This is a genomic window from Lentibacillus songyuanensis, from assembly GCF_039548255.1.
Taxonomy (GTDB): Bacteria; Bacillota; Bacilli; order Bacillales; family Amphibacillaceae; genus Lentibacillus_C; species Lentibacillus_C songyuanensis.
In genome coordinates, this window is the sequence record NZ_JBCLVH010000017.1 from 3,474 (window position 1) to 61,144 (window position 57,671).

General features: G+C 39.3%; 57 protein-coding genes, 1 pseudogene and 2 riboswitches (1 of these 60 only partly in view). Of the genes and pseudogenes, 41 read left to right on the plus strand and 17 right to left on the minus strand.

From position 1 onward, the window contains the following. Positions 1 to 450, plus strand: a 450-nt coding sequence (locus WMZ97_RS15325) for a Kae1-like domain-containing protein (RefSeq protein WP_449826328.1), incomplete at its 5' end; no start/stop codon positions are given. Between the two features lie 674 nt (positions 451 to 1,124). On the opposite strand, the gene WMZ97_RS15330 is transcribed toward WMZ97_RS15325, so the two are convergent. Continuing rightward, on the minus strand, positions 1,125 to 3,050 hold the full coding sequence (locus WMZ97_RS15330) for an ABC-F family ATP-binding cassette domain-containing protein (RefSeq protein ID WP_343272964.1): 1,926 nt from the start codon (positions 3,048 to 3,050) through the stop codon (positions 1,125 to 1,127). Between the two features lie 184 nt (positions 3,051 to 3,234). On the opposite strand from WMZ97_RS15330, the gene moaC reads away from it, so the two are divergent. The 3 genes from moaC to WMZ97_RS15345 all read left to right on the plus strand — a co-directional run bounded on the left by moaC (position 3,235) and on the right by WMZ97_RS15345 (position 5,334). Continuing rightward, the gene (gene moaC, locus WMZ97_RS15335) at positions 3,235 to 3,729 is read left to right on the plus strand and encodes a cyclic pyranopterin monophosphate synthase MoaC (RefSeq protein WP_343272965.1); all 495 of its coding nucleotides are present in this window, start codon (positions 3,235 to 3,237) and stop codon (positions 3,727 to 3,729) included. Position 3,730: 1 nt separating this feature from the next. After that, positions 3,731 to 4,360 (plus strand): redox-sensing transcriptional repressor Rex, encoded by a 630-nt coding sequence (locus WMZ97_RS15340; protein ID WP_343272966.1) that lies wholly within the window; start codon positions 3,731 to 3,733, stop codon positions 4,358 to 4,360. Between the two features lie 143 nt (positions 4,361 to 4,503). After that, positions 4,504 to 5,334: a DUF2268 domain-containing protein gene (locus tag WMZ97_RS15345; protein WP_343272967.1), complete on the plus strand. Its 831-nt coding sequence runs from the start codon at positions 4,504 to 4,506 to the stop codon at positions 5,332 to 5,334. Between the two features lie 85 nt (positions 5,335 to 5,419). Here the strand turns inward: WMZ97_RS15345 and WMZ97_RS15350 are convergent, their stop codons facing one another. Next, positions 5,420 to 5,695, minus strand: coding sequence for a hypothetical protein (locus tag WMZ97_RS15350; RefSeq protein WP_343272968.1), 276 nt, complete (start codon positions 5,693 to 5,695; stop codon positions 5,420 to 5,422). Between the two features lie 174 nt (positions 5,696 to 5,869). Between WMZ97_RS15350 and WMZ97_RS15355 the strand changes: the two genes are divergently transcribed. Continuing rightward, a complete protein-coding gene (locus WMZ97_RS15355) occupies positions 5,870 to 6,607 on the plus strand; it encodes a class I SAM-dependent methyltransferase (RefSeq protein WP_343272969.1) in 738 nt (245 codons plus the stop codon). A 27-nt stretch (positions 6,608 to 6,634) separates the two neighbouring features. On the opposite strand, the gene WMZ97_RS15360 is transcribed toward WMZ97_RS15355, so the two are convergent. Together WMZ97_RS15360 and WMZ97_RS15365 are read right to left on the minus strand one after the other, a co-directional pair. Then, on the minus strand, positions 6,635 to 6,838 hold the full coding sequence (locus tag WMZ97_RS15360; protein ID WP_343272970.1) for a YdiK family protein: 204 nt from the start codon (positions 6,836 to 6,838) through the stop codon (positions 6,635 to 6,637). A gap of 47 nt (positions 6,839 to 6,885) precedes the next feature. Continuing rightward, positions 6,886 to 7,602: a CPBP family intramembrane glutamic endopeptidase gene (locus WMZ97_RS15365; RefSeq protein ID WP_343272971.1), complete on the minus strand. Its 717-nt coding sequence runs from the start codon at positions 7,600 to 7,602 to the stop codon at positions 6,886 to 6,888. A gap of 298 nt (positions 7,603 to 7,900) precedes the next feature. Here WMZ97_RS15365 and groES point away from each other — a divergent pair, with 298 nt between their 5' ends. Next, positions 7,901 to 8,185, plus strand: a complete 285-nt coding sequence (gene groES, locus WMZ97_RS15370; RefSeq protein ID WP_343272972.1) for a co-chaperone GroES — start codon at positions 7,901 to 7,903, stop codon at positions 8,183 to 8,185. Positions 8,186 to 8,223: 38 nt separating this feature from the next. After that, the gene (gene groL, locus WMZ97_RS15375) at positions 8,224 to 9,861 is read left to right on the plus strand and encodes a chaperonin GroEL (RefSeq protein ID WP_343272973.1); all 1,638 of its coding nucleotides are present in this window, start codon (positions 8,224 to 8,226) and stop codon (positions 9,859 to 9,861) included. Positions 9,862 to 9,919: 58 nt separating this feature from the next. Here groL and WMZ97_RS15380 read toward each other — a convergent pair whose 3' ends face one another. Then, positions 9,920 to 11,119 (minus strand): site-specific integrase, encoded by a 1,200-nt coding sequence (locus tag WMZ97_RS15380; protein WP_343272974.1) that lies wholly within the window; start codon positions 11,117 to 11,119, stop codon positions 9,920 to 9,922. Positions 11,120 to 11,121: 2 nt separating this feature from the next. Next, a complete protein-coding gene (locus tag WMZ97_RS15385; RefSeq protein WP_343272975.1) occupies positions 11,122 to 12,081 on the minus strand; it encodes a helix-turn-helix domain-containing protein in 960 nt (319 codons plus the stop codon). A gap of 149 nt (positions 12,082 to 12,230) precedes the next feature. Here WMZ97_RS15385 and WMZ97_RS15390 point away from each other — a divergent pair, with 149 nt between their 5' ends. The 20 genes from WMZ97_RS15390 (at position 12,231) to WMZ97_RS15485 (ending at position 29,284) form a co-directional block, all read left to right on the plus strand. Continuing rightward, complete coding sequence (locus tag WMZ97_RS15390) at positions 12,231 to 12,437, plus strand: helix-turn-helix transcriptional regulator (protein WP_343272976.1); 207 nt, start codon at positions 12,231 to 12,233, stop codon at positions 12,435 to 12,437. Between the two features lie 13 nt (positions 12,438 to 12,450). Next, positions 12,451 to 12,762 (plus strand): helix-turn-helix domain-containing protein, encoded by a 312-nt coding sequence (locus tag WMZ97_RS15395; protein WP_343272977.1) that lies wholly within the window; start codon positions 12,451 to 12,453, stop codon positions 12,760 to 12,762. A gap of 178 nt (positions 12,763 to 12,940) precedes the next feature. Next, positions 12,941 to 13,582: a hypothetical protein gene (locus WMZ97_RS15400; RefSeq protein WP_343272978.1), complete on the plus strand. Its 642-nt coding sequence runs from the start codon at positions 12,941 to 12,943 to the stop codon at positions 13,580 to 13,582. Between the two features lie 42 nt (positions 13,583 to 13,624). Continuing rightward, a complete protein-coding gene (locus WMZ97_RS15405) occupies positions 13,625 to 14,218 on the plus strand; it encodes a hypothetical protein (RefSeq protein ID WP_343272979.1) in 594 nt (197 codons plus the stop codon). Positions 14,219 to 14,230: 12 nt separating this feature from the next. Then, on the plus strand, positions 14,231 to 14,539 hold the full coding sequence (locus tag WMZ97_RS15410) for a hypothetical protein (protein ID WP_343272980.1): 309 nt from the start codon (positions 14,231 to 14,233) through the stop codon (positions 14,537 to 14,539). A 112-nt stretch (positions 14,540 to 14,651) separates the two neighbouring features. After that, on the plus strand, positions 14,652 to 16,754 hold the full coding sequence (locus WMZ97_RS15415; RefSeq protein ID WP_343272981.1) for a phage NrS-1 polymerase family protein: 2,103 nt from the start codon (positions 14,652 to 14,654) through the stop codon (positions 16,752 to 16,754). 241 nt (positions 16,755 to 16,995) lie between these two features. Then, positions 16,996 to 17,169, plus strand: a complete 174-nt coding sequence (locus WMZ97_RS15420; protein WP_343272982.1) for a hypothetical protein — start codon at positions 16,996 to 16,998, stop codon at positions 17,167 to 17,169. Beyond that, positions 17,124 to 18,332 carry a phage portal protein gene (locus tag WMZ97_RS15425; RefSeq protein ID WP_343272983.1) on the plus strand — a complete coding sequence of 403 codons (1,209 nt, stop codon included), beginning with the start codon at positions 17,124 to 17,126 and terminating at the stop codon, positions 18,330 to 18,332. The genes WMZ97_RS15420 and WMZ97_RS15425 overlap by 46 nt, the downstream gene beginning before the upstream one ends. Further along, complete coding sequence (locus WMZ97_RS15430) at positions 18,304 to 18,888, plus strand: HK97 family phage prohead protease (RefSeq protein WP_343272984.1); 585 nt, start codon at positions 18,304 to 18,306, stop codon at positions 18,886 to 18,888. Before WMZ97_RS15425 ends, WMZ97_RS15430 begins: the two co-directional genes overlap by 29 nt. Positions 18,889 to 18,890: 2 nt before the next feature. After that, the gene (locus WMZ97_RS15435) at positions 18,891 to 20,111 is read left to right on the plus strand and encodes a phage major capsid protein (RefSeq protein ID WP_343272985.1); all 1,221 of its coding nucleotides are present in this window, start codon (positions 18,891 to 18,893) and stop codon (positions 20,109 to 20,111) included. A gap of 59 nt (positions 20,112 to 20,170) precedes the next feature. Beyond that, a complete protein-coding gene (locus WMZ97_RS15440) occupies positions 20,171 to 20,449 on the plus strand; it encodes a head-tail connector protein (RefSeq protein WP_343272986.1) in 279 nt (92 codons plus the stop codon). After that, positions 20,449 to 20,760, plus strand: a complete 312-nt coding sequence (locus tag WMZ97_RS15445; RefSeq protein ID WP_343272987.1) for an HNH endonuclease — start codon at positions 20,449 to 20,451, stop codon at positions 20,758 to 20,760. The genes WMZ97_RS15440 and WMZ97_RS15445 overlap by 1 nt, the downstream gene beginning before the upstream one ends. A gap of 122 nt (positions 20,761 to 20,882) precedes the next feature. Beyond that, positions 20,883 to 21,233 (plus strand): hypothetical protein, encoded by a 351-nt coding sequence (locus WMZ97_RS15450; RefSeq protein ID WP_343272988.1) that lies wholly within the window; start codon positions 20,883 to 20,885, stop codon positions 21,231 to 21,233. After that, positions 21,233 to 22,873, plus strand: coding sequence for a terminase large subunit (locus tag WMZ97_RS15455; RefSeq protein WP_343272989.1), 1,641 nt, complete (start codon positions 21,233 to 21,235; stop codon positions 22,871 to 22,873). Before WMZ97_RS15450 ends, WMZ97_RS15455 begins: the two co-directional genes overlap by 1 nt. Positions 22,874 to 22,884: 11 nt before the next feature. After that, positions 22,885 to 23,109 carry a hypothetical protein gene (locus tag WMZ97_RS15460; RefSeq protein ID WP_343272990.1) on the plus strand — a complete coding sequence of 75 codons (225 nt, stop codon included), beginning with the start codon at positions 22,885 to 22,887 and terminating at the stop codon, positions 23,107 to 23,109. 12 nt (positions 23,110 to 23,121) lie between these two features. Further along, positions 23,122 to 23,454, plus strand: coding sequence for a phage head closure protein (locus WMZ97_RS15465; protein WP_343272991.1), 333 nt, complete (start codon positions 23,122 to 23,124; stop codon positions 23,452 to 23,454). A 2,017-nt stretch (positions 23,455 to 25,471) separates the two neighbouring features. Further along, a complete protein-coding gene (locus WMZ97_RS15470; RefSeq protein WP_343272992.1) occupies positions 25,472 to 26,326 on the plus strand; it encodes an aldo/keto reductase in 855 nt (284 codons plus the stop codon). Between the two features lie 498 nt (positions 26,327 to 26,824). Continuing rightward, positions 26,825 to 27,556: an ABC transporter ATP-binding protein gene (locus WMZ97_RS15475; RefSeq protein WP_343272993.1), complete on the plus strand. Its 732-nt coding sequence runs from the start codon at positions 26,825 to 26,827 to the stop codon at positions 27,554 to 27,556. Next, on the plus strand, positions 27,553 to 28,314 hold the full coding sequence (locus WMZ97_RS15480) for an ABC transporter permease (RefSeq protein ID WP_343272994.1): 762 nt from the start codon (positions 27,553 to 27,555) through the stop codon (positions 28,312 to 28,314). Before WMZ97_RS15475 ends, WMZ97_RS15480 begins: the two co-directional genes overlap by 4 nt. A gap of 367 nt (positions 28,315 to 28,681) precedes the next feature. Beyond that, the gene (locus WMZ97_RS15485; protein ID WP_343272995.1) at positions 28,682 to 29,284 is read left to right on the plus strand and encodes a YjgB family protein; all 603 of its coding nucleotides are present in this window, start codon (positions 28,682 to 28,684) and stop codon (positions 29,282 to 29,284) included. A gap of 123 nt (positions 29,285 to 29,407) precedes the next feature. Here the strand turns inward: WMZ97_RS15485 and WMZ97_RS15490 are convergent, their stop codons facing one another. Beyond that, on the minus strand, positions 29,408 to 30,589 hold the full coding sequence (locus WMZ97_RS15490; RefSeq protein WP_343272996.1) for an MFS transporter: 1,182 nt from the start codon (positions 30,587 to 30,589) through the stop codon (positions 29,408 to 29,410). 302 nt (positions 30,590 to 30,891) lie between these two features. On the opposite strand from WMZ97_RS15490, the gene WMZ97_RS15495 reads away from it, so the two are divergent. Continuing rightward, positions 30,892 to 31,182, plus strand: a complete 291-nt coding sequence (locus WMZ97_RS15495; RefSeq protein ID WP_343272997.1) for a PepSY domain-containing protein — start codon at positions 30,892 to 30,894, stop codon at positions 31,180 to 31,182. Between the two features lie 50 nt (positions 31,183 to 31,232). Here the strand turns inward: WMZ97_RS15495 and WMZ97_RS15500 are convergent, their stop codons facing one another. Both WMZ97_RS15500 and WMZ97_RS15505 read right to left on the minus strand, forming a co-directional pair. After that, entirely contained in the window at positions 31,233 to 32,543 is a 1,311-nt protein-coding gene (locus tag WMZ97_RS15500; RefSeq protein WP_343272998.1) for a nucleobase:cation symporter-2 family protein, read from the minus strand. Beyond that, positions 32,543 to 33,127 (minus strand): xanthine phosphoribosyltransferase, encoded by a 585-nt coding sequence (locus WMZ97_RS15505; RefSeq protein WP_343272999.1) that lies wholly within the window; start codon positions 33,125 to 33,127, stop codon positions 32,543 to 32,545. Before WMZ97_RS15505 ends, WMZ97_RS15500 begins: the two co-directional genes overlap by 1 nt. Before the next feature lie 141 nt (positions 33,128 to 33,268). Further along, positions 33,269 to 33,371: riboswitch (purine riboswitch) on the minus strand. Between the two features lie 204 nt (positions 33,372 to 33,575). On the opposite strand from WMZ97_RS15505, the gene WMZ97_RS15510 reads away from it, so the two are divergent. Next, complete coding sequence (locus tag WMZ97_RS15510) at positions 33,576 to 34,577, plus strand: DUF3231 family protein (protein ID WP_343273000.1); 1,002 nt, start codon at positions 33,576 to 33,578, stop codon at positions 34,575 to 34,577. A gap of 221 nt (positions 34,578 to 34,798) precedes the next feature. Here WMZ97_RS15510 and WMZ97_RS15515 read toward each other — a convergent pair whose 3' ends face one another. The 5 genes from WMZ97_RS15515 to WMZ97_RS15535 form a co-directional block, all read right to left on the minus strand. After that, positions 34,799 to 35,014: an H-type small acid-soluble spore protein gene (locus WMZ97_RS15515; RefSeq protein ID WP_343273001.1), complete on the minus strand. Its 216-nt coding sequence runs from the start codon at positions 35,012 to 35,014 to the stop codon at positions 34,799 to 34,801. Positions 35,015 to 35,100: 86 nt separating this feature from the next. Continuing rightward, entirely contained in the window at positions 35,101 to 35,421 is a 321-nt protein-coding gene (locus tag WMZ97_RS15520; protein WP_343273002.1) for a hypothetical protein, read from the minus strand. Positions 35,422 to 35,539: 118 nt separating this feature from the next. Further along, on the minus strand, positions 35,540 to 36,031 hold the full coding sequence (locus WMZ97_RS15525) for a hypothetical protein (protein ID WP_343273003.1): 492 nt from the start codon (positions 36,029 to 36,031) through the stop codon (positions 35,540 to 35,542). A 9-nt stretch (positions 36,032 to 36,040) separates the two neighbouring features. Then, a complete protein-coding gene (locus WMZ97_RS15530; protein WP_343273004.1) occupies positions 36,041 to 37,105 on the minus strand; it encodes a DUF3231 family protein in 1,065 nt (354 codons plus the stop codon). 51 nt (positions 37,106 to 37,156) lie between these two features. After that, complete coding sequence (locus tag WMZ97_RS15535) at positions 37,157 to 38,155, minus strand: DUF3231 family protein (protein WP_343273005.1); 999 nt, start codon at positions 38,153 to 38,155, stop codon at positions 37,157 to 37,159. A gap of 251 nt (positions 38,156 to 38,406) precedes the next feature. Here WMZ97_RS15535 and WMZ97_RS15540 point away from each other — a divergent pair, with 251 nt between their 5' ends. The 8 genes from WMZ97_RS15540 to guaA all read left to right on the plus strand — a co-directional run bounded on the left by WMZ97_RS15540 (position 38,407) and on the right by guaA (position 49,225). Beyond that, positions 38,407 to 39,993: a spore germination protein gene (locus WMZ97_RS15540; RefSeq protein WP_343273006.1), complete on the plus strand. Its 1,587-nt coding sequence runs from the start codon at positions 38,407 to 38,409 to the stop codon at positions 39,991 to 39,993. After that, complete coding sequence (locus tag WMZ97_RS15545) at positions 39,990 to 41,093, plus strand: GerAB/ArcD/ProY family transporter (RefSeq protein WP_343273007.1); 1,104 nt, start codon at positions 39,990 to 39,992, stop codon at positions 41,091 to 41,093. Before WMZ97_RS15540 ends, WMZ97_RS15545 begins: the two co-directional genes overlap by 4 nt. Then, positions 41,090 to 42,262, plus strand: coding sequence for a Ger(x)C family spore germination protein (locus WMZ97_RS15550; protein ID WP_343273008.1), 1,173 nt, complete (start codon positions 41,090 to 41,092; stop codon positions 42,260 to 42,262). Before WMZ97_RS15545 ends, WMZ97_RS15550 begins: the two co-directional genes overlap by 4 nt. 12 nt (positions 42,263 to 42,274) lie before the next feature. After that, a complete protein-coding gene (locus WMZ97_RS15555; RefSeq protein WP_343273009.1) occupies positions 42,275 to 42,439 on the plus strand; it encodes a hypothetical protein in 165 nt (54 codons plus the stop codon). A 288-nt stretch (positions 42,440 to 42,727) separates the two neighbouring features. Further along, positions 42,728 to 43,690, plus strand: coding sequence for an AAA family ATPase (locus WMZ97_RS15560; protein WP_343273010.1), 963 nt, complete (start codon positions 42,728 to 42,730; stop codon positions 43,688 to 43,690). Beyond that, positions 43,687 to 44,955 carry a DUF58 domain-containing protein gene (locus WMZ97_RS15565; protein WP_343273011.1) on the plus strand — a complete coding sequence of 423 codons (1,269 nt, stop codon included), beginning with the start codon at positions 43,687 to 43,689 and terminating at the stop codon, positions 44,953 to 44,955. The genes WMZ97_RS15560 and WMZ97_RS15565 overlap by 4 nt, the downstream gene beginning before the upstream one ends. After that, positions 44,952 to 47,165: a transglutaminase family protein gene (locus WMZ97_RS15570; protein WP_343273012.1), complete on the plus strand. Its 2,214-nt coding sequence runs from the start codon at positions 44,952 to 44,954 to the stop codon at positions 47,163 to 47,165. The genes WMZ97_RS15565 and WMZ97_RS15570 overlap by 4 nt, the downstream gene beginning before the upstream one ends. A gap of 82 nt (positions 47,166 to 47,247) precedes the next feature. Continuing rightward, positions 47,248 to 47,351: riboswitch (purine riboswitch) on the plus strand. Between the two features lie 338 nt (positions 47,352 to 47,689). Then, positions 47,690 to 49,225: a glutamine-hydrolyzing GMP synthase gene (gene guaA / locus WMZ97_RS15575; RefSeq protein ID WP_343273013.1), complete on the plus strand. Its 1,536-nt coding sequence runs from the start codon at positions 47,690 to 47,692 to the stop codon at positions 49,223 to 49,225. A gap of 453 nt (positions 49,226 to 49,678) precedes the next feature. On the opposite strand, the gene WMZ97_RS15580 is transcribed toward guaA, so the two are convergent. The 3 genes from WMZ97_RS15580 to WMZ97_RS15590 all read right to left on the minus strand — a co-directional run bounded on the left by WMZ97_RS15580 (position 49,679) and on the right by WMZ97_RS15590 (position 53,142). Continuing rightward, the gene (locus tag WMZ97_RS15580; RefSeq protein ID WP_343273014.1) at positions 49,679 to 51,631 is read right to left on the minus strand and encodes an FtsX-like permease family protein; all 1,953 of its coding nucleotides are present in this window, start codon (positions 51,629 to 51,631) and stop codon (positions 49,679 to 49,681) included. Further along, positions 51,621 to 52,379, minus strand: coding sequence for an ABC transporter ATP-binding protein (locus WMZ97_RS15585; protein ID WP_405027698.1), 759 nt, complete (start codon positions 52,377 to 52,379; stop codon positions 51,621 to 51,623). Before WMZ97_RS15585 ends, WMZ97_RS15580 begins: the two co-directional genes overlap by 11 nt. A 280-nt stretch (positions 52,380 to 52,659) precedes the next feature. Next, positions 52,660 to 53,142, minus strand: a complete 483-nt coding sequence (locus WMZ97_RS15590) for a MarR family transcriptional regulator (protein ID WP_343273016.1) — start codon at positions 53,140 to 53,142, stop codon at positions 52,660 to 52,662. Between the two features lie 503 nt (positions 53,143 to 53,645). Between WMZ97_RS15590 and WMZ97_RS15595 the strand changes: the two genes are divergently transcribed. The 4 genes and pseudogenes from WMZ97_RS15595 to WMZ97_RS15610 all read left to right on the plus strand — a co-directional run. Further along, entirely contained in the window at positions 53,646 to 55,055 is a 1,410-nt protein-coding gene (locus tag WMZ97_RS15595) for an MDR family MFS transporter (RefSeq protein ID WP_343273017.1), read from the plus strand. 433 nt (positions 55,056 to 55,488) lie between these two features. Continuing rightward, positions 55,489 to 56,274, plus strand: a pseudogene (locus tag WMZ97_RS15600) (sulfite exporter TauE/SafE family protein). A 705-nt stretch (positions 56,275 to 56,979) separates the two neighbouring features. Next, a complete protein-coding gene (locus tag WMZ97_RS15605; protein WP_343273018.1) occupies positions 56,980 to 57,162 on the plus strand; it encodes a hypothetical protein in 183 nt (60 codons plus the stop codon). Positions 57,163 to 57,219: 57 nt separating this feature from the next. Continuing rightward, a protein-coding gene (locus WMZ97_RS15610; RefSeq protein WP_343273019.1) for a class I SAM-dependent methyltransferase crosses the window boundary here: on the plus strand, positions 57,220 to 57,671 show its 5' portion. It continues 148 nt past the right edge of the window; the window shows 452 of its 600 coding nt (coding positions 1-452); its start codon is at positions 57,220 to 57,222; the stop codon falls past the right edge of the window.

Consider the following 57,671-nt stretch of genomic DNA (forward strand, 5'->3'; position numbering starts at 1 on the left):
CGGCTTGCCAGTATTGGTGCAGAAACCATTGCTTTTCCCAGGGCGTGGCTGGATGAGGGGAGTTATGATTTTAGCTTTAGCGGCTTAAAATCATCGGTTATCAACACGATTCACAATGCAAAACAACGTGGGGAAGAACTGAAAAAGGAAGACATTGCTGCTAGTTTTCAGGCAAGTGTTATTGAAGTATTGACCGAAAAAACGTTCAAAGCAGCCATTCAATATGGGGTAAAGCAGGTAATTGTTGCAGGCGGTGTGGCAGCGAATAAAGGACTGCGGACCGCATTGGATAAGCGGTTTGCCAATAGCGATATCCCATTATTAACCCCCCCACTCAAACTTTGTACTGATAATGCAGCGATGATTGGTGCTGCAGGAGCCATTGTGTATGAAAAAGGCGAACGGGCAGGGTGGGATTTAAATGCCCGGCCAGGAATGTTATTAAGTTAATAACAGAATATCAACAGGGGTGTGGATAAATAGTGAACATCCTTTTTAAAATCTTATTTTGTGGTGTGGACAAAGATGTGGATAACCCGCATCGCGGTTGTGGATAGTGTGTATAAGTCTGGTTGATAGGGACGGATCCGGCGTCTTGGACGAGGATTCTTCCTTTGAAATGGATTATTGTAAGTATCTTTTGCTGGAAATGGGAAGTGAATCTCGTTTTTGTGAACATTTCCGTGATGGGACTATTTAGGTTATTCACAGGTGCACAATAAAGAAAAATTATTACATTATCCACAACCTTTATGCAAACGAATTTAAAGTAAGCCAGCAAGTCCACGGCATATCATTTAACGGAACAAAAGCGGAAAGCGCCGTTTAAAAACGTGGAGATTAGAGCGGCGTAACTGAGATAAAGGAAACATGCCCCTGCAACAGGAGTAGACGTGAGCCTGAGCGACAGCCCATTCTTAGTCGGCCTTCCTTTTGTCCCCTGAACCGATGTTGACTTATCACAGGACACGACGAGAAATCTCCTAGTTTTTGACGCTTGGAGCTGGGCGAGGCCGTCTATCTATGAATAGTTATCCACAGCCATAAAAATTTATAATTTCCTCTAATTTCCTAGACGATGAAAAAAGCACCAGGTAAACATTAGATCCTGGTGCCTATTTTCTTTAATCCTCCTGTAGATCCGTCCATTCTTCCATCAACTGCTCCATCCTTTCCTTGAGCGCACTCGTTTGTTTCGTTAAATCTAATGCTTTTTCATGATCCTGGTAAATTTCCGGTTCGGTCATTTGATGTTCCAAATTAACCAGATCTTCTTCCAGTTGTTCAATCGTTGTTTCCAATTCTGTTATCCTGCGTTCGGTCTTTCTTTGTTCACTCAGTCGCTTTTTTTCCTGTTGATAGGTTGTGGACGCTTTTTCCTTTCCTGTTTGAACGACTTCATCGGTTTGACGTAAGCGTTCACGTTCTGCCTCTTCCTGTTTTTTCTCGATGTAATAGTCGTAATCCCCTAAATAAACGGTAGCACCATCCCGTTGCATCTCGACAACCTGATCGGTAATTCTATTGATGAAATAGCGGTCATGGGACACAAATATAATCGTTCCGGGGAAATCGATTAATGCTGCCTCCAGCACTTCTTTGCTATCAATATCCAGATGGTTTGTTGGTTCATCAAGGACTAACAGGTTTGCTTGCTGCATCATGAGTTTTGCCAGCGAAAGCCTCGCTTTTTCGCCACCGCTTAAGGAATGTACCTGTTTTAACACGTCATCCCCGGAAAATAGGAAGTTTCCTAGAACAGTACGAATGTCTCGCTCGTTTACGCTAGGATGTTCGTCCCATAGCTCCTGGAGTATGGTTTTTGTTGGTGTTACGTTGGTCTGTTCCTGATCATAATAGCCAATTTGTACGCCGGTGCCAATTTGAATGGTTCCGTGGTTTGGCTTATATGTGCCGAGTATGGTTTTAAGCAGGGTAGTTTTCCCTACACCATTTGGACCGACCAGCGCAACACGGTCTCCCCGGTTGACGCAAAGATTCACATGTGAGAATAACGCTCGCTGCTCATCTTCATAGCGAAAAGAAACATCGTCCAGCTTTAGTACGTCATTTCCACTTCGGCGAGTGATGGTAAATGAGAAATTTGCGGAGGATTCATCACCAGCGGGTTTGTCCATTTTTTCCATCTTCTCTAACTGCTTCCTGCGTGATTGTGCGCGTTTTGTGGTGGAAGCCCGGACAATATTTTTTTGGATAAAAGACTCCATTCGCTTGATTTCGGTCTGTTGTTTTTCAAATTCCTTCATCTCTTGTTCAAAATTTAAAGCTTTTTGTTCAAGAAATTTGCTGTAGGTCCCATGATATTTTTTGGTTCGGTGATAGGAGATTTCGTAAACGATCGTAACGGTTTTATCCAGGAAATATCGGTCATGGGAAACGATGGTTACTGCTCCGGGATAATTGGTCAAATAATTTTCCAGCCATGCCAGTGTATCAATGTCGAGATGGTTGGTTGGCTCATCCAGGATCAACAATTCTGGTTTCATTAAAAGCAATTTCCCCAATGCCAGACGTGTTTTCTGGCCTCCACTTAATTCATTAATCGGTGTTGCATCATCATAATCGAGAAAATGGAGACCAGCCAGTACGGATTTAATATCTGTTTCATAGCGATATCCGCCACCAGCTTCAAATGCCTGTTGTTTGTTATCGTATTCTTTCAACAGCTGGTCATATTCTTTCGTTGACATGGAGGCTGCGTTTGCCATTTGCTCTTCCATACGCCGTAACTGTTTTTCCTGTTCCATTAAATGCTGAAAAACCGTAAGCATTTCCTCCCATATTGTTTTATCGGACTCCAGTCCAGTATGCTGTGACAGGTAGCCAATGGAAAGATCTTTCGGTTTGTGTATTTCTCCATCATCATACGAGAGCTCTCCAGCCATAATTTTCAATAGTGTTGACTTTCCTGCGCCGTTCCTCCCAACAATCGCAATTCGGTCTTTGTCTTGTATTTCCAGCTTTATATTAGATAAAATTTGCTCCGCACCAAAGGATTTGGAGATGTCATTTAACTGCATGATAATCATTTCGTTCACCTCATCCACAATAGTGTATCGTATTATTGGCATGTTAGAAAGGGGGATGGTTAAATCTCTCCTTTAACCGGGCACTTCTGCTTTTAAAATCTTTGTGAATTTAATCACGACTTATTGATTCTTTTCTGATAAACTAAGAGATGTAGGCAACGAATAGTGAAATGGGGTTGAGCAAATGGCAGATTTCACCCACTTTAATCAACAAGGTCGCGCCCGAATGGTTGATATAAGTGAAAAGGCTGAAACAGAACGGACAGCTATTGCAGCGTCTAGTGTAAAGGTCTCAGAAGAAATTTATCAAAAAATCAACGATAATCAAATAGAGAAGGGGGATGTGCTGGCGGTAGCACAAGTGGCTGGAATCATGGCTGCTAAGAAAACGTCAGACTGGATCCCTATGTGTCACCCATTGCCATTAAAAGGAATTGATATTACGTTTGATTGGCATATGGATGGGGGCAGGTTTGAATTATGTATTAAAGTATTTGTGAAAACAAAAGGAAGTACAGGTGTAGAAATGGAGGCACTAACTGCCGCTTCTGCAACTGCATTAACGATTTATGATATGTGCAAAGCGATTGATAAGGGAATGATCATCGGGGAAACTTGTCTTTTAGAGAAAAAAGGCGGGAAATCTGGGGATTACTATCGCGAACGGGAAGGAGAGTAAGATGGAACAGCATAAAATTCCACAAGCAACAGCAAAACGACTACCGTTATATTATCGATTTTTAAATAATTTACATCATCAAGGGAAAACACGGGTTTCATCGAAGGAATTAAGCGATGCGGTCAAGGTTGATTCCGCAACGATTCGACGGGATTTCAGTTATTTTGGGGCATTGGGTAAAAAGGGATATGGTTACAATGTCGAATATTTGCTTGGGTTCTTTCGGAAAACGTTGGATCAGGATGAGATGACCAAGGTTGCGTTAATTGGTGTCGGCAACCTCGGGACGGCATTTTTACATTATAACTTTATGAAAAACAATAATACGAAAATCGTCATGGCGTTTGACACGAATGCAAGCAAAGTAGGAACAGACGTTGGCGGGGTGCCTGTTTATCATATTGATGAACTGGAGGACAAGCTAAATGACGTCAAGGTTGCCATCTTAACCGTTCCAGCCAGTGAAGCGGACGGAATCACCGAACGACTTGTGGAACAGGGAATTGCCGGGATTCTTAACTTTACCCCGGCGAGGATTACGGTTCCAGAGAGTATTCGGGTGCACCACATTGATTTGGCTGTTGAACTGCAATCCCTTGTGTATTTTTTAAAGCATTACCCTTTGGACTAACGATGAACATCGCGTTAGTCTTTTTTTTGGGGATAAAATGAACAAATTAGGTTATGTATCATACAGTATATTAGTCATCTTTTGTTGAAACAGTTTATACATGGGGACAGCAAGATAAAGATGGGAAAAGGATTTGATTGGAAATGGCAGTTGTGCAGACGGGGAAGTGGCTTGAAGAATATCTCACGAAGAAGGAGAAGGAAACATCACGAGCAAAGATCAGAAAAATTCAGCAGGAGCAAATCAGTAAACGACTTATCTCCTATTTCCAACCTGCAACAGCGGCAGAGATTCATATGCATCTATTGGTAAACGGCCTCTTTTCGCCAAGTTCAAATGATAAAGCAATTATCCAATCATTGGTTGAAAATAAGTGTTGGGACACGATAAAGACGTTGCTTGCCAAGCTCCGTAAAGATTGGGACGGTCCAGATGTACCCGTGTTTATTTTCCCCTCTGATGAACAAAACCGGAGTCTCCAGACTGATTTTAATGGATTATCTGGTTTATCCTACGAAGATAAGGTTTTTTTATTCATTACCCGACACAATAAAAAAGTAGAGTTGGAGAAACTGCTGACACATGAATACAATCACGTATGCCGGCTCCAATATTTGAATAAGCGGGATTCAAAGGTCGATATACTGGATTCCATTGTCCTGGAGGGCTTAGCCGAAATGGCTGTTCAGGAGCGGCTAGGGCAGGAGCATATTGCTCGTTGGGCAACCATTTATTCATCTAGTACGGCTCAACGACACTGGGAGAAGTGGTTGAAATCAAATCTATCCGTGAAAAAAACACAGCGTCGACATGTTGAATTGTTGTATGGAAATGGCTTTATTCCAAAATGGGCTGGCTATAATGCGGGATATCATATGGTGTCGTCGTATATGAAAAACACCGAAAGAACGATAAAGTCAACATTGGATGTACCAGCGGAAACCATTCTTGAGATGTCGGATTTTTCAAGGTAAGATCAAAAAGTCCGCCATTGTAGCATAGCAGACTTTTTGATAACATTTTGTGGGCGAAAGGAAAGAGGAATTTAAACGAATAGGATTACCAGAAGAATAAAGGGCTAAATGCTGCGATGGCGGTAAGGGCGATTCCCGAGGCAAAACCAAGGCCGAAGCCGCCCCAGCCGCCACCCCAACCCCATCCACCATATCCGTAGCCGAATCCACCAAGATTTCTATTTCCCATTGGACGCAGGTATACATGGGTATTATTGACACGATCAATTACCCCACGATGTATCCGGCCATCCCTTGTTCTGATTTGAACAGGTCTACCAACACATCGCATGCATTGATGGTAATAAGGATTTACAGGCATCTTTGAATTTACTCCTTTCATGAACAATATTGATTTATATGATTGTGTGTATCTACAACAAAGGTGAAAAAACGAAGCATTCCACTGCTGTAATATTACCTTATGCAGTTATCCCCCTTCTGATTGGACAAAAAGCTCAATATTGCTTAAAAAACAGGAACGGGAAGTGAAACAATGGAAAGCTACACCTATCATGATTTACTGGCGTATCTCGGGGTGGGCGGGGCGCATCCGGGTGGCTTGGCAGTTACGAAAGAAATCTTACGGGATCTTCCTATTAAACCAACGGACCATATTCTTGATGCAGGTTGCGGGACGGGGCAAACGGCAGCTTATTTAGTAAACACATATGGTTGTCATGTAACAGCTATCGATCAGCATCCCATGATGGTTGAGAAGGCACGAGAACGGTTTAGCAATCAAAAGAACCAGGTCGATTTGCTGGAGGGAAATGTAGAAGCAATGGATTTAGAAACAGGATCGTTTGATTTCATTGTCGTGGAGTCGGTAACCGTCTTCACCACTATTCGAAAGACGGTGAACGAATACGCCCGCCTTTTGCGTAAGGGCGGTATTCTCCTTGATCTGGAAATGACTGCAGGCTTCCCTTTTGCTAAGGAAGAAATCGATGAATTCCAATCATTATATGGTATACGAGAGGTCCCGGGACAAGCGGAATGGATGCAGCTGTTTAAAACGGCCGGATTTCACACTGTGGCTATCGTCAAGGAACATACGGTTGCTGAAGCGGTAAATGAGGAGTCTTTTCAGGCCGATGCGGTTTTTGACCAGGAAATAGACTTATCCGAACCACTTGATCCTGTGTTATATGAAATTTGGTTTCAGCATCAAGCGTTAACACAAAGATTTGCCGATGTATTAAAATATGTTGTGTATAAGGCGGAATTATAAGCTTTAAAAAACAAGAAGGGAGAATAATCACCCCTTCTTGTTTTTACGTGTAAGCCGAAAATGAATCAGCATTAAGCGTATGGAGACACCAAATTGGAGGGTAGCAATGATTGCCAGTATGATTGTGGAAGTATTCCAAATGGTATCGTTAGCTGTTAATGTTGCAATATACGTGAATAAAAGTCCCATTAAAAAGTAAATAATGGACATTACTTTCGGTGATGGTTGCATAATATCCTCCAAACATAAAGCTTTTTCAGGTAGGTTTGTTACAGTGTTTAATGCATGCCGATAAGAATCATTTGGGCTTTATCGACTTGCTCCATCATTTTTTCAAGTTCTTCCGGTGAGAACAGAAGCTGAATCATGACGGAAACGGTGTTGAGTGTCATATGTATCAGGATGGGTGCGATAATCCGCTTGGTTTTTACATAGACAAACGCAAATACAAAACCCATGGAGGCATAAACAAGAATATGTTCCGGTTCCTGATGAATGATCGCAAATATTAAGGCAGATAATAAAGCGGCGAAAAAGAAGTTCATCCGTTTATAGAACCAGCCGAAAATGATTTTCCGAAAAATAATCTCTTCCAGAATGGGTGCAATCAATGCTGGGATGATAACAAATAAAGGATAAGAACGTGATATTGTGATGATCTGATCCGTGTTTTTGGAGTCAACAGTAATCCCAAACACATTCATTTCGATCAGTGTTGCAATGTATTGAGAAATGTAGGCTAACACAATACCAGCAACTATCCAGGCGATGGTGGTTCCCCAATCGGTTGTGTTGCGGTCTTGACTTGCTTGCATAGCGGGTTTCATTAACAATAAGGTAACCACAAGCCCTACGATAAAGCTGAAGATTGTCCAGTAAATCGATATGTTTATTTTGCTAAAGGGGGTAAGGGCGTGTATGAGTGGGACAGCAATGATAACCGAAAATTGCATGACAATATAGGTTAGAATGACGTACCAATATCTTCTCGTCAAAATAAAACGACTCCTTTTGTATGTAGTGAGATCATAATAGTGTATGCGTTGATTAAGGTATCTATTAGCGGTATTTTCAAAGACCTATTCCATATCTTAGCATATTTTTCTCTTTGGTAGTAATGATACTGTCGCTTGTGTCGATTTTTGTCAATCAAAGGAAGTGAAAAAAAAGTAGACAATGCTTGCATTTTTTTGCTGTATTATTTATTATATTAAGTGGAATTAGCACTCACCATCAATGAGTGCTAATAAATCAAAAATACATTATAGAATCGAATTAAGGAGGTTGTCTACATTGATCAAACCACTAGGAGATCGTGTTGTAATCGAGCTTGTTGAACAAGAAGAAAAAACTGCAAGCGGTATCGTACTTCCAGACTCTGCTAAGGAAAAACCACAAGAAGGGAAAGTTGTTGCTGTCGGTTCCGGACGTGTAACCGATAATGGGGAAAAAGTAGCCCTTGAAGTGGCAGAAGGTAATTTGGTTATTTTCTCTAAATTTGCAGGTACGGAAGTGAAATATGAAGGCACTGAATACTTAATTCTTCGCGAAAGTGACATTTTAGCTGTTATTGGCTAAAAATTTATCGTATACAAATTTAAGGAGGGCATTTAAAGATGGCTAAGGAAATTAAATTTTCAGAAGACGCTCGCCGTGCAATGCTTCGCGGTGTTGATACATTAGCAGACGCAGTTAAGGTAACATTAGGGCCAAAAGGTCGTAACGTTGTTTTAGATAAAAAATTCGGTTCCCCATTAATCACCAATGATGGTGTAACGATCGCGAAGGAAATCGAATTGGAAGATCACTTTGAGAACATGGGTGCACAGCTTGTATCTGAAGTAGCATCTAAAACAAATGATGTTGCCGGTGATGGTACAACAACGGCAACAGTACTTGCCCAATCCATGATTCGTGAAGGCTTGAAAAACGTTACATCTGGTGCTAATCCTGTCGGTGTTCGCCGTGGTATCGAAAAAGCGGTTGAAGCAGCTGTTGCAGAATTAAAAACCAATTCTAAGCCAATCGAATCAAAAGAATCCATTGCTCAAGTTGCTTCTGTTTCTTCTGACGATAAAGAAGTGGGTAACCTGATTTCAGAAGCAATGGAACGCGTTGGTAATGATGGTGTTATCACGATTGAAGAATCAAAAGGTTTCAACACAGAATTAGAAGTTGTTGAAGGTATGCAATTTGATCGTGGTTACGCATCTCCATACATGGTAACTGACCAGGATAAAATGGAAGCAGAATTAGAAAATCCTTATATCTTTATTACAGATAAAAAAATCAGCAACATCCAGGAAATCCTTCCTGTACTTGAACAAGTTGTACAACAAGGTAAGCCACTTCTTTTAATTGCGGAAGATGTGGAAGGGGAAGCACTAGCAACATTAGTGTTGAACAAGCTTCGCGGTACATTCAATGTTGTAGCTGTTAAAGCACCTGGGTTCGGTGACCGTCGTAAAGCAATGCTTGAAGATATTGCGGTATTAACTGGTGCGGAAGTTATTACCGAAGACCTTGGTTTGGATCTTAAAAACGCAACGATTGAACAATTAGGCCGTGCTTCCAAAGTTGTTGTTACGAAAGACAATACAACCGTTGTTGAAGGTTCTGGAAATCCTGAAGCAATTTCTTCCCGTGTGACACAAATTCGTGCTCAAGCAGAAGAAACTACTTCTGAATTTGACAAAGAAAAACTGCAAGAACGTCTTGCTAAACTATCTGGTGGCGTAGCAGTTATCAAAGTTGGGGCTGCAACCGAAACCGAATTGAAAGAGCGTAAACTTCGCATTGAAGATGCTTTGAACTCTACTCGTGCAGCTGTTGAAGAAGGTATCGTTTCTGGTGGTGGTACAGCACTCGTCAACGTATACAACAAAGTTAACGGATTGTCACTGGAAGGTGACGAAGCAACAGGTGCTAGCATCGTTCTTCGTGCACTGGAAGAACCAGTACGCCAAATCGCGCACAACGCTGGTCTGGAAGGATCAATCGTTGTTGAACGCTTAAAAGGTGAAAAAGTCGGTATTGGTTTCAATGCGGCAACTGGTGAATGGGTAGACATGGTTGAAGCTGGAATTGTTGATCCAACCAAAGTTACCCGTTATGCATTACAAAATGCTGCATCCGTTGCTGCTATGTTCCTTACAACGGAAGCAGTAATTGCTGACCAGCCAGAAGAAAATGCTGGTGGCGGCGGAATGCCTGATATGGGCGGCATGGGCGGCGGAATGCCGGGCATGATGTAAAACAGCCCATCAACCATTAGTATGACAGGCTTTTAAAATAACATGTTCATGTTTTTGTTCATGTTTTATCGTAAATGTTTTTAGAGAGGCTTTCCATGAGGTTACTAAACCTTGTGGAAGCTTCTTTTTTTATTCCTTTTGTCATGTGTGCATATATATCCATTGTGGTATTAATATCACTATGCCCTAAACGTTCTTGAATTTCTTTGATGTGTACGTTAGCTTCAATTAATAAAGATGTGTGAGTATGCCGGAATGAATGAGGTGTAACATGCTTTTTTTCATCATCCTTTTTATCTTTATTAATCATATTAAGCAGCCTTTCCATACGCATGCCCACAAGTCTTATTGTTTTAGGGTATCCCTCGTTAGTTGCAAAAATAAAGCTTTCATCCTTGTAGAATGGTTCATTTTCTTTCTTAATTTCATCTTGTTCATGTTTATGTTCAAGTAACAGATTGACAACAATTTCATCAATGGTTATTGTTCTTATAGACTTATCTGTTTTAGGTGTAAGTAATTGGTATGCTTTCTTGTTGTTATTGGGGTTGTAGTATGTTTTAGATACTCTTAGTGTGTGGGCTTCAAAATCAATATCAGACCATTTAAGCGCAAGTAATTCCCCTATACGCAAGCCAGTATATGCCAATGTGGTAAACAGTAATAGATCACTTTCTAAGCCATTATTTTTAGCCATTAATAGAAATTCTTCTAATTCCTCTTTTTCAAGGAATTTATCCCGAATGGATTCATTTTCTATATCATGGACAGTCTTTTTCTTCTTAGGTAGTTTTATTTTTTCAGTAGGGATGCCTTGAATTAAGTTAATGCCATGAGCATACTCGAATACCATATTTGCGCTTGTGTGGATACTTGAAACATAATTCCTGCTAAACTTCTTACTTATTTCATCTATGAAAGCTTGGTATTCTTGCTTATTGATACTTTGTATTGAATCGTTGCCAAACTTGGCAATAGCATGCTTAAGAGCCTTATTCCTTGCCCTTACACTACTTTCCTTAGCATCCACACTGTAATGCTTTTCCCATTCCTTGGTTAGATCCTCAAAAGTCAATGCAGAAGGTTCTATATATTCCCCTTTGTGGAATTGCCTTTCAAACATTGCCGCTGCTAGTTGTGCATCTTTCTTTGTTAAAAATCCCGATTTACTTACTTGTTTATCATTACCAGTGATGGGATCTTTACCGGCATATGCACGATAAGCCCATTTTTTGCCACGCTTATAGATGTATGCCATTGTTATTTATCCTTTTTGTTAGGTTTTTTAAAATAATCATTTACCTTTTTATTTTTGATAGTATCTTTTATATCCATGAATTCCTTATCAGTATAGGCAATTTCATTATCCCTATCGAATTGTTTTATTTCATATTTACGTAATAGATACATTTCAATCATTGAATTAATATATTTTCTATCATTATCATTCAAAATAATGGACTTATACATTTTCTTGTTATGTTCATCCGTTAAATGAAAGTACAGATCATTAACAGGGAAATCTAATTGCTTTTGATGACTTAAACCATCCTTATTAACTATATTAAATAAATTTAAGCTAGGTGTAGAGTTACTTAATAGGTCGAAAAAGGAAGAAGTCACTTCGTTTATATCTTCTTGTATTTTATCTTTATCAGATTCGCTTGTTGCAGTTTCTCTTTCATGTATAAGTTGGTTTAATTTCGCTAAGCCATGTTCTTGTGCAGCTATTTCTTTCTGTAATTCTTCCCTTGTTTTAGCCGCACCAAAATACATGGACTTTAATCTATCTGTTTTACTTTTAATTTGTTCTAACAATTCATGGTTATCCTCATCATAAACCGAATCAGTAGTAACATTCCTTAAATTTTCCCATTCGTTCGTTAATTTGTTTATATTAGCTTCTAGTGCAGTTAAATCCTCAGTATTATCAGCAATCATGCTTCTTTTTAAAGCAATTTCTTTCCTTGTATTTTCACGTTGTTTATATAAATTTTCATCTATTACACCAGCTAAATATAATATATATTCATGTTCAATGTTTAAACCATCAGCCAATTTCTTTAATGTTTCAGATTGTGGTAAAGCTTTTAGCCGCCCATTTTCAATCATTGAAATGTAACTTTTCGTAAAGCCAGTTTTGTCCCCGAGTTGCTGCAAGGATAAGCCTTTATCATTCCTTAATTCCCTCATATTAGAACCAAATGATTCCTTGTCCATTTCTTTCCCTCCTCATCAATTTTAACGATATAGTTATATTATCATATTATATAGTTAAATAAAATTGAACACAACTCTTGACAGGGTATTATTACCATGTTAAATTATACTTAACGGTTAAATAAAAATTAACCAAGGGAGGGGAGAAAATGAATAACATAAAGAAATACCGAGAAAAAAGTGGGTTAAAGCAAATTGACCTAGTTAGAAAAACAGGTTTAAGTAAAGCGGCCATTTCCCTTTTCGAAAACGGAAAAAGCACACCATCCATGAATAGTGCTTATAAGATTGCCAAGGCATTAGATGCAACTATTGATGAATTATTTATCTTTGAAGTTAAAGAAAAAGTAACTTAAGGGGGTGATGCAGTTGTTTAATGTTCAGGTGGATGAAAAGACCGTCAATAACATGTTAGAAAAAGCAATTAATGAACGTGTGGACGAGTTAGCAAAACAAAAGTATTTCATGACATATAACGAATTAGCCGAGTATTTGAACATAAGCAAGCCAGTAATTGAAGATAGGCTAATTAAAAATGGATTGAAGTATTACAAGGTAGGTAGCAAGTATCTTTTTAAACAGTCAGAAGTAGATGCTTTCCTTGACGATATGACAGCAAGCATGACATCCACAAACAATGATATAAAATTCTTTAACAGATTAAAGGAGGTAAGCCAATGATCTGTACAGATTGTGGAAATTCCATAAAGAAGAATCAAACATATTACAGGTTAAATAATAGCGGTTCTACCTTTTGCAGTAAGAATTGTGTACACAGTGCTTATAAGGGATTTTATTCAGATCAGCATATCAAGAAAGGCATACAAGCATTTTCAAGATACAAATAGGAGGTGTTAAGTTGATAGAGTTACCAAGCATAACAATGTATGATGATGAATCTAAAAAGGAAATAAGTGTCACGTTAGATATGCAACAAAAAGCAGTAGAAAATCATAACAAGATTCTTACAAGCGCAAATGTAATAGTAAACGCAGTTTATGATATGGCAATCTCTTTAAAAAGCATGAGGGATGACAAATTGTATCTTGCTTATGGTTGTAAATCCTTCAGACAATATTGTGATGAACAATTACAGATAAGCAGGGCGCAGGTATATAACTATATAAACGTACTCGAACACTTTGGAGAAGAAGGACTAAAAGAAAAAGGACATTATGGAATTACTAAGCTAAAACAGATTGAAAAGGAATCAAAATCTAAAGAACGTAGACGAGAAGAACTTTATAAATGTACGGTTGAAATAGGTGAAATAGCCCGTTCCTTTATAAAAGACACCAGAGAATTTGCTAAAGAAATTAATGTGACAGGAACAGACGAAGAAGTGATTAATGGTGTTTTCGATTTCTTTGATAAACATAAGAAAGATTTAACACCACATAAGTTTGATAGGTTCATGGATAGGGATATGGCACTTAATTTGATAGATGTTTCAAGAAAAGATCCAGATGAAGTTATGGCAAGTGTAGACCATTATTTTTAAAAGTTGTCTACTAACTAGACAGATTTTATAGGAGGTCAATAAATGATAAGTAATCGCAATAAGTATCAGCTATACCTAAAAGCATTTAATAAAAAAGTAACACATTACTTTCAAGAAAATGTTATAGACGACAATTTTAAACAGGTTATCTTCTATGGTGTAAAAGTAGTCAATGGAAGCCCGGAAACTAAAACACATGATGATGACTTGGCAATATTTAACACAATTTCAGCATTAAAAGAATTAATCAAACAGCTAACACCGAATGAATTTATGAACATGTTCCCGGTGGACAAAGACTTTAAAGGCTATAAATACGAAATGAAAGATTATTATTCATCAATGGAATATATAAATACATTGGATCTAAACAAGCCAATAGGTGATAACGTGCTAATGCTTTTAGGGGAATACATGAACAAAGATATACACAGATTTTTTGTAAAAAGTGTAATAAGTTTAAGCCATTTAAGACAGCATGAGGGGCATATTGATATGTTTGAGGAGTTTATGGCAGCACAAGGCATGGAAACACCTAACACATTTAAAAACACTAAAGGTGAAGCAATGTATGTAAGGAATGGAAAGCCGCAGACGATAGGTTTTAAAACAAATAAATTAGAGTTAGTTAAATAGGAGGTTATACAGATGATAAAAAACATTAGAAGAAAGGTAGCAAATGTAATCAGCCCGGAAAAGTCGCATAGTTATCCATTTGTAGAATTGAATTGGGCAACACCGGAAAGCGAAAATAAGCGTTCATTAGAAAGAGCACACAAGAAATTTAAGTTAGAACATGGTAGACCTGCAATTGATGATGCAGAAGCATGGAAATGGGATAGAGAACAGTTAAACGTATCACTTAAAGAGTTGGGGCTTGAACTAGCAAGTACAGAATTTATTCCCGAACATTTTATAGAAAAAGAAAATACCCCTAATTCAAAGAATCAAGGGTAACAGCTTGGATGTGGTGCAGGGTTGCCGCCCATATGCACCACTTCATATAAAAATATTCTATTTCTATTATACCAAAGAACGCAAGAAAAATACAGCTTGGAGGTGATGCTTCTTGCAAACAATCACAGAAAAAAGTGTTATACCGAATGAAATAATAAACCGTAAACAGTGGGCTTTGAGCCATAATAAAGCACCGTATCAAACGAATGGGGAAAGGGCATCCTCCACAGATGTAAGTACCTGGACAAGTTACGAAGATGCTATTAATAACAGCAACCATGTAGGATATTTCATATCTGAACATGATCCATATACAGTGATAGATCTTGATGATTGCATCATAAATGGTGTTATTACAAAAGAAGCTAAAAGCATTGTAGAATCAGTAAACAGCTATACGGAAATATCACAGAGCGGAACAGGGCTTCATATTTTCGTTAAAGGTAATAAGCCCGGTAATCGTTCCAAAAACTCAAAAAAAGGCTTTGAAATGTATGATAAAGAACGCTTCATAGTTACAACAGGCAATCACTTGGAAAATACACCATTAGAAATAAATGAAAATCAAATGAACATTGATTATTTATATAGTATGTACTTTCCAAACAAGGAAACCGAACACAAGGAACATGTTCAACAATCACCGCCTATGTCAGATGAAGAAATATTAAAGATAGCCCATCATGCTAAGAATAGCGATAAATTTAAGGCTTTGATGAATGGGGATATATCAGCTTATGGAAGTCATTCAGAAGCAGACCAGGCACTATGTAACATGTTGGCATTTTATACGCAAGATGCTGCACAGATTGAAAGGATATTCCTTGATAGTGGGCTTTATCGTGAGAAGTCAGACAGGGCAGACTATATGGCTAGAACGATAGAAAAGGCAATAAATGACCTTACAGCGACTTATCAGAAGCAAGATTTTAAATTACATGTGAATGATAGCAATACCGATACACCTAAACTTATTCTTACTGAAAAAGATACCGTTAAAAAGCTTCTATACAATTTAAAGGAAATTTTAAGATGTGATCCTGCACTTAAAGAAATTGGATTTAATGAATTTACACAGGAAGTGACTGTAAATAAAGAACCTATCACAGATGATTTTATTGCAAAAATCAGATATAGGATTGATTCAAGTTATCTAATAACATTCACTAAAGATGATGTGATAGACATGTTGGGACTACTTGCTAGGGAGAGGAACTCTTATCATCCTATTAAAGAAATAATAGAAGATAGGGCATGGGATGGACAGCTAAGAGCAGAAACTATATTAATTGATTACCTTGGCGCAGATGATAACGATTATACACGATCCATAACAAGGAAATGGCTTGCAGGTGCAATTGCTAGAATTTATGAACCGGGCATCAAAATGGAAATAGTACCAGTTTTGCAAGGTAATCAAGGAATAGGTAAAAGCACAATAGCCGCAAAACTTGGGAAAGGGTTCTTTGTTGATAGCTTGGCATCCTTGGGAAATTCAAAAGATGATTATCAATTATTAATAGGTTCATGGATTGTGGAATTAAGCGAATTATCAAGTGTAGGCAGTACAAAAGTTGAGAAGATGAAAGGGTTCATAAGCGCACAATTTGATAAAATCCGTTTACCTTATGGCAGGGTAACGCAAAATTACAAGCGTACTTGTGTATTCATTGGAACAACCAATACAACGCAATTTCTTAATGATTTGACAGGGAACAGAAGATTTTTCCCTATACCATTGAAAAACAAGCCCACACTTGATGTATTTAACCTTGATGATGATACGGTTCAGCAGATATGGGCAGAAGCATATCAGCTATATAAGAATGGTGAAAAGCTATTCTTAAATGAAAATGATGAAGAAGTAGCAGAATTATACCGGGATGCTGCAATGGAAGAAAATCTATTCTATCAAGAAATAGAAGATTATCTAAATATGAAAGTACCTAAAGAATGGAATAATTTAAGCCCGCACGAGAAGAAAGCGCACTTTGGTAATTATAGACATCTTGGAAAGCAAAAAGGTACAGAGGATATGGACAGAACGACAGCAAAAGAGATTGCCTATATTCTTGATCTTGATTCCACAAATAGAACAGCGCAGTCACAAATGAAGAAAATTAATTTATACATGGATAACCTAGACGGTTGGGAAAAGAAATCTGTTTATATGCAAGGTAAAACTGTAAAAGGGTTCAAAAAAGTTAAGAGTTAGGTTTTTGGTTAGGTGCTTCAAGCTATGTCACATAAGGGGTTGAGGGTAAAACCTAACTTCTAACCATGATTTTCAAACTTTCAAAAGTAAGGTTTTTATAAGAAGTGTGGGCAACATAGGCAAAAGAGTTAAAATCCCGGTTAGGAATTAGAAAAGTGTATTAAACCATTGATATATATGGTGTGGACTACTTAACTATAAACCTAACTTCTAACCATAAGAAAAGTTGGGAGGTGTAGAAATGAAAAACATAAACTATGTAAAAATCAAAATTATAGAAGAAGAAACACCGGAAAGAGCAGAATATGAAATAAATGATTTTATTGAACATTTGTTGTCAAATATACCAAGTAGAAAGGATGTGAACAAATGGGCTTATTTAACAAGATATTTAAGTTTTTACGTGAGCCAGTAGAAACATATCGAGCAGAAGTAATGGCAGGCGGTTCAACATTTACCCCATTCAGTGGTAATGCCTATGAATCCGACATATACAGGGCTGCTATTGATGCCATTGCAAGAAACGCTGCAAAACTAAAAGGGAAACACATTGTATATTCAAAACACAATAACAGACGATTACAAGGGGATCACTACCTTAATCGAATATTACAGGTAAGACCGAATCCATACATGACCGCATATGACCTAGTATATAAGCTAGTAACTCATTACTATTTGCATAACAATGCCTATGCTTTCTTACAAAAGGATGATAGGGGATATTTACAAGCTATGTATCCATTATCCCCAGTGAATGTGGAATTTGTAACAGATCCCACAAATGAAATGTATTTGCGCTTCTTATTTTCAAGCGGTGAACAAGTAACGCTGCACATGTCAGAAGTATTGATATTAAGGCGATTCTATAATTCTAATGATTTGCTAGGTGATTCTAATACAGCCATTATGCCTGCACTAGACTTGGCACATACGCAAAATGAAGGGCTAGAAGAATCTATTAAAAGTAATGCAACCATTAGAGGGATTTTAAAATATAATCAAGTGCTTTCCCCCGAAAAGCTAAAAGAAGAAAAGGAAGCTTTCATAGAAGATTATTTAACAGTTAAGAATCATGGCGGTATTGCTGCATTAGATAGCAAGGCAGAATATACACCGTTAAATATGCAAAATACAACAATAGATGATAAACAGCTTGAAAGTGTAAAGAAGAAAATCTATGAATATCTTGGAATTAGTGAATCTATTGTAAATAGTACCTATACAGAAGATGAATGGGCTGCATTTTATGAATCAGTAATAGAACCATTATCATTGCAATTCAGCCTGGAACTAACAGACAAGCTATTTACAGAAAGAGAGCAGGCCTTTGGCAATACTATCATATTTGAATCTAATAGATTGCAATTTGCTTCAAACGACAGCAAAACAAACATTCTAAAGGAATTAGTACCGCTTGGGCTTCTTACAATCAATCAAGGACTAGAAATATTGAATTTGCCACCAGTTGAGGATGGAGATAAAAGGCTTCAAACATTGAATGTAGTTAATTCTGAATTAGTGGATCAATACCAAGGAGGTAAAAGCAATGAACAACAAAACAATGAAAGAAACTAGGCATATAGAAATTAGAGCAGAACAATCCGAAAGTAAAGAAATGGTTATTACAGGAACACCGATAATATTCAACACACCAACAAAAATAAATGATCCTATGGGGCAATATACAGAGGTAATACAACGCAATGCCCTTGATGGTGTAGATCTAACAGATACTAGGCTTCTTGTAAGCCATGATTATAATAAAATTCCATTAGCAAAAACACCAAAAACCATGGAATTATGGACAGATGAAAAAGGCTTAAATATGAGGGCGATATTGCCCGATACAGAAGAAGCCCGCTCCGTCTATACGGCAGTAAGCCGGGGCGATATGACAGGTATGTCATTCAGTTTCACATGTGATAGAGATGGGCAATCCTATGATGTGGAAAAAAGAACAAGAACTATATCACGTATCAATAAACTGTATGAGTGCAGCATTGTAAACTTTCCTGCATATCAAACAGCATCAGTTGAAGCAAGAAACCAAATGCAAGAAGCCGAGCAAGAAGAAAAACGGAAAGAGCAAGCAAAAATTAAAATTAATCAATTATTGAAAAGGGGTATTTAACTATGAATTTCAAAACAGTACAAGAAGCATTTAACTATTATAGAGGTCAGTCACTAGAGGTAATCGAATCACGAGCGCAGGAAATAAGCAAGGTTATTGATACAGATGCAAACGCAGATGTACAAGCATTAAACATTGAATTAGATGGATTGAAAGAAGCTAAGGCAAACATTGAACAACGCAGCCAGAGCAATCAAGGAACGCAATTCAATCCAGTAACAGGAACAAGCTTCAACCAAGGACAAAACGTTCCTACTGATAATGTATTTGAAAGCCCGGAATACCGTTCAGCTTTCTATAAAACAATGCTAGGGCAATCCTTAAATGATGTGGAACAACGTACATTTAATGCTGCTATGGATCAACAGGATAAAGAAAACCGAGCAGATAAATTTAACACAACGACAAACAGCGCAGCGGTATTGCCAACGCAAACATTAAACGAGGTTATCAAAAAGGCACGTACAATGGGTGGACTTATTGGGCATGTAAGAAACTTCAACATTCCTACTAACATTAGCGTACCTATTGGAACACCGAGCAATAAAGCAGAATGGCATGAGGAAGGTAAAAAGGTAGACAGTGAAAAGGTATCAACAGCAGCAGTTGAATTTAATGGCTATGAGATTATCAAGGTATTTTCCATTAGTGCAGCAGCTAAGAAAATGACTGTACAAGCCTTTGAATCTTATCTAATTGAAGAACTTACTAATTGTGTAATGGAAACCATTGCAGATGCACTTGTTAATGGTGATGGAGATAAGAAAGGCACAGGGATTGATGCAGGCATTACATGGGATGAATCCAACAGCCTAGACCTAACAGGCAAGTACACAGACTTCACAAGCGCACTTGCTAAGTTAAAGCGAGGATATGCAGCAGGGGCAAAATTCGCAATGAATAACGCTACTCTTTATAACAAGGTTTATAGCTTGGTAGATGATAACAAGCGACCTATCTTTATTGCAGATCCTAAGAATGAATCAGTAGGGCGCATTTTAGGTAAAGAGGTTGTTATTGATGACAACATTGCAGATGATACTATCATCCTTGGTGATTTCAATTACATGGGTTATAACATGCCACAAGGTTTAATGCTAGAAACATCAAGAGAATCAAGCTTCAAGAGTGGGCTTGTAGATTACAGAGCAATGGCTATTGCAGATACTAAACCATTAGTAGATGAAGCCTTTATTAAGTTGACACCAAAAGCAGGGGCATAAAACTATTAGGGGTATCAGTGACAATGCTGGTATCCCTTTGTTTATAAGGAGGACATACAATGTTGATTGATATAGAAGAAGCAAGAGATACCTTAAGAGTTGATGGACAGGATAACGATCCAATCATTCTACCATTACTAGAATCAATACCAAGCTACCTGGAAGCAACGACAGGCAGGACATGGCTAGATGATGATAAGGTTCATCCATTAGCGCAAACAGTAACTAAGTTTATATTACAATTATGGTTTGATCCACAAGGACAAGACAGCGTAAGACTTAAGAGAACTATTGACACATTGCTTGTTGCACTCACAGCAGTAGGCAGGGGAATGTAATGGCGCATGATTATGCTAAGGACTTCTACACAAGTAAAGAATGGATCAAGTGCAGGATAGGATACATGCTATCACAGAACTATGTATGTGAAAGGTGTGGGGATGCTGCAAAGATTTGCCATCATAAGATATACATTACACCAAGTAACATACATGATCCTAACATTACATTGAATTGGGATTTACTAGAAGCACTATGCCAAGATTGCCATAATGAAGAACATCATAAAGCATCAATCACACAAGATGGACTAGGATTTGATGAAGATGGAAACCTTGTACAAAAATATGTACCCCCTATTGGCTACTAGGAAAAGCGGCTAAAGAACCGGTGCAGATACCTTTCTTTTCCTCCATACGATATTTTATATAAAGGGAGAGATAAGTATTTGCTTATATACAATAATAAGACGATAAGAAAAGGTGATATACCATGACAAAGAAAAAGAAACCTATCATTTCAACCGATATGAGGAAAGTTAAAAAGTTATTGAAAGAAATCCCGGAAGATAGGAAACCTATTGCACAAGGGCTATATGAAGAACTTGTATTCATGCAAAATACTATGAAGAACCTTAAGGAACAAGTAGAAACAGATGGGGCAGTAAGCATGTTCAAGCAAGGTAAGCAGGAATTTTTAAGGGAACATCCTGCACTAACAGCATATAACAAGACAATCCAACGTTATACGCAAGTTTACAAGCAATTCATTGACCTATTGCCAGTAGCAGATGAAAAAGATACTCAAGATCCGTTAATTGACTTCTTAGAGGATAAAGCATAATGAACTATGTTCTTGAATATTGGAAAGCTATACAAAGCAATGATGTAATAGTATCTAAAAGGATATATAGGCAATATGAAAGGCTTGTAAGTGAAATAAACGAATCAGAGAAGTATATATTTGATGTGGACAAGGCTAATAAACCAATTAAATTTATAGAAACGTTTTGCCGACATTCTAAGGGTGAATGGGCAGGAAAGCCAGTTAAATTGGAATTATTTCAAAAGGCTTATATTGCTGCACTCTTTGGCTTTATTGATAAGGAAACAGGCATAAGACGATTTAAAGAAAGTATGTTCTATGTAGCACGTAAGAACGGAAAATCCACAATGTTGGCAGGAATAGCCCTTTATATGTTCATTGCAGATGGTGAGGGTGGCGCAGAAATATATAGCATTGCTTCCAAACGTGACCAGGCAAAAATATTATTTGATGAAGCCCACAATATGATAAAACAATCAGCGCATCTTTCTAAGCATATACGCAAGCGTAAAAGTGATTTGTACTTTGGGCATACAATGTCAAAATTCATGCCACTTGCCAAGAACAGTAATACACTTGATGGCTTGAACAGCAGCCTTGTGGTTATTGATGAATTACATTCTATTCAAGACCGTAATTTGTATGAAGTTATGAAGCAATCACAATCAGCAAGACAAGATCCATTGCTAGTAATGATAACAACAGCAGGAACGACAAGGGGCAATATATTTGATGATATGTACGAATACGCTTGTAATGTTGTAGATGGAACGTACCAAGATGATAGCTTTCTACCTATCATGTATGAATTGGATGAAAAGAAAGAATGGACAGAGCAGGAAGCATGGCAAAAGGCGAATCCTGCACTAGGCAGCATTAAAAAGTTTGATGATTTAAAGCGTAAAGTTGACAAGGCAAAAAACAATCCTAATGACCTTGGAGGACTTCTTACAAAAGATTTTAATATAAGGGATACCGTTAATGCAGCATGGCTTACTTTTGATGATATAAACAATGAAGAAACCTATAATCTTGATGATTTTAAGGGAAGTTATGCCATTGGTGGTGCAGATTTATCCATTACTACTGATTTAAGTTGCGCTACACTTCTATTTGTAGATAAGGAAACAGAAAAACGCTATATTCATCAGATGTATTGGCTTCCACGTGATAGCTTTAATGAAAGGGTACAGATTGATAAAATCCCTTATGATAAATGGTATGAACAGGGCTTGTTGCGCTTATGTAATGGAAATACCATCAATTATGGTGATATTACAGCTTGGTTCATGGAAATGTTAGAAGAATATAGCATTACACCTTTATGGATCTATTATGATTCATATAGTGCTAGGTATTGGGTTGAAGAAATGGAACAGCATGGCTTTAAAATGGAAAGATGTATCCAAGGGGCTAGAACTCTTTCATTGCCTATGCAGCAGATGGGGCAGGATTTGAAAGCTAAGAAAATCAATTATAATAATCATCCTATGCTTAAATGGTGCTTAACTAATACAGGTGTGGAAACAGATAGGAACGGTAATATTGTACCGATTAAGGCGCAAACAGCAAAAATGCGAATAGATGGAACAGCTTCAATGCTAGATGCTTATGTAGGCTTGTTTGAACACTATGAAGAATTTTTAAGGGCATTATAGGAGGTAAAATAATGAATGGAATTGTATTTACATTAGAATTTGATGATGATGGCGCAGGCAGTAGGGCAAACGGTTATCTTGAAAAGGGATGGAAGCTTATTCATGTAGGTACAAAGGTTGCCGACATATATAATGGACAGATTTACTATAATACAGCTTATGTTGTAGGCGCAAACCAAGAACAATATAAAGCCTACCTAGAGGAAGAACCAAAAAGCTTGTTAGATGATATTTAGGAGGTAAAAACAATGGCAGATTATAGAACATCATATCACTTTAAGAACCGCATAGAAATTATTGAGGAAAAGCCGGGAGGTTCACCATTGCCGGACGATAAAGAAGAAGTATTATTTTCTAAGGCATGGGCAGATATTAGAACCATGAAAGGTAGAGAGTTTAACATTGCCAAGCTTGCAGGTAATGAGGGAAAATCACGCTTTATCATCCGTTATATGAAAGGTATTAAGGCACACATGAAGATAAAATATAAGGGATTGATTTATGAAATAGAAAGTATCACTAATGATGATGAAAATAACTACACTATCACAATCATTGGTAATGCTATATTAAACAAATAACAAACCGCCTTTATAACAGGGCGGCTTTTTCTTGCATAAAAAAAGAAGCCACAAGCAGTGACTTCCAAACAAGAAATTATAATGAATTAAAAAATAAACCAACAAGCCAGTTAAAAATAACTGGTTATTTTAATTTTAGGAGGAATGATTATCACATCCCTTTCCTAATATTGTAGCTACACCTATATTATATCATGTTTTATGTTATAATGGTAGATACAAAAGGCAACACGCCATATAATTAGGTGACATGTACAATGTTCATGTTTTGTTCATGTTAGGGTTTAATTTACAGCTTTTTCATTGATAAGCTAAAATGTAAAAGGTTGATTTAGTGGGGTTTATAACCTATATTTGTTCATGTTTTATAGGTTAAAGCATGCCGGGCATGATGTAATCCAAATTAAATAGTGATTGCTATGACGGGGTTTGTCTAACGACAAACCCCGTTTTTATGAAAAAGTAACAAAAAGGTAACATAAATAAAGAGAAAGAAACAATCACATGCAATTAATTAAAACAAAGTATGCTTCAAACAATGAATATAACAACTCCACGCAGTTTAAAACAACTCTCCAAATTAACTCCCATGATTCTGTCGAAAAAAGGTAATGTTAAAACCCTTGTTAAAAATTTTTACCTGCCATATATCCTAAATTGATGAAAGCATTTAAAACCTTGGCATATAGAAAGTGTTTTAATTTACGGCAAACAGTATGAAAATTATAAATTTTTTGTAAATGTAAAAGATAAATTGTTATAATTATATTAGGAGGAGCTTTATTCCGTTAACGGACCATTTAATTGGGCAACACACTTGTAGATGGAAGTGTGCTAATTTTGAAGAAATAGGTTGTTTCACTGAATTACGGAAGGTGGGGTAAAAATGTACGGTGAAACACTTCCAGGGTGGTTTTGGATAATATATTACTTATTTTTGTTTATCACATTAGGGGTAGTAATAGTTAGCCTTATTCGAAAAAGAAATATAGTAATGTCCTTGCTTTCCATAGTTTTTGTGATTACCGTTCCGATATTAGGTCTTTTAATAGTATTGGAAGGGGAGAAGGTCTAAATGAATTTGAACATTTATTTATCCAATTACAGCAAGGTGCGGTTTGGTCTCGTTATGTAGTTGTGGGGTATTAATTTTATTGGTTTGGTGGCTTATTTTCTTATTACAAACTTATAAAAAACGGAAATAGCTTATTCAATTAACTGGCGCAGTTGAATAAGAGTGTATTCATTTGTTGGGCCAGATTGTGAAGCAACACAGTTATGATAAAGGAGAAGCAAAAATGAAGCGCATAATAAGATAGGCCAATGAAAACGATATATCTGGTTTATGCGATATTAGAAATAATAAAAGTTTATTCACAAATTGTTTAAGGCAATTTGCCAAAAGGGAAGTATATTTAGTAATTACTGAACTAAATGGGCTTATATTGGGCTTTGGAGTCCTTAAATTAAAAGGTGCTTTGCTTCCTAAATTAAGTGACCTTTATGTAAGAGAGGATTACGGAATGAGCGGGCGCTAGCGTCCTCCCCCGGCTCCCTCAATTATAAAACCTATGAAAAATAGGTCAACCAGTCCAATGACTAGTTGACCCTATAATAGCTCCAATACCGCAATACCAGCTAATAGCTGTCAACATTTAAAGGCTTTGTTTGTCAAACTAAGCTAGAAACCTGCCTACATCCATATAGATCATAAATACTTCCAACGGTGTCTGGTAGTCCAAGGATTTTTTGGATACTTGGTTCTTGCCTGTCGGTTGCTGAAGCGATTGGTGTAGGATTTTTTAAATTGGGTATAATAATTATGGATATCTCAGTGAGAGATGAAAACATGAACTATTGGTAATGTGATTGAGTTTGACGATTGACCGGCAGCTATTTTAACCGAAACCTCTGTCTGATAAGGACAGTCTGTTGGTTTCACATTGGCAGACGTGACGAAATATCTTTTTCTATCATTCTCAACTTACATTACAAAGATTTTAAAGGAGATGAGACTTTGACTATTGATAATAATAGTTTTATTCTAAATGATGGCTCAGTGCTTCCCCTTGTGGGATTAGGCACAATCGGTATTAACGGTGATCAGGGTACATTTGAAATTTTAAACGCCTTAAACACAGGATATCGTTTAATCGATACTTCAACAAACTATAACAATGAAGGTATTGTCGGTGAAGCTGTGCGTCGATCCGCACTACCCAGAGAAGAAATTTTAATCAGTGCGAAATTGCCTGGCTCATACCATGAATACGACAAAGCATTTACCATTATCCAAGAATCGTTACGTCGCACTGGATTAAAATATTTTGACAAGTATTTAATTCATTGGCCGAATCCCAAAGATGGCAAATATGTAGAAGCTTGGAAGGCTTTAGTGGATGCTCAAAAACAAGGATTAATCAGAACCATCGGTGTTTCTAACTTTGAACCGGAACATCTAGATAACATTATCGCCGAAACAGGTGTGACTCCAGCTACAAACCAGGTGGAGCGTCATCCGTATTTTAATAATAACCGTATGGTTGAAGAAGATGAAAAACGGGGTATTCTTACTGAAGCCTGGAGTCCTTTTGGTCGAGGTTATCTGAATGACGTGCTGAAAAATGCCACAATCAAAGAAATTGCGGATAAATACGATAAAACTCCTGCACAGATTATTTTAAACTGGAACTACCAGGCCGGTGTATTTGCTATTCCAAAATCGAGTGATCCAATGCATCAAAAAGATAATATCAATAGTACTAACTTTGAATTAGCCCCTGCGGATATTGAAACAATTGATTCATTGGATAAAGGGGAAGCCGGCCGTGTAGAAGGGCAGGATCCCAACGAATATCACGAATATGTATAGACAGGACACTATATGAACATCGTATTGTATTCGGTCCATGAAGGCACTGCTGTTTCTGATATATCGTGTGTGATGTTTATTTCAAAACGAAATGCGATCAGGAGATAGTAAAAAGCAGAATGTAAGGTATTTTGCAAGCTTATTGTAATGAACAAATCAAAACTCATATAGGTTACAACAATTATCTGTTATATTAGATAAATGCTATAAGTACAAAAGAATAAGGCTATGCAATCACAATGTTTTATGTAGCTCTAGATGATGTTACTCAAAATGCCTTCGCCTGCACTAGTACGTCTTGTATGTCGAACCCCCCACTGAATGAAGATTCACTTTATAAGTTAATTTCATAGCAGATATGATCGAAAACTGTATACACTACACTCATCAAACCGTCCCTGCCTTAGCGTAGACGGTTTTTTGCTTTATTATGAATCATGAAATAAAATAAACGGGAACAATAAAAACACAAAGACGAAACCAGTAAGGAGCAATCATATGGTAACGAAAGAACAAGCAGCAATCCGATTTAATGAGGTGAACTACAATGCCGGTGATATGCCGATATTAAAGAATATCACTGGCGAGTTTACACAAGGCCGCATTACAACCGTTGTGGGTCCATCCGGGACGGGGAAAACGACATTATTCAAATTATGCAATGGTCTTTTGTCACCAGATTCAGGGGATATTCATATCAACGATAAACATATCGATAGCTATGATCCAGTAGAATTACGACGCACGGTTGGTTTGGCGTTGCAAAGCGCGACAATGCTACCAGGCAGTGTTCGAAAAAACCTGGCGTTACCATTAGAATTGCAAGGAAAACATTTGGCGGATGAGAAGGCAAAGGAATTTCTCACCATGGTGGGTCTGGACGAAAAGATTTTACAACGGAATGCGAAAGAACTATCAGGTGGGCAACGACAGAAGTTATCGGTGGCCCGTACACTGGTGAATCAGCCGGATATTCTGTTACTTGACGAAATCACCTCGTCATTAGATCAGGTTTCCAAGCAGGATATGGAAAAGCTGATTCGAAATATCAATCACGAATACGGTACGACAATCATTTGGATCACGCATAACCTGGAACAGGCACGGGCGGTAGGTGATGATGCTTGGGCAATGATGGGTGGAGAAGTGTTGGAAACTGGAGATAGCAGCTTTCTTCATCACCCTAAAAATGAAAAAATAAGCCGGTTTGTGAAAGGGGAAGTTCAATGAGCTATCTCACGTTATCGATCGCTCTTATTTTTGTATTCATCCCAATTGTCTTATCCAAAGTTTTTAAATTAGGCTTGGAAAAGGATACAGTAATCGCTACTGTCCGTTCCATCATTCAATTACTTATTGTTGGCTACCTCCTGCAGTTTGTTTTTGATTCCGAGCATCGTGCTTATATTACGTTGATGATTATCCTGATGGTTGGTGCTGCAACACAAAACGCACGCAAAAAGGGGACTTTTGTAAAAGGAATTACCTGGAAACTGGTCGTTACGTTTGTCTTTGTAGAAATTCTGACACAAGCTATTTTGCTTGGGTTTCAAATTACCCCGGCAACGGCGCAATATATCATCCCCATCAGCGGGATGATGATTGGAAACTCCATGGTGCTCTCGATTCTTTTTCTTAATCGGTTTATGTCTGAGGCAGAGTCGAATCAGGACCAGACAGAATTGATTCTTTTGCTTGGTGGCACACCGAAACAGGCAATTCACAGGCAACTCATCGCTGCCATTCGAGCAAGTACCATTCCAACGATTGAAAGCCAGAAAACGATTGGCCTTGTCCAATTACCAGGTATGATGAGCGGGCAAATTATTGCCGGAGCAGACCCTGTACAAGCTGTACAATTTCAATTACTGGTCCTGTTTTTACTTTTAACGACGGCTATTGTTTCTAGTCTCCTATTGGGTTATTTGTCATATCCGGCATTATTTAACCAACGGATGCAATTAGTAATGGAGAGAGAACAGGATTAAAACGTAAAAAGCAGCATTTCATCTAATTTCACCAAGGAGAAAATAGTTTTTCTATTAAAAAAATCAGTATGCACGCGCTAAACGATGAAAACATGACAGAATTGTAAGTTTCTACTCACAAATTGTAAGAAAAACCGATGTTAGTTTCTGAACCTTCACTTTATAATCAACATTAGGTCAGGTGGCCGATAAAGATTATACAGCTGTGCTTCGTTGGATATATGAATTCCGAACAAACCTGATCTCTCTAGCAATTTAGCTATTCTAGATAAAGGAGATGAGTCGATTCTCAGCTTTTAAATGGAATGTTTTAAATCATAGTGGACGGGAACAGGACGAATGTAAAATAGTAGGGAGGAGAGATACAATGAATGTTAAAAAAGGTTTATTTGTCGGTGCAACTGCAGTTGGTCTTACATTATCTGGAGCAGGGATATCATCGGTTGCTGCTGATTCCAATACCGATATTCCAGAAACCGCTATTTCTGGTATCCATTCCTCTATTACGAACCAAGAGGCGGCGGAGAATGTAAATAGTATTTACGATCATGCGTATTCCGGGGAAATGCCTAGTGAAGTTCACGGGCTCAAAATCAATAAGAGTACAAAGGAAGACGTTCATCAAAAGCTAGGTGATCCTCAAGAGGTTGACGGCCAATTTGATTTGTACCACTGGGAGATGGGTAATTCCGGATATGGCTTTGCTTATAACGAGGACAATACTATAAAAGAAATACGAGACTTTGGTACAGGTGTTGAAAGACAAAACAACCTTGGAGGGGTCACACCTGCCGTATTAAACGAACAATTTGGCAAAGCGGATGCGATTCTCGCTGTGCCTAATACAGATGAGATGGATTATGTTTATAAAACAGGAGATTATGAGCTTCATTTTGTAATTGGTGATAACCCAATTATGGAAGGTCACAAGCAAACAGTGAATCATGTAAATTTAAAAGAAGCGAAATAGCTGTTTCAAAAGTAGGGTTCCCTAATATAGAGGGAACCCTACTTTTCTACGACAACCCCGAAGCTTTTCTTTTTTCCTTCTGCAAGTGTCTGTCCTGTATTTTAATGGCTGCCTCTTCGAATGTCAGCTCTTTGCAAGCTGGCGTTCATTCGGCAGAAAAAATGATAACAATGCACCAATAAGCGGCAACAACGATAATATTGTAAATACAACGTTTACGCCAAAGAAATCAGCAACCGATCCCATAAAGACCGAACCGATTCCCCCGGCACCAACTCCGGCACCAATCGATAATCCGGAAGCGAGTGCGATGTTCCTTGGCAACAGTTTCTGCATATAAACGACAGTTACGGAAAAAGAAGCGAGAACAGAAAAACCGAAAACTAATAGAACAAATACGGTCCAAATTCCACTCGCATGCGGCAGCAATAATGCAACTGGTGTAGCGACCAACATGGATCCTACCATGAGTCCTTTCAATCCGATTCGGTCAGACCAAATACCGCCAATAAATGTTCCGAGTGCACCAGCGCCGACAAAAACAAAATTCAATGTTTCAGAAGCCGCAAGTGATAAGTGCGTCATATAAAATGGCAGGAATACGACGACACCTAATTGACACCAGGAACGCAAAATGATCACTGTGATTAATAAAATGGCCCCAGGTATATTGTTTTGACCGATCACTTCTTTTTTATTTGCGGCAGCTGCTTTCACTTTATTGTTCATCCAGCCAAGTATCTGTGTTGTAAGTGGAATCGATAAAATGGCCAGTGGCAATAACCAGAGTAACCCTTTCAGTCCTGTGTGAACGAGCAGTAATGGGATCATTAATGGCCCAAATGCCTGGCCAGCATTTCCGCCAACTTGAAAAATCGCTTGTGCATACCCCTTATGTGTACCAGAAGCCAGGTGAGCACCTCGTGATGCTTCGGGATGGAATGCCCCGGAACCAAGCCCGGATATCGCAATAAACACTAATAACCAGCCGAACGATGGTGCAATACCGGTTAATGCCAGTCCCGCAATAGAAGCGAAAACCCCGGCGCTAAATAGCCAGACACGGGGTTTAAGATCCGTAAACATGCCAAATAGTGGCTGTGAAATAGATGATGTGATATACGATATTAAGACAATGAATGATGATTCCGTAAAACTTAAATGAAGTGCTTCTTTATATAAAACAATCAGTGCTGGAACCATACCGGTGGTTACGAGATCATTTAGAAAGTGCGATGCACCGAACGTATAAAGTGCTCTTCGGTAAATTGGGATGTTTTTTTGCATTGCAGTTGTATTTTCCATAACAAATGGCCTCCTGAAAATGAAGCAGTTTACATTTCTTTGTCTCTACACCTAAAAGTAGTATGAAGAAATAGTACCCATCCATTGTACCACAAGAGATTCACAGATTTGAAAATGTTACATTTGTCTACTTTTAACGGGACGAGCAGTAAGACACCTACTTCAAGATTTCGAGGGACAGGATGGCTATTGCAAAAAAGTAGTAGGCAAAGACCTATTTCCCCAAAGAACTAGCACCTGAATTAGGCGAATGAATAACATAAATCGAGTAGCTAATTTAGGTTTAAAAAGGGGATGCGAGCATGTACAATAATCAGTGGAATACACCATACGGGTATGCGAATTGGCAAAATCAAGGATATGGTTATCATGGTATTAACCAAAACCAGGCAGGCTGGTACCGGCAAATCACCATTGAGGATGCAATGCAGATAGCACTGCAGCAAGTACCAGGCGAGGTGGTCAAGGTAGAATTAGATACCAATTATGGTGTTGAAGTCTATGAGGTGGAGATTGTAACCAATCAAGGCACGAAATACGAAGTGGAAGTGGATCGTGAAACAGGCCGAATTGTCAACATCGAATTGGATTAGATGAGTTGAAAAAACCCCGCTGCTTAAAATTCACGGGGTTTTTTCTGCAATTAAGCTTCTTGTTCGAAAAGCACAGCTGCTTTTGCACGTTTCTTTTTTCTTGATGGCAGCATATGAAAGACAATGTTCAGGCCAATAGCCGTTATACTGCCAGCCACAATTCCATTGCTGGTTAAAATTTGAACGCTGGAAGGGAGGCTGGTAAATAGTTCAGGTGCTACTGTTACGCCTAGTCCCATTCCAACTGAACAGGCAATAATCATGGAGTTTTCCTGTGAATCGGCAATAACGCTGCTGAGCATCTTAATTCCCTGTGAGACAATCATGCCGAACATGGCAATCATAGCACCACCTAGTACCGGTTCAGGGATAATCGTTGCCAGAGCGGCTACTTTTGGCAGGAAACCAAGAGCAATAAGCATTAGGCCGGTCAGCATGATAATTTTGCGTGAACGAACCCCGGACATTTGTATTAGGCCGACATTTTGGGAAAAGGTAGTGTACGGGAAGGCATTGAAGATTCCCCCGATCACTGCGGCAAGACCTTCCGCACGATAACCTTTTGCCAGACCCTGTTCCTGCAAATCTTTTTCACAAATATCACTTAATGCAAAGTATACACCGGTTGATTCGACAAGCGAAACCATGGCAACCAGGGTCATGGTCAGGATCGCCGGCCACTCAAACGTTGGCAAGCCGAAATGGAAAGGCTCGATCATGTGGAAAACAGACGAATCGGCTACCGGGGAAAAATCAACTTTTCCCATGATGACAGCAGCAATTGTGCCGGCAATTAAGCCAAGTAAAATAGAGATTGAACGAATAAAGCCAGTAGAAAAGCGATAGACAAGCACGATGAATAAAAGTGTTCCAAATGCAAGGGCAATATTTGACATGGATCCGAAATCACTTGCTCCATCACCGCCACCCATATTGCCTACTGCAACAGGAATAAGCGTGATTCCGATAACCGTTACGACGGATCCTGTTACAACTGGTGGAAAGAATCGGACAAGCTTTCCGAAAAGTGAGCTGATGAGCATAATAATGAGACCGGAAGCAATGACCGAACCATATATTGCGGATATACCAAATTCACTGCCAATGGCAATGATTGGCCCAACAGCAGTAAAGGTACAGCCGAGAACGACTGGAAGTCCAATACCTATGAAGCGATTCGTGGTAATCTGTAACAGTGTCGCAATCCCACACATCAGAATGTCGATTGAAACAAGGTAGGTTAAATCGGTTGTACTAAATCCTAACGTACCGCCAATAATTAAGGGAACAATAACTGCTCCCGCGTACATGGCCAGCAGATGCTGAATTCCTAAGGTGGTATGTTTGAAGGCGTCTTTCATTACTTATTTACCTCCTCAAAGAACTCAACTTTGCCATTGGCCAATGCCCGGATATTAGCTAACGACTCAAGTCGAATGCCGCGATCGCGAATGAGCTTGCCACCAGGCTGAAATCCTTTTTCAATAACAATCCCGATACCGGCAAGCGTTGCGTTGGCTTGTTCCACAATATCGATTAACCCAAGTGCTGCTTGTCCGTTTGCCAAAAAGTCATCAATAATGAGGATCGTATCATCAGCATGAATAAAATCTTGTGAGATCGAAATGTCATTTGAGTCATTTTTGGTGTATGAATGGGCTGTTGATGTATACAAATTATCAGATAAAGTTAATGATTTACGTTTGCGGGCAAAAATAACTGGAACACCTAATATCAGGCCAGCCATTGTTGCTGGTGCAATACCTGACGATTCAATCGAAATAATTTTGGTGATGCCTGCAGCGTTAAATCGTTTAGCAAATTCCTCTCCAATCTCCTTCATCAGCCGAGGATCAATTTGGTGATTTAAAAAGGAGTCGACTTTAAGTACCGTATCTGACAGGACTTTTCCTTCTTGTTGAATCTTATCTTTTAGTATTTGCAACGATATGTTCCCCTTTCGAATTTGTATGTTAGGCCCACAGACAATATAAAAAGCCCGAGGACCATGCATCCATTCATTATGAGTGGAGCAAGATCCTTCGAGCTTATTATCGAAAGGAAAAGGAAAGAAACGCTATTGTTTTTTTCCATCATTGCTACTCATAGTCAGTTTGTTTAACGGCAAACTGGTAGAAACTTACAGGCCATATTCCTGAGATTATATGAGTGAATGCGTTTATTAGAATGCTTTTATTATAACATGAGGAGAATAAAATTCAATAGATTTTCTTCTTCCCTTAAATAGGCAAGTGAACCAAGATTCTATTCTGCATTACTTCCAATCAAGCAAAAATGAGGGTAAGTTGATTAACGGACATCTATTCACTTGTTCCTCTGCATAAAAAACAGGAAATAACAAAAGTTATTGTTATAAAGGGGGGAGACGTTGGATGAAATCAAACTACGAAGATTCGTTGTCATCTGCAGAAATGGGCAAACTCTGGACTACTTATGTTGGTAATACGCTGGGTAAATGTGTGATTAGTTACTATCTTAAACATGTGGATGATAAAGATATAAAAAAGGTCTTGCAACATGCCTTAGAACTAAGTGATACGTACATGAAAAAATTGAAAGATATTTTCATCCGTGAAAACTTTCCAATACCAATAGGATTGACTGATAACGATGTGAACCTGAATGCACCAAGATTATTTTACGATGACTTTTATCTTTTCTACTTACAATATTTAGCGAAGGCTGGACTCAGTATTTATAGTGCTGCTATTTCCATTGTGACAAGAAAAGACGTTAGAGAGTTCTTTGTCACGGGACTTAAAGAAACGGTACAGTTGATAACGGATGTTCAAACAATTTTAAAATCGAAAGGTATATTGATGAACGCCCCAACTGTGCCGGCACCTCAAGGGATTGATTTTATTCATAATCAACGTTTTTTAAATGGTTATGTTGGGAAGGTTAGACCATTGCATGGACTGGAAGTTGCTCATCTCTACGATAATATAAATAATGATATCACAAGCAAAGCATTGATTCTTGGTTTCAATCAAGGAGCAAAACATGCAAAGGTCAAAAAATTCTTAAGGCGTGGAGAAGATATTAATATTAGGCATATAGACATGCTTTCGAAAAAACTGAAAGAAAACCATTTGCCTTCACCTACATTAATTGATCATCTGGTAACTACTTCAACCACACCAACATTTTCTGACAAATTAATGATGTTTCATAAAATTGATATGTTCTCCATGAAAATAAGGGAATATGCGAATGGAGTTTCCTTAAATGGGAGAAGGGATATTGGGGCGTTGTATGCAAGATGTATGATGGATGTTTCATTATATGTAGAAGATGGTGCCAACATCATGATTGATCATGGATGGATGGAGCAACCACCCGAAGCAGTCGACCGGGATGAATTATCTAAGTGAAGCTGGCAAGAAGTAATTAAGTGATTAGGCACCCAAAAAATTTTTGGATGCCTAATTTTTTCACTATTCTACTACTTTTTACGGCAGTAGGATCCCCGTTTTAAGGTTTGTGGAAGAGTGGCAGTCAGTCGCATGATGAAGATCCCTTGTTCGATCCTGTATGCTGCAGGTCACAAAGGTATTGCGAGAAGGCTTAGGGGACGCCACGTTTTGACCCCCGTTTAAAGATTAACTTTATTACGTTCCATCTCTCCTAACGTTCTCTCGTTAAGTCCGTTTAATTCTACAGTTTGGGTATGGCTCATTTCATCGAGTGGAAAAACGGTGGCTGTTTCATCGCTGGGATGAACCGCTTCAATGTACACTGGTATGCCGTGATAATGGACATTGATCATTGGCAAGGATTCCATAATTTCTTGGGCACGCTGTTTATCCATATCGCCTCTCCTTTACAATGGCTTACTTCTATTTTTTGCGGAATAGAGGTAACTATGTGAGGGAGAACTAACCATTCCAGTGTGCTTCAGGAAATGAATACATCATGCAAGGATGGATGGTGCCTTAGTTTTTGTATCCATATTTTGCGGTGGTTAACACGGAAAGAATACATTGTCCCATCTTTTGTGGTAACAATAAGCTTATTCCGCAACAGCACAAAGTCATTCTTCGCTTTCACTTCTGTTATTGTGTCTAATGGGATATATGTTTCGGCAGATTGGATGTTCAATTTGTGAGGAATATGGTGTAAAGCTTTGTCAGTTAAATAAAGCTTCCCGCCAACACCTTCCAATTTCTTCATTGCGTTCGCTCCAGATTTAAAAAGTGTTTCTTCATGCTCCTGCATGCAAAATTCCCTCCCAATGAAATGGTGCTGATATGTATTCATTGTATCATATCATTGTTAAGAAAAAATGATATTCACATGAGAAAAGAGGGGGCACTACCTTTTTAGTGGACCCTCTCTAACCGGAGTTTTTTGCATCTATCTTCAGCAATATAAACTGTATCAAAAAGCCAACGAGCAGACCAAATGGAAGGAAAAGAATTGGCAGCCACATGGGACCCAATAAAACGCCAAATAGTTTAAGCTGAGCAGAGAAGATCAACCCTAGTGTGACGAAATAAGCGGAGAATGCAAAAGGCATAAAGGAATAAGGCTTTTCTCCGCCGCCAGCATCGCGATATGCATCCCACATGGCAAAGAAATAAAGACAAGGATAAAACATGAGCCATTGATAATTGGTTTGTGCAACAGCTTCCTGTATTTTTCCATTATAGCTTAGTACGATAACCGTATTGAAATGCCCAAAGCAGTTGGTTACAAATTCCAAAGCAATAAACAGTATACCTTTGAAATAGCGGGAGTTCAGTAATTGGCCAAATCCGGGAAAAGCGATACTCCATAGCAACATTTCCAATTTTTTGCTTTGAGCATTACTGTTTGTCGTTTGCATCGTCACGACCTATTTAGCCAAATCTTTACGATTCGCTGCTATTGGCGGTTGTTCCATCCAACCGTGTTCAATCAGGATATTAGCCCCTTTATTGGCGTACTTGCCTACCTCCGCTATTTGCTGTGCATACATCGCCCCCAAATCATGCCTTGGGCTAATGGACATGGAAGAGCCGTATTGCCCCATCCCTGATGCAATCAACGTCGTTATTAGAAACATCATAAGCTTATCGGAAAACGGAGCGACTGTTGAATTGGTTACCTCTGATGTTAAGATGCGTGAGCCATCAGGAATATAATCGTCACTTAAGATTTTTGAAAATGTCTCTAACTGTTTCCCTGCAATATCCCGCCCCTTTTCGAAAAACTTACGGACCTCTTTGGCATTGGCAACTTGGGAAAATCCGGCAATAAGTGCTTGTCCAAGGGCATTACGCCGGGTGTTTAAGACCAATGCGGTAATTTCCACACCTAGTAATGGCCGTTTTTCACCAAACCAGCCGGTCAAAAAACTATCCTTGGTTACAAACTCAATTTCTTTTGCTTTTGGAATTTTTGGATAGCCAATATAAATTCCTTTTTCTTTGGCAATATCTTTTGTTTTTTTGTACAAGTGCTGGGTTTTATCCAGGGTGTCAGCATAAAAGTGAATGATATCATCCCGTTCCACCTGGGTCATAGCCAATCCAAAAATGGCTGTATTGAAATTGCCAACATTCAACATCAGTTCCAGGTAAATTCGATCGGAAAAGAGTCGTGGTGCGTCTAGATGAACATCATTTTCTGAAAACCCTTGTGGAATTGGATAATCTTCCACTGTCAAAATTTCTATTATTTCTTTTTTTTGCTTCTCTGAAAACGTTAAAAATTCCTCTAGTATACCCCTAATATCCGCATCATCTGTATGTTGCAAAAAGTAGCGTATTCCGCAAATCATCATGGTATTATTCTGGTAAGATGTCCAAAGGCCGGAGATTTCCGCAGCCGTTAGCTCTTCTATATGCTCCGAAGTATTTGTCATCATTTCCATTCCCTTCTTTGATTCATTCACTGCCTGAATCCACCATGCAGGCATTTGCTGTAATCCTGCTGTTTCCAGTTCGACTTGTGCTCATAGCTGCTGGCATTATTTTGCCAAGTCTCCTCGATCCACCATTTTGGGAGGTTCTTCCAGCCATTCGTTATCGATCAAGATGTTCGCCCCGTCCTCTGAATATAAGCCGATTTCCGCACTTAGTCGTGCATAGGCTGCTGCTAAATCACGTCTGATATTGGTGGAAATGCTTATTCCGTAGAAGGTAATCCCGATCGTGATCATTGCTGTAACATGTGTCATCATTAGCTTATCAGAAAATGGTGCTACGCTATTTACATCCGTCACTAATGATTCTGATCCTGCGGGTGCAGGAACGTCTCCTTTCTTTAAAAAAGTACTGAATATATCTGCGTGCTTCTTCGCAATATTAATTCCACGGGTAATATAATCAGTCACTTGTTTGTTTTTTGATACTTGACGAAAGCCGGTGAGCGTCGCAATTCCCAAATTGTTGTGAGAAATATTGGAAAATAAATTGGCAATTTCCAAAGCAGTCAACGGTCGTCGTTCCCCTAGCCATCCATTAAGGAAGCTTTGTTTTTTCACAAAGTCAACTTTATTCGGCTCGGGTATGGTTGGAGCCTTGCTTTGGATACCTTTTGCCAACGCAACTGACAATGCATTTTGATGCAGTGCATTATAATTTTGGAACCCTTCCATGAAAAACTGATAAATGTCTTTTCTTGTTACTGAATTAATGGCTTGGGTAAAAGAGGACATGCCAAGCATTCCCATTTGCACGGTATATTGTAAAAGGAAGCTATCCGTATAAAGCCTTGGAGCGTCCGTATTCACATCCTTATTGGTGAATCCAATCGGGATAGGAAGATTCTCGGCTTGAAATAGTTTCATAAGCGATTGTAAATGGGATTCTTGCAAGGAGCATGCTTCCTGAACGATGGCCTCTATTTCCTTATCCTCCACGATATGTTGAAAATAGAGCAGTACCTTTGAGGTAATACTGGCATTTTGATAGGCCCCCCAGATATTAGCGAGTTCAGCTGATGTTAATTTGACGTTTGTATCCATATAACTGCTTACCTCCTTGAATGGCAGGAATGTTAATTTATTTTTTAGTTTTCATAGTTGAGTCAATGTCATCATTCACTGAACTTAGTTTAGTTTGCATTCAACTGTTTGCATCTTTGTTCTTAGTCTGCCGAATATCCCTCTGTTTATACAGCCTTTTCATCGTCCGGAATGCCCGTATAAAAAGTCCGGTAAATGGGAAACCAAAGGGAAACGACTTCTCGTTTTACAGCAAAGAGAGGAGATAGCCAATGGGTTTTTCATTCAGGCGAAAAAAACAAGATAAACAGAAATATAAAAAAGATGAAAATACTACTGAACTGGTTAAGCAGCTTGATAAAAATACAGAAAATATTAAAGCAATGCTGCAGAAGCCGAATGACTTAATTATCCGTACCTTTTCCGTTCGTAACACGGCGCACAAAGGAGCCGTTGTTTGTATTGATGGACTGGTCGATACAGCTGAAGTACATAACAGTATTATCTTGCGGATTCAAGGTGTAACGGAACGAAAGGAATTACCCCATAACACAAAAGCACTGTTTGAAACCATTTATCAGGAAATGATCTCCTCCAGCGATATTGAAAAAGGACATACGATGGATGATGTGATTGATGCCATTCTGTATGGAAGCACGGTTTTTTTCCTGGATGGGATCGATGATGTTCTTATCATGGATACAAAAGGTTGGGAAACACGGGCGATTGAAGAACCGCAAACCGAGCCGGTTATCCGTGGGCCGCGAGAGGGCTTTGTTGAAAATCTGCGCACCAACATGGTGTTGATCAGACGGTATATTCGTGATCCCAATCTGCGTTTTAAAACCCAAAAGGTTGGACAGCGTTCCAAAAAGGATTTGGTTGTTACATATATCGAAGGGGTAACCCACCCGGATTTAATCAAGGAAGTGAATCGTCGACTGAAGACGATTGATATGGATGATGCGCCAGAATCGGGATATATTGAGCAGTGGATAGAGGATAGTTACTTATCTCCTTTTCCGCAAATCACCAATACGGAACGCCCGGATAAAGTGGCTATCGCACTGTTGCAGGGGAAAGTAGCCATTTTACTAGATGGCACCCCTCTCGTACTAATTATGCCGTTCAATATTGGTGACGCATTGCAAACCCCGGAAGATTATTATGAGCGCTGGGCAGTAGGGACATTGCTTCGGGTATTGCGGTATGTGGCTGCGTTTATCGCGATGTTTGCTCCGGCGTTATTTGTTGCCCTTGTTTCGTTTCACCAGGGTATGCTTCCCTCTAAACTGGCTTTTTCCATTGCTGCTTCCCGGGAAGGAGTACCCTTTCCCGCCTTTGTAGAGGCATTATTAATGGGGGTAACAATGGAACTGCTACGGGAAGCAGGTGCCCGATTGCCGAAAACGATTGGTGATACGATTGGGATTGTTGGTGGGCTTGTTATTGGCGAGGCTGCGGTTCAAGCAGGCATTGTCAGCCCGGTGATGGTTATCGTTGTGGCACTCACAGCAATCGCATCGTTTTCCATGCCAGAGTACAGTGTCTCCATTGCATTTCGCCTCATTCGCTTTGGGATGATGTTTTCTGCTGCAATATTTGGCTTGTATGGAATTATCCTCACGTACATTATCGTAAATGTTCATATCGTTAACTTGAAAAGTATTGGTGTACCTTTCTCCACTCCTTTTGCACCAAGCTTTCTTTCGGATTGGAAGGACCTCGTGTTTCGTGCACCGGTCCAGGTTTTAACGAAACGCCCAGAATACTTAAAAACGAAAGACGTTCGATCTGGAAATAATACCTATAAAGAAGGAAAGGAAAATAAGGGAAATAAAGGAGACAACGGATCATGAAATGGTTTGAGTATGGCGACGAAAAAATTAGTCACCGGGAAATCCTAATTGCGATCTCCTCCATTCTGATCGATGTTGGTATCCTCTCGTTGCCAAGGGATTTAGCTGGCGATACAGTTGGTGCGGATGGTTGGATATCAATCGCGATTAGTGGAAGCATCATTATTTTTATTGCTTGGTTAATGGCTCGTCTGGCAACGAGTTTTCCGCGTCAATCATTTGTTTCCTATTCGTCAAAACTTGTTTCCAAACCAATTGCGATCATTGTAACGTTTATTTTTATTGCTATCTCTCTGGGACTAGCAGCGTTAGAGGTTCGCGAAATATCGGATATTGCTAAGCAGTATTTATTTGACCGTACCCCGGTTGAGGCTTTATCACTGGCCTTTTTGCTTGTTGTTGTTTATGCAGTTTCCGGTTCAAGGGCGGGAATCTTCCGGTTAAATATGATGTTCTTGCCAATCATTCTATTTATTGCCTTGGCGGTAGTTGTTTTAAATATCGGCTGGTTTTCTGTGGAAAATTTACTGCCGGTTTTTGAAACAAGTTTTGAAGGATATGCAAGGGGATTGGGGACTGGAACAATTTCGTATATGGGGCTTGGGATTATTCTTTTTTATACTTCACTTGTAGAAAAACCAAAAAAGGTGCCCCGGTCGGTCGTGATCGGGACGTGTATCCCGGTCGTGCTTTATATTGTTTTATACATTACCAGTATTGGTGTATTTGGCAACTCAGTCACATCAAATTTAATTTTTCCTGTAATTGAATTGGCTAAGGAAGTAGACATTCCTGGGGGATTCTTTGAACGATTTGAATCGATCTTTTTCGTAATTTGGATAATGGCTATTTTCAACACTGCGGTGATGGCATTGGATATTGCGGTGCTGGCACTTGGCAATGTTTTTAAAAGCAAATCAAAAATAACACTGGTTTGCATCTTGTCCCCAATTGTCTATGTCATTGCCATGTACCCAGAGGATTTAATCAACGTTACCACAATGGCAAATTATTTCGGCTATTTCGCTATTGGTTATACAACATTTATCACCATCATACTTGCTATCATTGCTAAGGTAAGGAAGGTGAAAAAGAAATGATAAAACGAGTCGGATTGTTTCACCTATTCATTGCAGTTACATTGGTATTGACTGGATGCTGGGATCAGGTAGAAATTGAGCAGCGTGGATTTATTGTTGGATCTGGGATTGATTTGGCAGGAAGCAAGGAAAATGAAACACAAGAATTAACCTTAACCCATCAATTTGTGGTGCCGGCGGGAATTGGTACGCCATCCGAAGGCGGAGGGGATACGCAAGCATTTGATAATCTAACGGCATCAGGCGATAGCATGTTTGACATATCACGAAAAATGGCTGATCAAACGAGCCGCATCCCATTTTACGAACATGAGAAAGTCGTCGTTATTTCCAACAATGTTGCCGAGCGCCCTTACCTATTTGGTAAGGTAATGGATATATTTTTGCGTAATCCGGAAATGCGCAGAAGCATTAAGGTTGTCGTCACCGATGGAAAAGCAAGCGATGTCTTAAATACGAAACCGGAAAGTGAAAAAATCCCAATTATCTATCTTGACTCGATTATGGAAAATAGCTTTACCAATGCATCGGAAATCGAGCCGGTCAAAATCGGTACTGTCCATGAAAATTTAATGAATAAGCTGAGCTATGTTCTTCCCCAAATCATACCGAAGGAAAAAAGTATGGAGTCAAAGGGTGCTGCGGTTTTTAAAGGCTACAACAATCAAATGATTGGTTCGCTTAATGGATTGGATGCCAAAGGGCTAAATTTAATTACGGGGAAGGCCCAAGAAGGTGTTATTAAGATCGCCATTCACAAGAAAAACATTACGTATGAACTGGAAAAGGCTAACAGCAAGATCAAGCTGAACACCGATGATATCAGGCATATGGATGTTCAAGTGAATATTGATACGAGCGGGGTCATTTCGGAAACATTTGGTACGCAGAATCTATTCCAGGGTGGTACGGTAAGAGAGATTGAAAAACAAGTGTCCGAAGAAATCAAAAAAATAGCGGAGCAAACGATCCATAAAGCGCAGGAGGAATTGGAAACCGATATCTTTGGCATTGGCAAGATGTTGAAGGAACGGCATTATGACCAATGGCAGCAAATGAAAGACGACTGGGATCATGGGGAAAATTATTTTACGGATGTGACGTTCCATGTGAATGTAACGAGTAGAATCCGAACAACGGGTAATGTTAATAAAACGAAGAAAAAATAAAGGGATGGTGTCATGTGGACACACTTTTTAGGCTTATTACCGGAACCAATTGTTATCGTATATACTATTTTTGCATTCCTGGTGCCGTTTGTTATTTATAAAATGAACCGAAAGCTGCATCAATTTGGCGATCCACCGTGGAAAGAGGACGAAAAGGGGGTTGATGAGGACCCATGAGTGGTTGCATAATTGATTGGGATCATGGGATACAGCCGGTCGATCGAAAACTCAAGCAGAGCGATCGAGAACTCGGGCTGAGCGATCGAAAACTCGAGCAGAGCGATCGAGGGGGGCCGCCCAGCCCCCCTATTTCACCACATAAAAAGTATAAAATTCACACAGCTGGTAAGACTAGTTTTTAAACCGTTACAATACTCTAAAACTACCTATTATTGTGCTTTTACTTCCCCATATTTTTCTAGTATAGTTAGGGATGGAGCGTTGTTAGGAAGGGAGCTTACCACCATGCATGAACCAATTGCTTATAATGAAAAGATAGAAAAGGTATTATCCAATATTAATAGAGTTATGATTGGAAAGCAGTGGGAGGCGACGCTAAGTCTGGTTGCACTGCTTGCCGGAGGACATGTACTGCTGGAAGATGTTCCCGGAGTGGGTAAAACAATGCTTGTTCGCACCCTTGCGAAATCATTGGATTGTGATTTTAGACGAATTCAATTTACTCCTGATTTATTGCCGTCTGATGTGACAGGCGTCTCTATTTATAATCCGAAAGAAATGGAATTTGAGTTCCGGCCCGGTCCGATCCTTGGTAATATTGTGCTGGCGGACGAAATTAACCGGACATCGCCAAAAACGCAGAGCTCGCTTTTGGAGGGGATGGAAGAGCACAATGTAACTGTTGATGGCAATACCATTCCATTGAAGCGGCCTTTTTTTGTAATGGCGACGCAAAATCCAATCGAATATGAAGGAACCTATCCACTGCCGGAAGCCCAATTAGACCGCTTTTTGCTAAAATTAAGGATGGGATATCCAACTCCAGAAGAAGAGGTAAGCATGCTTGAACGTACCGCTACTATTCACCCGCTTGAGCAGATCACGGCGGTCATGAACCGGGAGCAATTAATGGAGGTTCAGGAGGAAGTAAAAGCTGTATACATAGATGAAACGATCCAGCGTTACATCGTTAACATCGCAATAGGCACAAGAAAGCACCCAGCCGTTTATCTTGGAACAAGTCCGCGTGCATCCATTGCCCTAATGAAAGCAGCAAAGGCGTATGCCTATATTTATTCCCGGGATTATGTCATCCCTGACGATGTAAAGTACTTGGCGCCATATGTATTTTCACACCGGATCCTGCTAACCTCAGAAGCCAAGTATGATGGGTTGACAAGTGAGCGGGTGCTTGAAACAATCATTAACCAATCTGAAGTCCCGATTCGAAAGGAATTTAAGCAATGAATCGAATCGCTGGCTTTATCGGCAAGCTTCTGTTTATTCTTATCCTCTTAGGTGCATTATTTTCCTATGCGATGTTTCAAGGTGGTTTTGTCAGCTGGTTTTTATTTTTTAGTTATTTGCCGATTTTTATCTATCATCTGGGATTACTCTTTTATCCGATTAATAGATGGCAGGTTACTAGGATGGTATCACGCCATATCGTACATGCTGGTGATAGCATTACCGTGACAGTAAAGTTAAAGCGGGCATTTCCATATCCGCTATACTATTGTGTTTGTGAGGAGATTTTTCCGTCTTCACTAAATCAATTCGATACACGACTGGAAAAGTATCATGACTTGGAGCACCCGGAGAAAGTACAGTTTAATCGGATGATGAAACAGGTGGTATTTCCCGGATTTAAACGTCTTGTAACGTTAACCTATCAAATCGATGGCGTTCCAAGGGGAGAGCATCACCTTCAGACACTCCGGGTAAAAACGGGCGATCTATTTGGGTTTGTGCAAAAAACACATTTATTTCACGCGCCGGATCAGCTTGTTGCCTATCCCAACCTGCGTCCGATCATATTAAAAGAACGGGTCGATAGCTTTCATCAGGGTTCTGTATCATCCAATGCGCTGAACATAAAATCTACCAATGTGGCGACAGGGATTCGCGAATATTTGCCAGGGGATAAGTTTTCCTGGATTGATTGGAAGCAAACTGCAAAGAAGCATACGATGATGACAAAAGAATTCGAACAGGAGAAGAGTACCGACGCGGTCGTGATTTTGGACAGCTGTTATGATGACAACATCAATTTATTAGCATATGAAGCGGCACTCGAGTTAAGCTTGTCGATCATGGAAGCGTTGAGAAAACAATCCACGAAAACAAGCTTCCTCTCCATCGCGGAACAATTGGCACAATTTGCAATCGATCAAAATCCGTACGAAATGGAGCGGCTGCTGCAGTATTTAACACGCATTCAACCGAATGGGACCACTCCGTTTGCACTGGAAATACGAAAGGCTGCAGCAACTATCCCGAATGGAAGTCTTGTAATGCTGGTGACAACGCGTTTGGATGATAAACGAAAAGATGCAGTGAAGCAGCTAAGGAAGCGGTCAAAGCAGGTCATTGTGCACCTGGTTCCACCTGCAAGTGACATGATCGACTACCAGCAACATGTGATTAAGGAATTACGTTTTCATGGTATTATCGTGAACGTGCTAACCAAAAAGCAATTAATCCAGCATACAATCGAGGTGAGTCTAGGATGAATACGAATGCTGATAAGCAGATTATCCCATTTTTCTATACCTCGATCTTATATTTATTAGGATTTCTTTTACTATTGGAGTGGCTTTATCCAGTCCAGCAAATTACCGACACCAATGATTTGCCTGTTTTTATTGTCTATGCAGCATTTTGTTTTATGATTTCACTGCTGCAAATGAAATGGTGGCTGTCCTTTTTGTTAAAGGGTCTTGCCATGCTGTTTATTATCCATATGTTATTTATGCCGTACGGATTTCTAAGCATGGCATGGGTCCAGCAATTTTCCCTGGAAATGACAGCTAACGTTCAATCGCTGGTTCATCAGAATTGGTATGAACTGACACCCCTGTTTCGCAGCTTCTTATTCCTGCTGCTGATCTGGTTGATGAGCTATCTGCTGTATTATTGGTTTATCGTCATGAAGCGAATTTTCCTGTTTGTGTTATTAACAATTGTCTATGTGACCGTATTGGATACATTTACCATATATGAAGCAGATGGATCCATTGTAAGAACCTTTATCATCTCGTTTTTAGCCTTTGGACTTGCTAACATGTTTAAATTAATGGATAGTGAATCGATTCGGTTTACCTGGCTTAAAAAATCAGCTGTATGGGCGCTGCCGCTTATTGCTGTCGTCCTGTTTGCCACGTTCATCGGGTATGCAGCGCCAAAGTTTGATCCAAGATGGCCAGATCCGGTACCATTTTTTCAAAGTGCTGCAAACAAGACAGGCTATTCGGGGGATCATTTGGGTACGCACAAGGTTGGTTATGGAGAAGATGATTCCCAGCTTGGCGGCTCATTTGTACAGGATTACACCCCTGTTTTTCAAGCGGCCATGAACCAAGAACATTATTGGCGAATTGAAACCAAAGACCTTTACACTGGTAAGGGCTGGGAACAATCACAACCTGCTGAATATGTAACGCAATCACCAAAATCGTTACAGCTGAAAACGTTCGCTGACGATGTCGAAACCGAGCGGCAGCAAAATATTGTCACGTTTCAGGGAAATACCAATATCGTCAAGTTACTCTATCCATATGGCATTCGTCAGGTCAACGCGCAATCAGATGCAGATTTTTTACTTGATGAGCATTCCGGTTCTATTCGGACTCAGGTGAACAAAAAGGATGTCAGTCTAAGCAACTATACCATTACCTTTGATTATCCGTCGTTTGCCATTGATCAATTGCGTAACCAATCAACGGGAGATCCTGCCGAGGTGAAGGAACGATATACGCAGCTGCCGGAATCGTTACCTGAACGTGTCGGTGAGTTAGCTAAAGAAATAACAGCGGGAAAGGATACCCGGTATGATAAAGCACGGGCGATTGAAACGTATTTTGGTCAAAACGGGTTTACGTATCAAACAAGCGATGTGCCGGTTCCAAAAGAGAATCAAGATTACGTGGATCAGTTCTTATATGACTCCAAAAAAGGGTATTGTGATAACTATTCAACTACGATGGTTGTGATGCTGCGAACGCTGGAAATTCCTGCGCGGTGGGCGAAAGGTTTTACCAGCGGGGAACAGGTTTCGGACTATATCGATGATGACAATAATACGTATGATTTATATGAGGTGACAAGTGCCAACGCCCACTCATGGGTGGAGGTATATTTTCCTGGATCTGGCTGGGTACCGTTTGAGCCGACGCAAGGGTTTTCTAATTTAGGTGATTTCCATGAAAATGTGGATCAGAATGATGATGTGGATGAGCAAGAGGAAACGGAAGAGCCGCCTGAACAGGAAAGCGACCAAATAGAACCCGAAAAGGAAACGGACAATCAAGCAACAGATGAAACCGATAATCATGCAGCTGCTTCAGAATCCCATATAAAATGGTGGTCTATCGGGATAGGGAGTATTTCCGTAATAATAATAGCCGTTGTCCTTTACGTGCTGCGTTTTTGGTTAAAAACAAAAGTCGTATCCCGGAAACTTACCCGCAGTCCGGATCCAAAAACGTTCCAGGATGCCTATCATCATTTATTAAAGCTATTAAAGCATAAGGGGCTCCCCTTAGAAACTGGACAAACACTTCGCGAGTATGCCGAGTGGATCGATAAGCGGTATGAAACAGACGACATGCGCACGCTTACCGATTATTATGAACAACTGTTATACCATGAACAGACGGATCCAAACGACATGCATCACCTTCACCAATTATGGAAAAATTTAATTAACCGGATAATGGCTTGACCATGGTGGTGGATGTTAGTAGAATAAAATAGGATATGTGCTGAAGCCCCACGCGGCCTTTCAGCATGAGATAAAGAAAACAATAGGAAATTTTATATGCTTTCGTATATCCTCTGGTTATATGGTCCAGAAAGTATCTACCGGGGCGCCGTAAAAGCCCTGACTATGAAGGCGGAATATCGATAGGCTTCGTTTACTGAACCTGGATTTCTGCCTTTTTGCAGCTTGTTTGTTGCGCTAGGTGGAAATTCGGTTTTTTTGTATAAGGAGGGCATACCGGATTCGATATTGTTTGCCTGAAAACGAGCGAGCCCCTGATCGAAACGTGCGAAAGCCTGATCAAAACATGCAGGAGCAAGCCGAAAACGAACGAGCCCCCGATTGGAACGGGCGAGAACATGACCTGCAACTAAATCCGGCATCAATATGAAAGACAGCCATATTACATTAGTTTAACGTGAACCTGTACTGGATATTAGGTATAACCCGCAATAGCACCCGCATAAAAAGGTAGGAGTGGAAACATGGATAACAACGAAATGATTTTAGTATTAGATTTTGGCAGTCAATACAATCAGCTGATCACGAGGCGTATTCGAGAGTTTGGCGTGTACAGTGAACTCCATTCGCATAAATTGACAGCGGATGAAATTAAACAAATGAATCCAGCAGGCATTATTTTATCCGGTGGCCCGCACAGTGTATATGATGAAAATAGTTTCCGCTGTGATGAGAAAATTTTCGAGCTGGATATCCCCGTCTTGGGTATTTGCTATGGCATGCAATTAATGACATTACATTTCGGTGGAAAGGTAGAAAAGGCAAAGGACCGGGAATATGGCAAAGCACTTATTGACTTAAGCCGTGAACCCTTGCTGTTCCAAGATACCCCTGCTAAGCAGACAGTCTGGATGAGCCATGGAGATAAGGTGATAGAAGTACCAGAAAACTTCCAAACGGATGCGACTAGTCCATCCACGCCAATTGCAGCGATGAGTAACCCGGATAACCAATTATATGGAGTGCAATTCCACCCGGAAGTTCGCCATACGGAATATGGCAATCACGTATTGAAGCAGTTTGTCTTTGCGGTCTGCAAGTGTACTGGAGACTGGACTATTGAAAACTTTATCGAGTTGGAAACAGCGAAAATCAAGGAACAGGTTGGCGATCGCAAGGTTCTTTGCGCTTTAAGTGGCGGGGTTGATTCGTCAGTAGTAGCGGCCCTGATTCATCAAGCAATCGGTGATCAGCTCACATGTATTTTTGTCGATCATGGACTACTCCGCAAGAATGAAGCGGACGATGTTATGAAAACACTGGGTGAAGGATTCCACATGAATATTATCAAAATTGATGCCCAAAAACGCTTTTTGAGCAAATTAGCAGGAGTCAGCGATCCGGAGAAAAAACGAAAGATCATTGGCAATGAATTTATTTATGTTTTTGACGATGAAGCAGCTAAATTAACCGATATTGATTTTCTCGCTCAAGGAACGCTATATACGGACGTCATTGAAAGCGGGACAGAGACAGCACAAACGATCAAGTCGCACCATAATGTTGGCGGTCTTCCGGAAGATATGCAATTTGAATTAATTGAGCCGTTGAACACATTGTTTAAGGATGAAGTTCGTGAACTCGGCCTGCAGCTCGGCATACCTGAACATATTGTTTGGCGCCAACCTTTCCCAGGCCCAGGGTTAGCTATTCGTGTGCTGGGAGCGGTAGACGAAGACAAACTTGCCATCGTCCGTGAATCCGATGCGATTCTGCGTGACGAAATAGCCAAAGCAGGATTAGAACGTGACATCTGGCAATACTTTACCGTGCTGCCGGATATTCGCAGTGTTGGCGTCATGGGTGATGCCCGGACGTATGATTACACGATTGGCATTCGTGCGGTAACGTCAATTGATGGCATGACGTCTGATTGGGCGCGAATTCCGTGGGATGTTTTAGAAAGAATATCTACAAGGATGGTTAATGAAGTAGTTCATATAAACCGTGTGGTGTATGATGTGACGAGTAAGCCGCCTGCTACGATTGAGTGGGAATAATAACAGGAGCCCTAAACACCTTGATAACACAGGGTTTTTAGGGCCTTTTTATTCTTCGTGGCACAGCTGTGGCGAACCTTGATATTGAATAGATTCAACAATACATCCTTAACACTAGCCGCATCTATTTTTCTTGGAATTTATTCATAAGGGTGGTTTCCTGGATAGTTTCATATCTTCTGTCCGATAGGGTCAGCTTTATGAAACACTAAACTAAACCTTAAATAGCAAGGAAGCTTTTTTTATCCATTTCAATCCCCTCCCAGGAAAATAAGTATAATTATAAAAATAATCATTAGTATCGGTGCTATTACAAAAAAGAACCATAAAAATCCCGCAACACCTTTCATTATTTCACCCCATTTCGTATAAAATTTGAATTAATACCTATGCATTAAAAAGCACATGAATTTGTTGCTTTGGAACATTTTAAAGCAGCGGGGGGATGTTCTCTTATAATGCCTCTTGGATAACCCGCTTATAATAAAGCACAGATAAAACAGCAAAAATCGAGTACAGAACAGTATAAATGGTCATGACAATGATAGTCGGGGTCACCATTTCCGTACCAAATAGAAACCAGCCGGATTTGACCGCGAAATAACTGTGCAACAGACCGAGTACTAATGGGATGCCGAAATTGAAGAGTTGTTTATACCAAATGCTGCGTATTAAATCCCCCTGGGTAAAGCCAAGTTTCCGTAAAATCGTGTAGGTGGGCCTCTCCTCTTCACTTTCATCCATCTGTTTAAAGTACAGAATGCACCCAGATGTAATCAGGAAGGTTAATCCGAGAAAACCAACGATAAACATGTTGAGTCCGTTAGATTGTTTCAGCTGTTCCTCAGCCGCTAACTGCGAACCATAAATGGGATTATCTTTTTCATCAAAGTTCATTTCTTTAAAAACGCTATCGGCTTCTTGTAACTGCTCCTTATCTGTAATATCTATGCCGATATAGGTACTCCCAAATTCACTCTGGATATCCGAATCTAGGTTTTTGTCTAATTGCTGATAGACACTATCGTCAACCACCGCAATCGCCGGACCGCCAAACAAGAAAGCCCTTGGCAGAATGGATCGCTCTTGTACTTCCGAAAAGTGAACATCAAAGGTATCCTCCGTGTTAGAAAAAGAAATTTTTCCCTCGTCGTTAAACGAAAATACCTGTAGTGACGTGCCAGCTCCGGTAAGGACCGTTTCATCGGATGAAACGTTAATATTTTTCGTTGATTGATCACTGATAACAGTCATTTCACTATCCGTTGGGTCAATAAAGGAACTATTCGAAACAGGCTTTAATGCCTTTGTTAAGTTAGCATCTACAGTAATTAAATCAACCTCGTTGGACTTGTAGCTAATATGTTTTTGATCCAGTTTTTTCGTGAAATGATCTGCGTCTTCCTGATTGGGAATAGAAAAGTCATTTGGCACAGCTGCTTGAACTAATTTGTCTGTGGAATAATAGGAAATATACGTTAGTGATAACAATCCTATCGCAAGTGCGGAAACGGTGGTAATCACGGTTAGGAGCATGGCGTTAGACTTCATGCGAAACATGATCGATGATAAGGACAGTACATCACTAATCGATAAATACCCTGCTTTACTTTTACGAATAAGCTGTAGGATAAAGCTAACCGATCCCTTGAAGAACAGGTACGTTCCAATAATAACCGAACCTAGGATACCAATCATCAAGAAAAATAAGAGGCCAGATGTGACGTTATCACTACCAAATAATATGGTGGATAAATAATAGCCTAGACCAATCAGTCCAATACCAAAGATTCCGATCAGCACCTGAATCATCGATAGTCTTTTTCTAGTGCTCTCTGTTTTGGACCTTGCCTGAAACAGAGAAAGAACGCTTTGCCTTTTTATAAACAAATAGTTCATTAGCATAATAAACAAGTAAGTAATGAAAAACACAAGCAGCGTCTGAAATAGCGCTATCGCGGAAAAGTCGAGTGTAGCAACCTGATTGATACCGGTAATCTTAAATAACATCATTTTAATGAATTTTGACACAGCAAATCCGCAAAAAACCCCGATAATGACAGATCCAATATATAATGTGAGGTTTTCCAGGCTCAAAATGCGAAAGATATTTCCCTTAGTCATACCGATTAGCTGGAATAAGCCAATTTCTTTACTTCTGCGTTTGATGAATAAGGTGTTTGCGTATAATAGGAACACAGCAACAATCACGATTAATAAAACGGATCCGGCATAAAGACCTGCTGCTCCTTTTACCGTACTGGTTTTTTCATCAAGAGCGGGATCATACTGCAACGTAACAAACGAAAAGTACAACGCCACACTAAAAACGAGTGCGAACACATATAAATAATAGTTTCGGATATTTTTCTTTAAACTTTGCCAAATTAATCGATTAATGCTCATCGTGTACCCCACCTAGAACACCTTGTATTTTCATGATGTCTTTCAAAAAGGCCTTCCTTGTTCCAACACCTTTATAGGCCTGTGTATAAATGCTTCCATCTTTGATAAAAGTCACCCGTTCCGAGTAGCTCGCTGCGACAGGATCGTGGGTAACCATCACAATAGTGGCTTCACGGGTTTCGTTTAAATTGTTTAATTTATTTAATAAGTCTGATGCCGATTTGGAATCCAGCGCTCCTGTCGGTTCATCAGCAAAAATGATACTCGGTTTATGGATAAATGCACGAGCTGCTGAAGTGCGCTGTTTTTGCCCTCCTGAAAGTTCGTTTGGATATTTATCACGAATATCATAAATTCCCAATTCCTTTGCCACTTGCTCGAATGTTTGGTTTGCTTCTTTTTTCGATACACTATTAATCGACAGTGGAAGGAGTATATTCTCTTTCACTGTCAGTGTATCCAGCAGATTATATTCCTGAAAGATAAACCTTAAATGATGTTTGCGAAAGTTGGCCAGCTGTTTATCCTTCATGGTCGTTAGCTCCTTCCCTTGAATGATAATAGTTCCCTGACTCACCCGACCAATGGAAGAAAGGACGTTCAAGAGTGTCGTTTTCCCTGATCCGGATGCCCCCATGATACTGATAAACTCTCCTTTTCCCACGTTGATATCGATCCCTTTTAAGACCTCTTGCTTATTAAATTTATTTCCATAGCTTTTATAAATTTTGGTTGCTTGTAACATCATCACTGATTCACTCCTTCTATCTTCCTAACCCTATGATAAAGGATGACCATTATCTTTTCCCTCGATTTAGCTAACAATTAAAACCGGCATGTGACATTCTTGTCACATGCCGGTAATGGCCACAAAATCATTTTTGTTAGGGAATATTCGGGTAAAGGTGGTGCCTTCACCTGCTCTGGATTGGACGTCGGTCTTGATGTGTAACGGCTTTGCTGCGGGAATTTGCAATCAATCGATTTTGGTTTTTAACAAAAAGAGAATAATATCAATGTTTATCTTATCAATGTTTATCTTTTTCAACGGCGTCTTTCATGTGACCTGTCTCGATTTGGACAATTTTTGTGACTTGGTGCATAAAATCAAAAATAGACTTCAATTCTTCATCACTGTATCGATCACATAATTGAGCTATTGATTTTGCCAGTGGTATATAAAGGTCCTTAATTTTTGATTGTTCTTCTTTATTTGCGCAAATGAAAACTTTTCTCCGATCATTTGGATCACGCTGTCGTGTAACATATCCAGCATCTACTAACCGGTCAATTAACGTGGTAACTGTTCCAGTTGTTAAACCTGATTCTTTTGCTAATTCGCTGGGATTAATGGGACCAGTTTCATTGATAATGTCGGCACATTTTAAATCTGTATGGAAGACTCCTAAGGAATGGGCAATATTTTGCTGGAATAAAGTCATTCTAGTACTGAACTTTCTTAGTAATTTTATAAGCGTCTCTGCTTGCTCATCGAAAAGAATATCAGACAACGATCTTCGCTCCTTAATAGTTTATCCGTGACTTTAAATCATTATATCATAATAAATATGATATTAATTCGGTGAACTAATTATTTGACTATCAAGGTAAATGAGTTTATAGTGGGTTAGGTAAAAAAATAGAGGTGTTTCTCTATTAATTACTGATCTTTTTATCTTGTTTAGATATTTTATGTGGATATTCTTTTTGTGCACTCGCACTTTTCAACCGTTATTATTTCATTAGAAAAATGAAGACGATTAAAGCAGAAAATCATGCTGAACAGGTTGCTTTAAATAGGAAGAAGCATTGAATAAATAATAGCTATCTACAAGATAAGATGCCTCTAGGCTCTTATCTTGTTTAATTAATGAAGAAACGTACTAAGGTGCTATCTGAAGTAAAACGATAGGAGCGCAGTTTTAATAGGACGCTATAGAAGGAGTATTTAGGCTTATAAGGCACTCTTGGAAGAACTCGTTTTTCTGAAATAACATAAGGGAGTTGGTGTATAATGGAAAACACGCAAACATTTGATTGGAAAAAATCAATACCGCTTTTTGCGGTGTTATTATCTGGTGCTTTTGTCACCATTTTGAATCAGACACTTCTTGGAACTGCACTGCCACCTATCATGCGAGATCTTAATTTGAGCGAGAGTACGGCGCAGTGGCTGCAGTCCGTTTTTATGCTGGTAAATGGCATTATGATCCCAGTTACGGCTTTTTTAATCGACAAATTTACCACGCGTAAGCTGTTTTTGACTGCAATGGGGTTGTTCTCCATCGGGACCTTTGTTGCAGCAGTTTCACCAGATTTTACATTTTTAATGGTCGGACGGGTCTTACAAGCTTCAGGAGCTGGTATTATGATGCCGCTCATGCAGACCATTTTATTTCTTACCTTCCCCGTAAACAGAAGGGGGACGGCGATGGGGTTGTTTGGACTTGTTATCGCGTTCGCACCGGCAATCGGTCCGAGCCTTTCAGGTTGGCTAGTTGATCAATTCCCATGGCGTAGTGTGTTTTATGTTATACTGCCAATTGCTGTTTTAGACATTATAGCGGCTTACTTTTTACTGAAAAACGTGACAGAATTGAAGAAACCAAGGCTGGATGTTTTATCCGTTATTCTTTCGACGATTGGATTCGGTTCACTTTTATATGGTTTCAGTGTCGCTGGAGACGCGGGATGGCTTAGTCTTCAGGTTATACTAACCATTATTATTGGTATTCTATCACTCTACTGGTTCATAACAAGACAACTGAAGTTGAAAGAGCCGCTTCTCGAATTCAGGGTGTTCAAACATGCTACATTCACATTAGCAACTGCACTTGGAATGGTAGTCTTCGCCGCCATGATTGGCACGAATGTTATTTTGCCATTATACATGCAGAACATGATTGGATTCTCGGCACTCGAATCTGGACTTGTATTGTTACCCGGCGCAATTATTATGGGGTTTTCAAACCCGATTACCGGTTATCTTTTTGATAAGTTTGGAGGGAAATGGCTTGCTCGAGGCGGTCTTTTACTATTAACATTGACGACTTTTGCATTTACCAATTTATCCGCGGATACAAGCTTCGCCTATCTGGCAAGTATGAACGGTGTTCGAATGGTTTCGATTGCTATGGTTATGATGCCAATGACAACGCTGGCGCTGAACCAGTTGCCTAATGAGCTGATTCCGCATGGGACGGCTATGAATAACACCTTCCGCCAAGTAGCCGGGTCGGTCGGTACAGCGGTTCTTGTTACCATCATGACTACCTCAGCTATCCCGGGTGAGCAAGTAAGTGGTATTATTCATGGTGTAAATGTTTCCTTTATTGTAGCAGCATTTACCGCTTTCCTTGGGTTCATTCTTTCCTTTAAACTAAAAGAAAAGGTGAAACCAGGAGATCGTGCAACGGAAAGGTAATAAAAAAATTCCGCGTACACATAGTAACCCAAATAATAGATATACGTTATCTTAAAGTGCCAGGCACCGAAACAATTCACAACTGTTTGGGTGCCTGGCACTGTTTTTGAAAGAAGCAAACTTGATATAATAACCATGCTGAGGGGAAGTAGGTTCCTGCCTCCCACTTGTTCCGGAATTTTAGATGAATTATCAGGTGTTTTAGAATTGACAATTTCCATTTCTTGTTTAATCGGGGAAAGCGTCAAAAAAATGCTTGAATGCCCTCAGTGTGTGTCACAACAATTCATGTTCCACTTGTGAAGTATAAATTACTAAACTACACGATAGATTCTGTAACATTACTCTACACATAATTTAATAGAACTCGAGAAACGATATTTAATTAAAATTGTAAAGAGAGAGATGATTTTTAGTGGGATTTTCGTTTATTATGTTTTCATTAATTGGTATTATTATTGGTATTTTATCGAGTATGTTTGGTTTCGGTGGTGGATTTGTAGTAGTTCCTATCTTATTTTCATTTTTACCAGATTCTATTCCTGGCGAATACTTAATGCATACTGCTATCGGTACATCATTAGCAGTTATGATCATAAGTTCATTCAATTCAACTTATAATCATGCCAAAAAAGGCAATGTGACATGGCCAGTCTTTAAAATGTTAGTAGGATATATTGCAATCGGTTCATTAATAGGCGGAGTGCTTGCAGTCTAAATTGAAAGTGATTTCCTTCGGTTTGCATTTATTGGATTATTAATTTACGTTTTGATTACGAACTTATTTAAAAAATCATTCACAAGAGAAATTGATGACCAAACATTTAGTCTGCCCAAACATAGATCAGCGTCTTTTATCGGAATAGGGATTGGATTTGTCTCAACTTTATTAGGTACTGGTGGAAGTACAATGACAATTCCTTATCTGAGAAATAGAGGTATGCGTATGATACGTGCTGTAGCTCTAGCTACTCCACTAGGACTACCAATTGCTATTGTAGGAGCTTTTACTTATTTAATTACAGGAATGCAGATAGGTGAGATGCCTTCGTCAGCGCTAGGGTTTATATACTTACCTGCATTTAATGGGTTTACAATCGGGGGATTTATTGGTGTACCTATTGGAAGGTCTTGGGCTCAAAAATTATCTGACAAACTTTTTTCAAAAATCTACTTAATGCTTTTGTTTATTGTGGTCATTATGATGTTTATAAGCTAATTGTTTATAATTCATCACTAGCGTTGCATAAAAAATAATTATGAAGTCAACCATTAAATTTTTGACATCGATTATATTGATTTAATTTTCAGATAAAAATTATGTTTTGTTTAAGAAAAAAAGATAATAGGGCATGAAAGGTAGTCCTTCATCCGATTTCTGAATTTTATATTACATTTAAATAATTGGATCGAACGTTAGATCATCTAAATGCCGTGTGATGGGAGAAGAGACATCGACTGGTAATTCCTCGATGACATCTACAAGTTCCCTGCCAAAATAAAGTTTGGCAGTTTTTTTTGAATATACAGATTGGTGTGAAACCAGTGTTTGTATGTTAAAATGACATTTAAAGATTCTAATACTATTTATTACACAAACTGGCCAGATAGTTCATCAAGGGAAGAGATTATTTGTTAGTAAATCGGAGTTAATCCTGAATTGCTATGGAGATGATGAAAATGGCAGGTAAGATTAGAATGTCAGGGTCCAGTAGTGCCCCATGCAAAGCTAATTGATGGAAGGGCGATACTATGTATGGGGAGACTTTATAAAAATCGCCTTGGTTAGCTTTTCCGATTACATTGGCTTTGCACCTTATTTTGTTATTAAAGAATAGGGAGCTGGCAGAAATGTCGTATGTAAAAGCAACTGTTATTTTTAAGACGTTGCTATTGAATAAGTCTGGTTCTGGAAGCCCGACTGTTGTCTTTTTGCCAGCTGCTGGCTGATTCTGTCTCCTATGGAGAACATCGAATACTTGAAATTGCCGGTCGTGCTAGTATTCACATTGATTGTCCAGTCGAAGTAATCAAAGCAATTCTTGATCTGCTAGAAAGGAACAAAGCATCATATGGAGAAATGAGAGATACAGAATTTCAAGGATAACGGTCAAGACTTCATTAATAAAAAAAGGCCTAAATAAAGAGGAAATCGAGGGATGAGATGGATCGCCAATCATTAATTAAAAAGTTTGATAAGCAGGCAGAAAAATACGATAAACGACGAAAAAATGATCCGTTATATAGGTTTCGCCAACGAATTTTTCAAGAAGCAAAGGGAAACGTTTTGGAAGTAGCTATTGGTTCTGGTCTTAATTTTCCTTTCTATCGCAACGATATTGAATTGACAGGTGTGGATTTTAGTCGCGAAATGTTGAGAACCGCAGAGCATGCGGCAAAAAATTATCCTTTTCAAACGACATTTTTACAAAAAGATATGGAGACGGTTGTATTTGGCGATGACAGCTTTGATACTATCCTATCTTCTACTAGCTTTTGCGCCTATCAGGAACCAGTCGATGTCCTAAATAAGTTTCAAAAGTGGTGTAAGCCAGAAGGGAAAATACTGATGCTGGAGCATGGCTTTAGTACAAATAAACTTCTGGCAGGGATGCA

Coding starts and splice junctions, on each gene's coding strand:
- WMZ97_RS15360 (WP_343272970.1), bottom strand. CDS start 6,838: ATGCAACCATCACCGAAAGTAATGTCCATTATTTACTTTTTAATGGGA.
- WMZ97_RS15425 (WP_343272983.1), top strand. CDS start 17,124: ATGGGCTTATTTAACAAGATATTTAAGTTTTTACGTGAGCCAGTAGAA.
- WMZ97_RS15510 (WP_343273000.1), top strand. CDS start 33,576: ATGAAATCAAACTACGAAGATTCGTTGTCATCTGCAGAAATGGGCAAA.
- groL (WP_343272973.1), top strand. CDS start 8,224: ATGGCTAAGGAAATTAAATTTTCAGAAGACGCTCGCCGTGCAATGCTT.
- WMZ97_RS15345 (WP_343272967.1), top strand. CDS start 4,504: ATGGCAGTTGTGCAGACGGGGAAGTGGCTTGAAGAATATCTCACGAAG.
- WMZ97_RS15485 (WP_343272995.1), top strand. CDS start 28,682: ATGAATGTTAAAAAAGGTTTATTTGTCGGTGCAACTGCAGTTGGTCTT.
- WMZ97_RS15450 (WP_343272988.1), top strand. CDS start 20,883: ATGACAAAGAAAAAGAAACCTATCATTTCAACCGATATGAGGAAAGTT.
- WMZ97_RS15355 (WP_343272969.1), top strand. CDS start 5,870: ATGGAAAGCTACACCTATCATGATTTACTGGCGTATCTCGGGGTGGGC.
- WMZ97_RS15585 (WP_405027698.1), bottom strand. CDS start 52,379: ATGATGTTACAAGCAACCAAAATTTATAAAAGCTATGGAAATAAATTT.
- WMZ97_RS15540 (WP_343273006.1), top strand. CDS start 38,407: ATGGGTTTTTCATTCAGGCGAAAAAAACAAGATAAACAGAAATATAAA.
- WMZ97_RS15440 (WP_343272986.1), top strand. CDS start 20,171: ATGTTGATTGATATAGAAGAAGCAAGAGATACCTTAAGAGTTGATGGA.
- WMZ97_RS15430 (WP_343272984.1), top strand. CDS start 18,304: ATGAACAACAAAACAATGAAAGAAACTAGGCATATAGAAATTAGAGCA.
- WMZ97_RS15435 (WP_343272985.1), top strand. CDS start 18,891: ATGAATTTCAAAACAGTACAAGAAGCATTTAACTATTATAGAGGTCAG.
- guaA (WP_343273013.1), top strand. CDS start 47,690: ATGGATAACAACGAAATGATTTTAGTATTAGATTTTGGCAGTCAATAC.
- WMZ97_RS15550 (WP_343273008.1), top strand. CDS start 41,090: ATGATAAAACGAGTCGGATTGTTTCACCTATTCATTGCAGTTACATTG.
- WMZ97_RS15340 (WP_343272966.1), top strand. CDS start 3,731: ATGGAACAGCATAAAATTCCACAAGCAACAGCAAAACGACTACCGTTA.
- WMZ97_RS15390 (WP_343272976.1), top strand. CDS start 12,231: ATGAATAACATAAAGAAATACCGAGAAAAAAGTGGGTTAAAGCAAATT.
- WMZ97_RS15350 (WP_343272968.1), bottom strand. CDS start 5,695: ATGCCTGTAAATCCTTATTACCATCAATGCATGCGATGTGTTGGTAGA.
- WMZ97_RS15405 (WP_343272979.1), top strand. CDS start 13,625: ATGATAAGTAATCGCAATAAGTATCAGCTATACCTAAAAGCATTTAAT.
- moaC (WP_343272965.1), top strand. CDS start 3,235: ATGGCAGATTTCACCCACTTTAATCAACAAGGTCGCGCCCGAATGGTT.
- WMZ97_RS15410 (WP_343272980.1), top strand. CDS start 14,231: ATGATAAAAAACATTAGAAGAAAGGTAGCAAATGTAATCAGCCCGGAA.
- WMZ97_RS15530 (WP_343273004.1), bottom strand. CDS start 37,105: ATGCCTGCATGGTGGATTCAGGCAGTGAATGAATCAAAGAAGGGAATG.
- WMZ97_RS15535 (WP_343273005.1), bottom strand. CDS start 38,155: ATGGATACAAACGTCAAATTAACATCAGCTGAACTCGCTAATATCTGG.
- WMZ97_RS15495 (WP_343272997.1), top strand. CDS start 30,892: ATGTACAATAATCAGTGGAATACACCATACGGGTATGCGAATTGGCAA.
- WMZ97_RS15475 (WP_343272993.1), top strand. CDS start 26,825: ATGGTAACGAAAGAACAAGCAGCAATCCGATTTAATGAGGTGAACTAC.
- WMZ97_RS15595 (WP_343273017.1), top strand. CDS start 53,646: ATGGAAAACACGCAAACATTTGATTGGAAAAAATCAATACCGCTTTTT.
- WMZ97_RS15455 (WP_343272989.1), top strand. CDS start 21,233: ATGAACTATGTTCTTGAATATTGGAAAGCTATACAAAGCAATGATGTA.
- WMZ97_RS15480 (WP_343272994.1), top strand. CDS start 27,553: ATGAGCTATCTCACGTTATCGATCGCTCTTATTTTTGTATTCATCCCA.
- WMZ97_RS15555 (WP_343273009.1), top strand. CDS start 42,275: ATGTGGACACACTTTTTAGGCTTATTACCGGAACCAATTGTTATCGTA.
- WMZ97_RS15330 (WP_343272964.1), bottom strand. CDS start 3,050: ATGATTATCATGCAGTTAAATGACATCTCCAAATCCTTTGGTGCGGAG.
- WMZ97_RS15420 (WP_343272982.1), top strand. CDS start 16,996: ATGAAAAACATAAACTATGTAAAAATCAAAATTATAGAAGAAGAAACA.
- WMZ97_RS15565 (WP_343273011.1), top strand. CDS start 43,687: ATGAATCGAATCGCTGGCTTTATCGGCAAGCTTCTGTTTATTCTTATC.
- WMZ97_RS15560 (WP_343273010.1), top strand. CDS start 42,728: ATGCATGAACCAATTGCTTATAATGAAAAGATAGAAAAGGTATTATCC.
- WMZ97_RS15580 (WP_343273014.1), bottom strand. CDS start 51,631: ATGAGCATTAATCGATTAATTTGGCAAAGTTTAAAGAAAAATATCCGA.
- WMZ97_RS15570 (WP_343273012.1), top strand. CDS start 44,952: ATGAATACGAATGCTGATAAGCAGATTATCCCATTTTTCTATACCTCG.
- WMZ97_RS15465 (WP_343272991.1), top strand. CDS start 23,122: ATGGCAGATTATAGAACATCATATCACTTTAAGAACCGCATAGAAATT.
- WMZ97_RS15500 (WP_343272998.1), bottom strand. CDS start 32,543: ATGAAAGACGCCTTCAAACATACCACCTTAGGAATTCAGCATCTGCTG.
- WMZ97_RS15460 (WP_343272990.1), top strand. CDS start 22,885: ATGAATGGAATTGTATTTACATTAGAATTTGATGATGATGGCGCAGGC.
- WMZ97_RS15515 (WP_343273001.1), bottom strand. CDS start 35,014: ATGGATAAACAGCGTGCCCAAGAAATTATGGAATCCTTGCCAATGATC.
- WMZ97_RS15445 (WP_343272987.1), top strand. CDS start 20,449: ATGGCGCATGATTATGCTAAGGACTTCTACACAAGTAAAGAATGGATC.
- WMZ97_RS15545 (WP_343273007.1), top strand. CDS start 39,990: ATGAAATGGTTTGAGTATGGCGACGAAAAAATTAGTCACCGGGAAATC.
- WMZ97_RS15520 (WP_343273002.1), bottom strand. CDS start 35,421: ATGCAGGAGCATGAAGAAACACTTTTTAAATCTGGAGCGAACGCAATG.
- WMZ97_RS15385 (WP_343272975.1), bottom strand. CDS start 12,081: ATGGACAAGGAATCATTTGGTTCTAATATGAGGGAATTAAGGAATGAT.
- WMZ97_RS15525 (WP_343273003.1), bottom strand. CDS start 36,031: ATGCAAACGACAAACAGTAATGCTCAAAGCAAAAAATTGGAAATGTTG.
- WMZ97_RS15490 (WP_343272996.1), bottom strand. CDS start 30,589: ATGGAAAATACAACTGCAATGCAAAAAAACATCCCAATTTACCGAAGA.
- WMZ97_RS15380 (WP_343272974.1), bottom strand. CDS start 11,119: ATGGCATACATCTATAAGCGTGGCAAAAAATGGGCTTATCGTGCATAT.